The sequence below is a fragment of the Algoriphagus persicinus genome (assembly GCF_035156415.1).
Classification (GTDB): Bacteria; Bacteroidota; Bacteroidia; order Cytophagales; family Cyclobacteriaceae; genus Algoriphagus; species Algoriphagus persicinus.
In genome coordinates, this window is the sequence record NZ_JAYEEY010000009.1 from 57,672 (window position 1) to 115,342 (window position 57,671).

Consider the following 57,671-nt stretch of genomic DNA (forward strand, 5'->3'; position numbering starts at 1 on the left):
ACAGCAAATCATTTACATTAAAAGGTAAAAACAGCCTGAAAGGAACACCTTCCTATTTGCTTCGAAAACGCTTAGCACTTCAAAATTACCACCCCATTAAAATTAACCTGTGCAATTTCCCTTTCTTGGATAGAGGAACTTGTAGGTATCCATGTAATCAAATCGTCAATTTTCTAAGGAGAAATTTTGAAAAGTCAATTTTACTACTCTAATTTCGGACTTAATACTCTGAATTAAAATTGAAAGCCCTCTCACAAGTCGGAAAATACGGTTTACGTGCCTTGCTTTACTTGGTAGCTTATCCACCGAAAAATCAGTATTTAAGCATCCGGGAGATTTCTGAAGAGCTGGGATTGTCCTTTCACTTTGTGACAAAGATCTTCCGTGAGCTCACTGAAAAAGGAATTCTCATTTCCTATCGAGGTCCTTCGGGCGGGATTGCACTCGCGAAATCAGCCGAGGAAATCATGCTCATTGATGTGATCAAAGCCTTGGAAGGAGACGATTACTTTGATAAATGCCTTATCGGATTACCCCATTGTGGTACTGCCAAACCCTGCCCAGTTCATGAGTTTTGGAAAGAGGTCAAAACAAAAATGCAGAAAAACTTCTCCGAAACCAGTCTGGCACTTTTGGGCGAAAAAATCCGAACTCAAGAAGTCCGGCTTGATGAGTGATTTTTTTTACCTTAAAATAAGACTAAATACTCTTAAATATGAAATATACATTTACCTAAAAAATTATGAAGACAGAACCCAGCTTCCTGACCTACCTAATGAAGCCAAAGAATTGGTGGCTTCCTTTCCTACTCATCTTCTCTGTGAGTATAAGTGGATTGATTTATATCGGTTATCAGACATATAACGAAGCTCCGCCGATACCGGATTATGTGGACGCCTCAGGTAACGTGATCATTTCAAAACAAGATATTCTAGCCGGCCAGGAGGTATTTCACCGGTATGCGCTGATGGAATATGGAAGTATGTTTGGGGACGGGGCATTGAGAGGTCCGGATTTTACGGCACAGACACTTCATACTATGGCCGAATCTATCCAAGAATTTTACCGGTCCGAATCCCCAACTGAGCGCAGCCCTCTAGAAAATGCAGGCATAGAAGAACTCGTCAAAACCGAAATCAAACTGAATCAACATGACCCTGCCACCAACCAAACGCTCTTGAGTCCAGCTCAGGTTTTTGCGACGGATGAGGTCAATGGGTTTTATCAAAAGGTTTTTTCAGATCCGGGTTTTCATGAAGCTTTTAAGCCTACCGGCTACATTTCTGACCCTACGGAAATCGCCCAATTAAGTAAATTTTTCTACTGGGGTGCCTGGGTCTGTAGCGTATCGAGGCCCGGTGAAAACTACAGTTACACCCACAATTGGCCATTTGATCCTAAGGCAGGAAATACGCCCACCGCTTCCACTATGCTATGGAGTATTTTGGGATTGTTAGGATTGGTCTTAGGACTTGGAGCTGTGATGTATTATTACGGTCAGTTTGAGAAATTAAGCGAGGAGTACTATTCAAAAGGTTCTTCTGAAATGATCACAGAGGACAAATTGCGGACGTTTCGTCCGTCACCTACACAGCGTGCAACTTTTAAGTTTTTCTATGTCGCCATTCTGCTGTTTTTGATTCAGGTATTGGCCGGTGTTCTCACAGTTCATGATTTTGTGGGATTCACAACTTTCTTTGGATTTGATCTTCAGGCTTTATTGCCGGTAACTATATCTAGGAGCTGGCATGTGCAGATCTCCCTTTATTGGATATCCGCTTGCTGGGTAGGGATTTCCTTTTTTGTACTTCCTCTTTTGGGAAAAGGTGAACCTGAAGGTCAACGGAAACTCATCAATTTGCTATTTGCCATTTTCTTCATTCTTGTAGCAGGATCGGTTGTAGGGATTTACATGGGGCCAATGGGTATGTTGGGCAACCTCTCCAGATGGCTGGGTCACCAAGGCTGGGAGTTTGTCGAATTGGGCCGACTATACCAATATATGTTGCTTGCTGTATTTGCACTGTGGGCGGTGATCGTGTATCGGGGTCTTAAAGGAGTAATGGACAAAACCAAACCCTGGGAACTTCCCAATTGGCTGATCTATGCCGTGGTGTGTATTTTAATCTTGCTGGTTTCAGGTTTTGTGGCCAGTCCGGAGACTAATTTTGTGGTGGCTGACTTTTGGAGATGGATGGTAGTTCACATGTGGGTTGAAGCCTTTTTTGAGGTTTTCACCACAATCATTGTAGGCTACATGATGGTTCTCATGGGTTTGGTCAACCGTCAGGCGGTGACCAAAGTGGTTTACCTCGCCGCATTACTGTTTCTAGGATCTGGATTATTAGGGATTTCACATAATTTCTATTGGAATGCCAAGCCGGTAGGAACACTGGCCTTGGGCTCGGTATTTTCTACGCTCCAAGTAGTGCCGTTGATTCTTCTTACTCTTGAAGCTTGGAGAATGCAGCGGATGCCGCAACTATTAAGCAAAAAGCCGAAAGAAAATGGCAGGTCGTCCCTCTTTGCCATGCCCGGAGTGTTTTTGTATTTAATTGGAGTCACTTTCTGGAATTTCTTCGGCGCGGGTGTTTTTGGCTTGATCATCAATCTTCCGATTGCCAACTATTACGAACATGGCACTTACCTGACTGTGAACCATGGACACGCCGCTCTAATGGGAGTTTATGGTAATCTTTCCATTGCGGGAATCCTTTTCGCCCTACGATTTCTCGTCGATCCAGACATCTGGAACCCACGATTGGTCAAGCTTTCATTCTGGTCTATCAACTTGGGTCTGGTGCTGATGGTGATTTTGGATTTATTCCCTGCCGGAATCCATCAACTGTTTACAGTCATGGATCAAGGCTATTGGTTTGCCAGATCTCAGGAGTTTATACAAAGTACCCCATTTCAGACTATGACTTGGCTTAGAATCGTGGGCGGATCTATATTCCTGCTCGGAGGCGTTTTGCCCCTGACTTGGATAATATTAAAAAGCGCTACTCATCTTAAACCAAAACAACCCAATGCCGTCAATCACATTGCTCAAATTCGAAAAGAAATCGAAGTTCATTAATCAATTTCCAAATTATGCATCAACCAACTCATGACTATGCCGTCAACCTTGAATGGAACCACGGCCGGACCGGACAACTTAGCAGTCCCGAACTTGAAACGATTATAGAATGTGCCACTCCACCAGAATTCCCACACGGGGTACCCGGCATCTGGTCCCCCGAGCACTTGTTCACAGCTGCAGTAAGCTCTTGTCTGATGACAACTTTCCTTGCCGTTGCTGAACATTCCAATCTTAAATTCGAAAATTTCACATGCAAGGCGACCGGAAAAATGGCCAAGGTTGACGAAAAATGGATAATGACAGAGATTCATCTGTTTCCAGAATTGACGCTAGGTCCCAATGAAAAAAAAGAACGTGGATTGAAAGTATTGGAAAAATCAGAAAAAGCCTGTCTGATCTCCCATTCGATCAACTCCGAAGTCAAAATGTTTCCAAAAATTCTACACTTGGAATTAAGCTAATTCTAAACATACATAGTGAAGGTCAAAAAAGGCGGATTCTTTGGGTGCGCCTTTTTTCTTTTTTTGAAATGAAATGAGCCTTCGCCGCTGAGAGGCTGGGCTATTAGTTATACCAAAAAGCTACACCCAACTAGCACCAAATGCCCCTATTAGAACTAGGGTATCGATACTTCCCACTGTATAAAAGACATTCTGCATTAATCCAATGCTCAATCCCAAAGAAAGAGCCCACGAAAGCCCAAAGGTTATCAATTGGATTGTGAGATGTCTTGCCTTAAACAATCAAGCGAGCTTTTCTTAGTCCCATTTATATTTTTTGTGTTGGTATAAAAAAAGAGTTGAGGTGTAGAAATACATCTCAACTCAAGAATTACTAATTCAAAATCACGTGGATTTCAATCGAAAGATGAAAACCTGATGGACAAAAGACTATAAACGCTCCAGCATACTCATCAACTTCACACAAACTTCCCCTGCCAAAGGCTCGCTTGCAGGATTTTTCACAGCAGACATAGCCGCGACAGGATCCATGATAGTTACTTCATGTTCTGAATTACCAATTGCTCTGATAGTCACATTACCAGGCATAAGTGTCCCAATATGTGGTCCGGCTGTGAGCACTTTATCCGCAAATACAGGGTTGCAAGCATCTAAAATCAGATATTCCGGATAGTCTTTATCCAACTTTTTCTTCATAGTTGCTTGAATATCGATCTCGGTGATAATACCGAAAGCCATTTCTTACAATGCTGCCTCTACTTTTTCTTGTCAAGAAGCCAAATCTTCGGATTGTATTATTTTGGATTCTTAATAACTCATAGTTTTTCTGATTTAAGTGTGATAGGATTTCATCACACAAAGGAAAGACCATCGCTAGTGTGATTATGCTCAATTTAGCTTTGGCTAGACATGCATAACGTGATCCCAATCACACAGTCAGAAATCGTTTCCGTAAAAGTCCTGTAACTTAACTTTCATCAATGGTCTAATAAAGCGAGATTTAAGCAACCCATCATCACGACAATACTTATGAAAACATACTCTTGGCTTACACTCCTTTCCTACGGATTTTTGTTTGCCTGTACCACTAATCCAGAATTTACCCAGGCTGACTTAGGTCAGCGAACCGCCACTCTTTTGGATGTAGATGGCTATCAGTTTAAAGATTTGAATAAAAATGGCACGCTTGACCCTTACGAGGATTGGAGACTGTCTGTCGATCAGCGAACCGATAACCTGATCGCTCAGATGACTTTGGAGGAAAAAGTCGGATTTATGCTTATCAGCACCACGCGCCTGGCAGGAGATTTTGCTTTCCAACCCGGAGCTCCAAGAGGAGAAATCACATCCGGATTCAATGAGGAAGATTTGATTCAACCAAACAACATGTTTACAAGGCAGCCCCTTGCAACCCCTTTAATGTCGGCCTCCGGTACTACCAAAGGTGTCATTGAACGCCATCTCCGACATTTCATCCTCCGGGCAAATACCAATGCTAAAATCATGGCCGAATGGAGCAACAATCTCCAAGCCCTTTGTGAAGATACTCGACTCGGTATTCCTGCCATCGTGGCTTCCAACCCAAGGAATCACATCACCATGGATGCTGCAATCGGACTAAGCCAAGGTGCAACTGTCTTTTCCAAATGGCCAGGGGAATTGGGGCTTTCCGCTACTCAGGATTTAGGTCTGATAAGAAAGTTTGCAGACATCGCCCGACAAGAATGGGCTTCTGTTGGTATCAGAAAAGGCTATCAATACATGGCTGACCTTGCCACGGAACCTCGCTGGCAGAGAAATGAAGGTACTTTTGGTGAGGACGCAGACTGGGCAGCGGCTGTTATGCGGGAAGTAGTTTTGGGATTTCAGGGAGAAAAGCTTGGAAAAGGATCTGTGGCACTGACTACTAAGCACTTCCCAGGAGGAGGTCCACAGGTAGAAGGACAAGATCCACATTTTGACTTCGGAAAGGATCAACATTATCCTGGAGGAATGTTCGATTATCATCTCAAGCCCTTTCAAGCTGCTATAGATGCAGGGACCTCTGCTATAATGCCCTACTATGCAAAGCCAATCGGCACCGAATACGAGGAAGTGGCTTTTGCTTACAATAAGCGAATCATCAAGGATTTACTTAGAGATAAAATGGGTTTTCAGGGGATCATTAATTCTGATACGGGGCCAATTGAGATGCAACCTTGGGGAATGGAAAAATACAGCATCGAGGAGCGCTACGGCAAAGCGCTTGAAGCAGGTGTAGATCTCTTTTCCGGAACGGGAGATCCAACACAGTTGATGGCAGCGGTGACGATGGGATATGTGACTGAAAAAAGGATTAATGAATCCATAGTGAGACTGCTCAAAGAAAAGTTTGAATTGGGTCTCTTCGAAAATCCCTATGTGGATGTAGAACAAGCGAAAAACTTGGTTGGAAATCCTGAATTTCAGGAAGCCGGTGACCTCGCCATGCGAAAGTCCATCGTCCTGCTGAGAAACGATCTACAAGTACTGCCTATCAAGGCTAAAACCAAAGTTTACTTTGAGACCTACTTTGACAAAGGCGGAGAAAATGCACCGACAACTCCATTTACTTCCTCCAACCCTTCCTGGGAGTTTGAGCTCGTGGCCACACAAGAGGAAGCTGATTTGGTCGTCCTTTGGCTCAATCCACATTTCAATTCGCTCTTTAGCAGTAATGGTTCTGAAATCGACGTGCGCTTGAGCAAAAACAAAATCGACACCGATTATGTCAATGGAGTTTTGTCCAAAAAACCAACAGTCACCATCATCAATTTCACCAATCCTTGGGTGATTTCCGAGATCGATGGAGCTGGACTTCAAACTTTGGTTGCCACATTTGGAACTACGCCTGAGGCAATTCTTGATGTCTTGGCAGGGAAAGTGAATCCTACGGCAAAAATGCCTTTTACCATACCTGTTTCTGCGGAAGTTGTAAAATCCAACCTTTCCGACGTCCCAGGACATCAAGAAACAGAAGGATACGCGCTATTCAAGTTTGGACATGGGTTGAGTTATTAAGTAGTTCCTCTTCACATGACCTGACAATCGGCCCAAGACTTTTGGGCCGGTTTTTTTTAATATTAAAAAAATAAAACTCAATTTCTCCAAACCCCATGGCTTTCACTGCTCTGGCAAAAGGAATAATCTGAGAATGAATCGTACATTCTCCGCCACTGAAGACCACTGGAGTATCTACCTTTGATGTGACGAAAGGTGCATACTCCCTGATGGGTTTGAAGATATAGTGATCCATAGCGTGAGATGGTTTCTTGAGTAGTTCAACTGGTTGATTTAAGGGAAAAAACCATTCCAATACCGGATTTAGGCACACAAGTATTGCTCACTTTAAAACTTGATCTAAATCATACTTTTTTGTATAAAACAAAGACTAGTTTAATTAAATTTAAGGTTTATTATTAGACATGTTTATCCTTTTTTATTCACTATCACCATTCGATTACAAATGATTTCCCTTACCAAAAAAATTGAATTTGAGGCTGCCCACCGATTGAGCAATTATCAAGGATCCTGTAGTGAGATCCATGGTCACACTTATAAATTAGCAGCAACTGTTAGAGGGCTGATCGATCCTGACACAGACATGATCTTGGATTTCAAAATACTTAAAAGTATCCTCCAATTATCGGTTTTAGATCCATTAGACCATGCATTGATCCTCAAAGAAAACCCTGAAAATAGAAGGATATTTTCCGCATATACTGGGAAAATTACTTGGATGGAATCCGAACCTACCTCCGAAAGAATGATAGAATGGATGGCCATAAAGATAACTGCCCTCTTGCCTTCAACTATTGAACTGATCGAACTGCAACTGTATGAAACATCCGGAAGTTTCACGACTTGGAAAAATAATAGAAGATAATTTTATCTTTTAATTTTTTTAGAGTATTTTTGACTATGAAAGAGGGCTAAGTCCCTTTTCATTAGACCTAATGGGGGACATTTTAACCCTTTTTGATTATGAACAATATCAATCAACTTACCATCAGTGAAATCATCTCGAATGATTATCGGGCCGCACTGGTATTCCGAACTTTCGGAATTGATTTTTGGTGCAAAGGAAATCAGAAAATTATCAGATGATTACACACCTCCTGCATATGCATGTAATACTTATAAAGTCGCCTTTGCCTTGCTTCAGGAATTTGATATGAGCATGCAAAAGCATATGCATTTGGAGCGCAACATCTTGTTTCCTGAAGCACTTGCCTTGGAGTTTGATTCAAACTTAAACTAATCCTGAAAGTAATGACCCTTACTTCGCCCAAAGCCTTTCATCTCTTTCCCTTGGTTGTTTTGGGATTGGTATTAGGTATCTCAGGGGGTTGGATCAGATTGGGCAGTACCCTGATTCCGATAGCTTCTGCAGGAATGAATCATGGGCTTTTGATGGTCGGGTGTTTTTTAGGTACGCTGATCTCCATAGAGCGGGCGATGGTGTTAAAGAAAAAAATCTGGTTGGTAATCCCATTTCTGACAGGGCTTTCCTCTTTGTTTTTTTTGACCGGGATGATTCAAATTGGGTTAATACTTCTTCTTGTCGGTTCATTGGGCTTGGGAATTATCATGCATTTGCAGTCCGTAAGACATCCCCATTTTCATACATTTCTCCTGTATGCTGGTGCTATGTTTTGGTTTATTGGCAATTTCATGACTTGGCGATCCGGATTGATTGCTGCGGGAACTACCTGGTGGATGGGGTTTTTACTCTTCACCATCGTAGGAGAAAGGCTTGAGTTAAGTCAGTTTTTACCAGTGCCTCCTTGGACAAAGAAAGCCCTTGTCATTCATTTATTACTCGTTTTTATTGGTCTTCTTGCACCTTTTCATACTTGGGGAAATGAAATATTGGGATTGGGTATCCTTCTAATAGCAGTCTGGCTTTTGGTTTTCGATATAGCCAAAGTCATCGCAAAAAAAACTGAGCAATTTAGGTATTTAGGTGTAGGATTGAGTACAGGGTATCTCTGGCTAGGTGGTCAAGGAATTATTCTCTTTGCATTGGAAAGTCATCCCCTTTTCTACGATTTGATTATCCATACCTTCTTTTTAGGCTTTACTTTTTCCATGATTTGGGCACATGCACCGAGCATTTTCCCTACCATCTTTGGTATCCGAGACACACCTTACCATCCGATTCTATGGGTGACATGGACACTGTTTCAAGTAAGTTTAGCTGGCAGAGTATTATTCAGCTTAATGGAGTCATACGAGCTTCGCAAAATTTTTGGAGTAGCCAATGGTTATCAGATCCTGGTTCAATTTGGGCTGATGGCAGCGATAGTCATTTGGAAAATCAGAAATAGGAAACTCATTGGTAACCTAAAATTCTCATAAGGCACTTGATGCTAATCGTGTCTCGCACCTTCCATGACTTTGAATACGTGAAGCAAAGCAGGAAAAATCGCATCCATGGATTCTGATGCTCCATTAGTTGAGCCGGGCAATCCCATTATGACTGTATCGCTAATCAGACCCGCTATCGAGCGGGAAAGCATCGAATAGGGCGTACGCTGCTGACCCAAACTGAGCTGTTTTGTACTGGTTTACCTGTTCGTAAGTCGTACCGATAAGTTTTTGAGTTTGCTGATTGAAAGCTGCTCCTACATGCAGTTTGGATTGATCCTTTTCGAACTTCAGCAGTGCCAAATCATGGGATCTGGCCTGAAATGCCCAATCGACATTTCCCAGAAATCAGAAATTGTCATAATTGAGCTCTTGCCTGCCTAACTTCAAAGACCAATTTGGATTGAAATTAACCTGAGCCCATGCTTCATGAACCGAAAGGAAATCATCGCTTACATTCAATTGACTGGTATTCCCCCAAGTACGGACATCCTGCACGCTCATGAAAAAGTTAAAATGTTGATGATTGTAACTTGCCTGAATCCGAGCGCGGTGTGCTATGAAAACGGCAGGTGCTGTCCCGTTCTCTAAGGGTTTTTGGTAGCCATTTCGGTATTCCCCACGGGCAAAATATTGTCCATCGAATGAAAATTGGGCATGCGAAGAAGTGGTTACACCAAAAGTAATCGCCAGAAATATGAGCTTGATTTGCATGAACTTGGATTAATGGTGATCAATTTTATCTGCAATTTCAGGAGCCTTAGATTGAAGCACCTTTTTAATTACGCTTGACATCCAAACCAAGCAAAGAATAGAAAGCACAAGCGTCAACATCCAACTACTTGTCCAAAGCCCCGTTCCTTCCAGGAGGTACCCAAAGAGAATGGGACAGAAAAACCCACCCAATCCACCAATCACACCGACCATTCCTCCCACCACTCCGACTTCATTGGGAAAATAATCTGGGATAAACTTGTAAACTGAGGCTTTCCCAATGCCCCATACGATTCCGATCGCGAGCGTCAAAATGGCAAAGACCCACATATTCGCCTCAAAATTGATTCGCGTGACGCCCTTAACGAGAAGCTGCTTTTTTTCTACCACATCACCTGCCTGCACCGCCGGTTCCTGCCAAGAAGACTTTTGAGGCAAAACGGGAGCTTTATTTGAGGACACTTCTTGGGCGGTAGTTTTTGGAGAAAAGGAATAGGACTTGCCATTTTCCATAATTAATTCTGTCCCCCTCACTTCTTTTACAATTCCTTTTTGGGTGGCATTGATTCCTTTTCCCGGTGAGAAAATCTCCATTTTGGGAATCATGAGCAGTGCACTGATGGCGATCGACCACTTGAACACCCCAAACATTACCCTCCTAGCTCCAAACTTATCACTCATCCAACCACCCAAAGCACGAATCACCCCTGAAGGAAGGCTGAACAGCGAAGCAAAAAGTCCGGCGATAACCAAACTGGTGCCATAAACATTGGTGAAATATGGAACCAGCCATTGAGAGAAAGAGACAAAACATCCAAAAACCAGAAAATAATACAGCCCAAATCTCCAAACTCGGATATTTCCTAGGGGCTTCAGCGTTTGAGCCATCGTTCGGGTGGATACGGCAGGTTTTTTATTTTTTGCCAAAAGAGCAAACAATAAAGCCATTCCCACCAAAACAGCGGCATAGATCATTGGAAGGATTTTCCATGCTTCGAGATTTTGGCCGTTTTCAGTGAATGTGTTGAGCAAAGTGGGTGCAAGCAATGTCGTAATAGCTGCACCTGCATTGCCCGCCCCAAAGATTCCTAGGGCTCTCCCCTGCCAGTGTTTGGGATACCACACCGAAGTGTAGCCGATTCCAACTGCAAATCCGGCACCTGCAAGCCCGAATCCAAAACTCATCAAGGCATACCAAGTAAAAGAGTCAGTCCAACTGAGCAAGAACATCGGGATGGCAGTGAAGAAAAGTAACCCTACAAAAACCCATTTTCCTCCATATTTATCCGTCAGGATGCCAATAGGCAATCGCATTATAGATCCTGTGAGGATGGGAATACCAAAAAGCCAACCTACCTCTACCTGACTCCAGTCAAAAATCCCATTATCAACTAAATAGGTCACCATGACCCCGTTGAATATCCAGGCAGCAAAACAGAGGGTGAAGGCTAGCGTGTTAAGGAATAAAATCCGATGCGCACCTACTGGGATGGGCTCGTTCATATAGTTTGAATTGAAGTTTTACTTTTTCTTTTTACGCTTGATGGGCTCAGGCAGATACCGCAAGAGCCAAAATGAAGCAAAGGCAAACACACTAGATCCAATGGCGGTAGTGAGGGCAAAATTCAGGTTTTCCTGAAGCGCATTGTTCAGTGCGCCGAAAAGAAACCAAATCTGAATTAAGACAAAAAGAATCAACAACATGATGATCCCTGTAATCACCGTATTTGTCTTATTGGGATGGGCTTCGTTTTGGGATTGTCTAAAATCACTCATGTTTTTTTGGGTTTAGGCGTTTTGGGCTTTGACAAATATCTGTCCCTCTTGAAGGACCACCTCAAGTTGAGGCAAAGGCCGAGGTGGAGGCCCCTGAATCACGTTACCGGTGCGGGGATTGAAATACCCTTTGTGACAAGGACACTCAATCTGTCCAAGATCATGACGGTATTTGACTGCGCAAGAAAGGTGGGTACACTTTTGTTCAAAGGCTCTCCACTCCCCATTACCCAAGTTAATCAGCAGGTAGGGAATAGTTTTTGACCCTTGGATTTCAAACTGAAACGATTCCCCCTCGGCTACCTCAGACTCCATGCAGATGGGATGAACTCCTTCCAAAGGTTTTTCGGGAAAAGCGAGAGATTTGACCACAATGGCTGTGTTACCAATAGCCAAAGCCCCGGAAAATAAGGTAAGAAACTTGGCAAACTCCCGACGGGAAACGTGAGTCGCTTCTTTTTGCTCAATAGGAAAATCCTGTTTCCATTTTGGGATTTCGGAGTTGGGATCTTTTGACATAATGCTAGGGAATGTTTAAGGATGAATATGTAAGGCAGTACTGCCTTTGGGCATCATGATGTTTACTTTGGTATTGACCTCTTCCTCACCAAAGAAGAATTTATTGACCGGAGTGCTATTGGGACGGAGCTTTTCGATCTCCTCACGGGTACCATAGAACAGCGCCTGGCTTGGGCATACTGTCGCACACATTGGTTTTTTACCAGCACTGGTCCGATCATAGCACATGTTGCATTTCATCATCAACTCGGCTTTCTCCTCTTTCTTAGGCACACCAAATGGACATGCCAGTACACAGTTGGAGCAACCGATGCACCGGGATGTATTGGCCGTATGTACCACTCCAAAATCATCCTTGGTAATGGCATCTGCCGGGCAAACATTGGCACAGACTGGGTCCTCACAATGCATACAGACCTGCACAGTAGTCTGCACAGACACGGCGCGCTCCACATAGTGAATATGGATCATACTTTCCTGTCCATTTGTCTCACACTCAGCACAAGCCATCTCACATGCATGGCAGCCAATGCAGCGCTGCATGTCAACGAAAAACTCCATTTGCTGATTATATTGAGGGTTTTGCATGATAAAGGGTGGTTAGGTTAAAAACTTTGATAGGCTGTTTCTTTGACTTTGACCGAGGCCATTTTGCCTGTAGGGATTAGCTGACAAGCACAAACTTTGAATTCAGGGATCTTGCTGATGGGGTCCAGAGTCCCAATGGTTAATTGATTTGCAGATTGGAGTCCTCCCCAGTGGTAAGGAATGAAAACTGTATCCTCTCGAATGGTCTCTACAATTTGTGCAGGAAATGTCGCTTCACCTCGTCGTGTTTTTACGATGACTTGGTCTCCATCCTTGATACCATAGTGATAGGCTAACTTTGGGTGGATTTCCAGTAGTGGCTCAGGATATTGATCAACCAGTTTGCCAATCCTTCTTGTCTGAGTACCACTGAGGTACTGTGAGACAACTCGACCTGTGGTCATTACCACGGGATATTCCTTATCCACTACTTCGGAAGGGTCTCGATAGGGAACTGGATTGAAGTGTGCTTTCTCGTCAGGGGTTCTGAATTTTTTGTCTTCCCAAAGCCGCGGAGTCCCCGGATGGTCTTCGGATGGACATGGCCAGAAAACCCCCATGTTTTTTTCTATTTTTTCATAGGTAATCCCAAAATAATCGGCTGTTCCGCCTTTTGATGCGACCCGCAATTCATTAAAAATATCCTCTGCCTTTTGATAAGCAAATTTATCGCCAGCCCCTAATCGCTGTGCTAGCTCGATGATTATTTCAGAGTCTCGGTGTGCTTCGCCGGGAGGAGTGACCGCCTCATTGATTTTGACTACCCTTCCTTCCGCAGTGGTGACGGTTCCTTCCTCCTCTTCGTGAAGAGATCCCGGGAAAATCACATCAGCATGCCTTGCGGTTTCATTGAGAAAAAAGTCGATAACTACGAAGTATTCCAGCTTCTCCAGTGCTTCCCGGACAAAGTTGTTATTTGGCAAGGAAACCAAAGGGTTAAAACAGATCGTGATCAACCCTTTGATCTCACCTTTGTGGATTGCCTCTATGATTTCGTAAGCAGAAAGTCCCTTTCCTGGCATGTCTTTTTCATCGATTCCCCAGACCCCCGCAATGTATTTTCGATGTTCGGGGTTGGTGATGTCACGATTACCGGGAAGCTGATCGCATTTATGACCATGTTCCCTGCCTCCCTGACCATTTCCCTGTCCTGTGATCGTACCGTAGCCGCAGTAAGGCCTTCCGATTCTACCGGTAGCCAATACCAAATTAATACAGCTTAGCACATTATCCACTCCTTTAGAATGGTGTTCGATACCACGGGCATGAAGGAGAAAACTTGTTTTAGCTTTCCCCCACAATTCGGCTGCCTGCTGGATTTTTTCGGAAGATATTCCGGTTTTTTCCTCTGCCCAAGCCAAATCATAGTCCTTTACCGCATCGATGCTTTCCTGGAATCCTGAGGTGTAATTGTCAATGAAGTCATGGTCAAGCCAGTCATTGTCTACCAAGATTTTGAGCATCGCGCCAAACAAAGCAGAATCACCTCCTGGCTTGATCGGTAGGTGAAGGTCAGCTGTACGGGCAATCGGGGTGACACGTGGATCGATTACGATCAGTTTTGCGCCATTGTCTCTTGCCTGCCAGATGTAGTGCGTCAGCGTAGGGAATGTTTCCGACACATTTGCTCCTGCAATGATGATCACTTCAGCATGCTTTAGATCCTCCCAGGAATTAGAAATTCTATCCAGACCGAATGCTTTTTTGTTACCAGCACCTGCACTGACCATGCAAAGACGTCCATTGTAATCCAAATTTTTGGTCTTGAGTGCTACTCGGGCAAACTTACCGATCATGTAGCTTTTTTCATTGGTCAAGGAAACTCCCGAAAGCATAGCAAATGCATCCTTGCCATAAGTATTCTGAATTCGCTGAATTTCGCTGACCGTTTTGCTCATGGATTCCTCCCATGAAGTCCGCTCAAAGCCTTTGCCCTCCACACGTTTGAGTGGATACATCAGCCGATCCGGGTGATTATTTTGAAGATAGCGCTGCACTCCTTTGGGACATAATCTTCCTTCGTTGAAGGGAAATTCCATCCAGGGTTCAAAGCCCACTACTGTATTGTCTTTTACTTTTAGTTGAATCCCACATTGCATTCCGCAGAAACAACAATGTGTCTTAACCAGCTTGTCAGGCTCATGAACTCCTTGGAAACCTTCCTTGGGAGTGTAGCCCTTGTGTGGGCCAAATTGATCGATAATGCTTTCTACTGAGGTAGGTAATTTTGCCATGGTGATATTTTTTATCCGAAGAAGGATCCGGAATTTTTTCTTACTTCAAAATGTGCTTTTGCCAATGCGGATCTCTTTCCCTCCGGACTAAGATCCAAATGACTGCTTCCGTCCTTTAGGGTAAAGTCAAACCCCAGCTCTTTGGTGACTTCTTTCAAATCATCGACATGAAGTTTTGCTGCAAATTCCTCGTGAGTATGTGGACAGACTGCCATTCCCCGCTTTTTCCCCTCAAATCGATAAAGATTGGCTCCTAGCTGAGCCAAGCGCTGAAAAATGTGGAAAAACTTACCAAATGGAATCCAGATCAGGAAAAGAATAACAGTCACAGCATGGGTCACCGCCATAAACTGGTAGGTTTTGCCCTGCAAAAATGTGTAATCATAGGTAATACCCAACCCGGTAATTGAAATTGCAATAAGTAAGATCAGGGGCAACCAATCTCCTTCAAATGTCTGGGTAGCAATCAATCCTCCATCGGTAAGGCGACGCTTCATCATCATCACTGCTCCTATGGTAACCAAAATCGAGCACCACACCAGTGCGTGAAATGCCATAAAGGCGATGAAGGATCCCAATTCAAAAGAACCAACCTCAAAACCAAAGAACTTGGCATAGTAAATCATGTCATTCCCGGGTTTGAACTCAAAGTGAATCCACCCAAGGGTCAGTGGTAGCGTCACCGCGAAAGCAATCAAACAACCCGTAGCTAGCAGAAAGTGTCCTATCCAGCGAGTGCGGCTTCGATGATAAATAAAGCGCTGAAAGAGGATGTTTTGGAAAAACAAAGACACACTTCTAGTCAAATAAAATGGGAAGTCCTTACTAAAAAGAAACTGCATACTACGCCTCCAATAGAGCCTCGTAGGCGGGCGTTGCAACCAAACGGAATAACGGTATGCGATGCCGAAAACAGCAAAAATCGTCCCCAGTAGGTAGGCTATCAGCGCAGCATCGAAATTCTGAAGATTTCTGGACCCCACAAAAACCAAGACTATTACTGCTAAAGCTGCAATGGTTGCCTTGATAAATGCTAATCTGTTGAGTGTTTGAAGTAATCTAAACATATCTATTAATTATTAACAGGGCTTCTCAGCACCTTTTCTATGATAGAAGTACCAATTGATTCCTGTAGCGATCACGAGGAAGACCGCTAAAATTTGGAAAAATCCTGAAGCATAACCTGTTGCTCCTATAAAAGCGCTTATAGTCAAAGAAAAGATAAATGGGCCATATGCCCCTATCGCCGCAGTCCATCCTATTACACCTGAAGCATGTAAGGCATTATGCTTGAATATTATTGGAAATTGCTTGAAGGTTGATGCATTTCCTATTCCGGTAAAAAAGAACAATAGCAGCATAAGTGTAATAAACATATCCAGCTGTTCGATGCTGCTTGGCTCTAATAAGTTAAGGAAAATTATCACCAAGGTGCAAATTAAAAGCCCAATACCGGAAATTGTTGTAAGCACCGCACCACCAGTTTTGTCTGCAACAAACCCAAATCCCACTCTGGCAGCGGATCCGATCAGCGGACCGTAAAACGCATATTTCAAAGGATCCAAACTGGGATCAAAGGGTCCATAGACAGATTTTAGCAAAAGTGGAAATGCAGCAGACAATCCTGCAAAGGTGCCAAAAGTCATAAAGTAAATTACGGTACAATACCAGGTGTGCTTATCTTTGAAGATCCCTAACTGGTCTTTAAAAGTGGATTTGATGGGAACACTTTTCAGCATAATCCAACACAAAACACCAACAATAATTAGAAGTGGTGCATACCAAAGGGAAGCGCTCTGAAGGAAAATTTCACTTTGAACCACCTCTCCGGCCGCATTCTTTTTCGAGAAAACCTGAGGCGCTCCATATAAACCTACACCTAACATGATAGGAGTCATGAATTGTGCAAGACTCACTCCGAAATTCCCGATTCCAGCCTGTATCCCCAAAGCCGCTCCTTTTAAACGCGCCGGAAAAAACAAATTGGTTGAGGGCATGTAAGAAGAAAAATCCCCTCCTCCAAAACCTGCAGTCAAAGCTAGAACTACAAAAATCCAAAAAGGTGTATTAGGATCCATGACTGCAAACGCAAATCCGATCACAGGGATAAGCTTAATAAATGTGGAAACTGTGATCACATGGCGAGTTCCAAAAATCGGAATCAGAAATGTATGGATAATCCGGAGTGTCCCGGCGGCCAAACCAGGCAAAGCTGCTAGCCAAAAGAGTTGATTTGAAGTAAAATTGAATCCAATACCATCCAATCTGGTGACTAAAGCGCTCACCATAAACCAGGTGGCAAAAGAAAGCGTCAGTGAAATCGTGGTAATAGTCAGGGTTCGCCAGGCTATCGTCTTTCCTGTAGAATTCCAGAAAACCAGATTTTCAGGTTCCCAAGATTTAAGCCAAGTACTCATAGGAGAGAGAAGATTTGGATAAAAGGATCGTATTTGTCCACAAGGTATCCAGGTAAAAATCGAGTTTATATGACAAAAATCACCAATAAGATTATTCTAAAATATTATGGCTTTTAAATGAAAGCTCAGAGGTAGTTGACTTTCGGCTTTTGTCTTATCAGTTAAGCAGGTTATATTTCGGACAAATTTATCCACGATGTTTTCACAAGCTGCCAAATATGCCATCAAATCAGTCATTTATGTATGGACCAAAAGTCTCGAAGACAGAAAGGTAGGAGCAAAAGAAATCGGAGCTGAAATTGATGTTCCTGAGGCTTTCACTGCAAAAATTCTTCAGTCATTGGTAAAAGCTAAAATCATCGGGTCATACAAGGGGCCAAACGGAGGTTTTTTTGCCGATGAAACTCATGCTAAAATCAATTTGAAAGATGTGGTGAAAGCTATAGATGGGGATCATCTGTTTTCAGGATGTAGTTTGGGACTTCCAAAATGTTCTGAAAAAAATCCCTGCCCCCTGCATTTTGAAGTAGTCAAAGTGCGAAAAGAAATAGACAATATGCTTACATCAAAAAGCATAAAATTACTGGCTATCGAAGTGATAAAAGGTACAACAACATTGAGTATTCTGATTAAATGAATTAATAGAAATACGCTATTTCCAGTTGGTCATAACATCGATTTTAGAGACAGCAGCTTTAATATGGTCACGAAAATCAAGTCCAACTGGAGTAGCTTAAAAGAATAATCAATTGAAAATCGAAAGGAAGACTGATACTTGGATAAGCTCAGTACAAGTGACGGGATCCCGAAGTGGCTTGAATTTTAATTTTAGGCTTATTTTCTCTTCATGATCTCATCAATCTACAAAAAAGCGGATTTACAATTTCTAGTTTATCCCCAGACAGGAATCTCCCCATTTTCTGCGAAATTAATCTTGAGATACCAGATAAGGAGATTCAGATAAAAGTTATACAGGATAAATGCCCCAGGAGTAGACTTATTATCCAAGCATTCCTTGATCCAGTTAGACTCCGTCGAACTGGCCTACATTACCAAGCGTATGGATCGAGATCAAGGCACTAAACTCCATATGGAGGACATGTGCCAACTTTTGGGAAGAATGACTGAGGATAAATACAAATCATCACACGAACAAATCGCCAAAGAAATCAAAAAGAGCAGTGCAAATCCGGGTCTTGATTTGGTGAGATTTTATGAAGTCACGCTATTCAGTTTCCTTACGGGTAATGCAGATATGCATTTAAAGAATTTCTCATTAATCAGAAATGCAAGAGGTGATTATGAATTGGCACCTGCCTATGATTTGGTTTCCTCAGCACTGGTAGTAGAAGGTGACGAGGAAGAGCTTGCATTGACGATCTCCGGAAAAAAGAGGCGTCTAAAAAAATCCGATTTTTATAGCGCCATGAAAGTGTCCGGTATACCTGATAAAACCGCAGATAATATTCTCAATAAGTTCTCGGAGCTTAAACAAACCTGGTTGGCGTTTATTGATCAATCATTCTTATCCGGATCTATGAAACAGGAATACAAAAGTTTAATCACCAGCAAATTCAATCAACTATTCCTATAATCTACGCCAATATTTGAAGTTTTGAAAATTTTTGTAAAAAAGAAAAAAAAGGAAGCCTAAAGCTCCCCTTCATTAGCAATTCTACGCCACGGCGCACAAGTTATTACGGCTTAGGAATAATACTGATTGAGCATGCCAGACCTCTTCAATCGGTCAATCCATAAAAGTTATTTCTTCAAGATCATCTGCTCTCAATGGTTTGACCAAAAAGGAAGATACTTGCTCATATTTTTTTGCTTCCCGTTTATCTTCTGGATCTGCAGATGAAGATACTATATGCACTTGGAGATCTATGTCTTTGACTTCCGAGGATATTGCTTTTAAAAATCCCCACCCATCCAACTCGGGCATATTCAGATCCAGAAAAATTAGATAGGAATTTATTGGGTTGTCTTTTAAATGAGCCAAAGCTTTGCGACCATTTTCAAAAATCAATAATGGGGTATCAGGAAACTTCCTTCGTATTATTTTGGAATGAACGAAGTTTATCACCGGGTCATCATCAATGAGCATGATTTGTTGTATCATTTTCTTTTACAGCCTCCGTCTTGTTAATTATTTCAAGAATTACATTGTCCAACTCTTCTGCTGAAGCAGAAATCAAGTCAAAAATTTCCCCTGTAGATTTGCCACCACCCTCATGCTCCTTCATTAGATAAATTAAACTCAAAATTCTGGCAAGTGGTGCCCTAATCACATGGGATTGAAGCCAGGCAATTTCCCGAAGCTTATCATTCTGTTTTTTGATCCTTTCCAGCTGTTCACGAGATGCTGTTACATCCAAAACCGATCCAACTGATCGCAAGGGTATTCCCTTTTCGTCCCTAACTATAAAACATCTATCCACTAAATATGCGATTGAACCATTTTCGGTAAGCACTTTATATTCTTTGGACCAAAAGGTATCTTTCTTATTGCTCAAAGCTTCCTGAAATGAATTCCATACATCGTTCACCTCTTGGGAAAGCATACTTCTGAACCAAGAGTTTTCCTTTGAAAAAGGCTCAAGGGTACTGTAACAGATTAATTTACAGTAACTTGAACTACGATATATTGTCTGCCTCTTGTGATCCACTTCCCAGATCATTTCATTGCTGGCCTTGATGGCCAACTGAAAACGCTCATTGCTGACCGCCAGTTGCAATTCATTTTCTTTTCTCTCGGTAATATCCTGAATTGTACCCTCCATCCTATAGGGAACCTGATTTTCATCAGCCAGCATACGGATTTCCTGGTGAACCCATTTGATTTCGTTTGAGGCTGTAATTATTCGATGCTCAAAACTTTGGACTTTGCCAGGCTCAAGCTCATCTCTTGGATCACCTTCGATAAGACATCTATCTTTAGGGTGGAAAGTTTGAGTCACATTGTCCAAAGTAGGGATGAAATTGTCCCGTGTATATCCAAAGATATGGTATGTTTCTTCATTCCACTCTGAGAGATCAGAGGTAAAGTCTCTATACCAATAGCCAAGTTTGGCTATTTTTTGAGCAGTTTTCAGCTTTTTGTTAGAAGTATAGAGCTCAATTTCTACCTCTTTTTGTTTAGTAATATCTTTGGCTACGGCAATGATGATCTTGGATTCTTGTATTACGACCCCATTCCATACAAGCCATTTTATGTTGCCGTCCTTTGTTAAGAATCTTGCCTCAAACGATTTAGGAGCTGCCCCACCGATCAGTTCCTTAATTCGTGCCTGTGCTTTGGCCTTATCCTCCGGATGCAAAAAATGGAAAATTGATTTGCTAAATAATTCTGGCTTCTCATAGCCTAAAAGCTTGGCTAAGGCATTGTTTGTTTTCTTAAGATATCCGTCAAAACCAAGTAAACCGTGGGGATCAGGTGAGATATTAAATAAACTGCGGTACTGTTCTTCGGCTATCTTTTGCTTGAACAATGCTCCTACCTGCTTGCCAACATTAGTTAGCAATTTTGTTAGTACCAAAAGATCATTTTTCTGACAAGAGGAAAAGCAGGCAATACAACCTAAAAATTCTTCATTATTCATAATAGGAATTCCTATTGCCATTTGGAGATTGGCCAAATCGGCTAATGAAGGACGTAGAAAATTCTCATTCTTCTTTAGGTTTTCCAGAACACAGGTTTCTTGAATCTCCCATACCTGCCCTGGTAGTCCTTCCCCTTTTCCAAAGCTTTGGACATGTTGTGACCCCTGATAAATAGCTTTCAAACATTTATCCTTACCTGATTTTGTGATTAGATCCATTCGGGATTTATCCTCAGAGACCAACCAAACCTCAGAAAGACTGAAATTAGAAAGTTCAGCTATTACTTTTAAAGCATCAGTAAGGCAAATAGATAAAGACGCCGGTTGACTGATTGACTTTGTCAGAGAGGCTAATAGTTGCTCTCCCATCCTTTTCTCTACCTCGACAGTTACATCCTTTGTATTAACAACAATTCCGGCTATCACCGGATCAGAAAGGTGATTTGTGAAATCAGTTTGAACCCATCGCCAGTTTTTTTTGGCATCCAGAAACCGAAAGGGTTCGAGGGACACTCGTTCCTTTGTAGCCATTTGCTCCAGCTCCTTTGTTATCCTTGAAACATCCTCCTTATGTATATATTCAAAGGCACTTTTCCCAATGAATTCCTCCGGGGAAATACCCAGAACTTTCTTGGAAGTCTGAGCAACATATTTGTAATTACCTAGCCCATCGATGATTGCAATTAAGTCATTTCCATTTTGAACCAGTGACCTAAACCTAGCTTCATTATCTATCAACTGTTTTTGAACCTGTGCTTCCTTAATTACATGCGCCAGATTGGAGGTCAGTGTTTTCAGTAATTGAATTTCATTTTCCTTCCAGTTTCTCCTATTTTCAAAATCTTTCAGTGTAATCAATCCTGAAAACTCATTATTAATCATTACAGGGAGTTGCAACAGGCTATGGACATTTTGTTTCTGCAAGATCTCCTTTGTCTGAGAAGGCGGCAAATCAGCAACTATGATTTCAAATGACTTCCCTCTTTGCAATGACTCCCTAAAATGAGGAAAGTCAGCAAACATAATGCGGTGAAGATTAGGGTTTGGTTTATGAGGAATCTTGGATTTATTTCCACACCAAGCTAGCCTTGGAACTTGGGTATCCCCAAACAAGTTTTCCTGATAAAAAGAAATTCTATGAACATGAAGAAATTCACCAAGGATTTGAAAGCATTGCTCCAGATCCTTAGACCAATTGATTGACTTCAATAGAATTTCATGAATTGATCCTATTACCTCAAGAAATTGTCGTTGCTCTTCAATGTTCCTTTCCTGGTTATACCTTTCAGTCAGATCAATTGCAGTTACAATTCCAGCCTTTTTGCCTTCAAAATCTATCAGATTACGCTTAATCTGTACGTAAATGACACTTCCATCTTTCTTTTGATGTCGGAAAAGCCCCTGCTTGTAGGTCTCGGTTCGTATAAGTGCATCTCTTATTGACTTTTCCAATTTTGGCATATCCTCCATAGGCCGTATATCCTTAATCGTCATTTTCAAAAACTCCTCTACTGTATAACCATAATGACGGACAGCATCCTGATTAACTAACAGAAATTCATAGGTCTCCATATCATATATCCACATTGGAAATGGAGCCAGATCAAAGATTAAGTTGTAAGATTCGGAATTACTTTTCGCCACGTTTTTAGTAGTCATTTTCTCCTAATTAATCTATAAGGTTCGGATTCACCAAATATATCAATCTATAATTCAATTAATAATTGAAAAATGTATTAAAAAAACTAACGAATTATATGAGCCTTTTTCCAAAAGAACACCATATCCATATTATAAGCTAAAATATTAACTCTATTATGTTGGCAGTGAGGAAATTGAATTGTTACCGGCTAGTATTTTATGTGCAGTATAATCCCCAAATCGAGTAGTAATTACATAGCTATAAAATCGTTTTCCATATAAAGTATTATTAATAGGGCTCCACTCTTATGTTAGTTTAGTCATTATTTATCAGTTTCTAAAATTCAAATAAATAAATAGCAAAAGACCAATTCGATTGAAAATCAATACTTTACGACATCCATTTAAAGAAGCAACACCACAATCCTAATAGATTTCCATTAAGTTCGTGTAGCACCATTGAAACTATACATTCAATAAACAATGTAAATATTTTAAGAATTAAAATAAATAAAAATAATTTAATTATTTATGCAAGCTAAAACTGACTCAACATACATAATACCGAATTCATAATACATTTATTTTTTATAGCCATCTAAAAGCTTGAGATTGGAAGAAAAAATTAGCCATTTTTTTATACACAAGTTTAAATGATTTTCACAGTACTTATTTCACATTTCATCTCAATTTTATATTAAAAATATTAAACTTAAAATTAAAATAATCTAACTTATCTTGATATAATTGTCTATTTAAAGACATCAATAACACATGAGCTAAGTAACTTGCTTATTGAATTTTCTTTCATATACCTTTGAGCTGTGTATTTCTGAAAATGATGATTTCATCATCTGAACAAATACTTTAAAAACCCTTTAAAAACACAAACTATGAAAAACATTTTCAAAACACTCCCAGCTATCGCTCTATTGGTAGTAGGACTTGCGTTCAGTGCAACTGCGCAAACAGGCGACCCAGTAGAAAAAAATGCAACTGCGACTGCTACTATTATCACTCCATTAACTCTTACTAATGTAGCTGATATGAATTTCGGAAATATCACGGCTACAACAGCTGGAGGAACAGTGATACTAGCTCCAGCAGGCGGAAGAACTGCTTCAGGAGTACAGTTACCTGGAACTACAGGAACTGTGGCAGCTGCTTCGTTTACCGTTGCCGGAGAAGCGAGTTATGCTTACACGGTTAATTTGCCCGCTACACATACAATAACCAAAGCAGCCGGTACAGAAACAATGTCACTAGGGACCTTTACTAGTAGCTTGACTGATAATACAACCACCCTTGACGGTACAGGTGCTGGTGCGTTTACGGTAGGTTCTACTTTGACTGTTGGTGCAAGCCAAGCAAGTGGTACTTATACTGATGCGACAGGTTTTACTGTATCTGTGGTGTACAATTAATTATTTGTAAATTTTATTGAATGTACCCCGTGGAATTCCTCGGGGTACTTTTACCATTAGAATATGAGCATAAATATGAAATATTTAGGTTGGTGTTTTGGAATACTGATATTCTTGACGGATCTAAATCAATCCTTTGCACAAGGGGATTTGATGATCTATCCGAGACGCTTGGTATTTGGTTCGAATCAACGTTCAATGGACATTACCTTGGCCAATTCCGGATCGGATTCATCTTCCTATGCTTTATCTTGGAAAAATTACCAAATGTCTCCTTCGGGTCAGTTTATAGAAATTACTGAACCGGATGCAGGACAGTATTTTGCTGAACCCGTTCTCCGCTTTTATCCCAGGGAAGTCACCCTAGCCCCTGGAGAATCCCAAAAGGTAAGAGTTCAGCGGATCAATAATAGACCTTTGTCCACAGGAGAATATCGTAGCCATCTGGAGTTTAGATCAAGCAAACCCATGCAAACTCTTGAGACACCTCCAACTACTGATGCCCAAGAAGGAATTCAAACCATACTCAATATGCATTTGGCTATCACTATTCCGGTTATCATGGAAATAGGAGATATCAATGCTCAAGTGACTCTAGACAATGCGAGACTTATTGTCTCGGAAGACATGAGCCAAAAACTTCAATTTGAAATCAATCGAAGTGGCAGTAAATCTTCTTTTGGAGATTTTATCCTTTCTCACAAGAGCCCAGATGGAAAATTAACTCAAGTGGGACTGGTAAAAGGCGTCGCTGTGTACACTCCTGTGGGGAGCAGACGCTATTCAATTCCTCTGGACATTCAGGAAACTGATATTTTGAATTCAGGAACATTACTTCTTGAATATGTTTCTCAAAAAAGGCGCAGGGAAGTATTGGCAAGCTTGGAATTTCCACTCGTTCAGTTACAGTCAAAACTAAACTAATGACCTATAAGCAGTATGCTAAAAGGAAATTGACATTTCGGCCATCAGGATTTCTTTCCTTTTGGAAATTCATTTTGTTCATTTTCGCAAGTGTACTCCCTATAGTTTCAGAAGCGCAAATTCAGGTATATCAGGAGAGTCCGCTCAACTTTGGAGATATGATCCTTTCAGAGACTAGCGGGACAGTGACTATTAATCCCGCGGGAGATCGAACTGCTACCGGAAATATCATTTTATTGAACAACTCTGAAATCAATCCTTTGATTTTGAGTGTGGAAGCTCCATATGGATCTAATATCCAGATCCAATTTGGCACTGAGCAATTACTTTACGGATCAAATGGAGGGCAGCTGGGACTAACTCTAAATGCCTCAAATCCTGTTTCTCCCTTTACCAGCTTAGCTACACCACCCCAAAGGACAACAATTTATATTGGTGGCACCTTGTCACTCGGAACAAGATCTACTACTCCTGCGGGAGTTTATTCGGGATCGGTAACTCTGGTTTTCATACAGGAATAAATCAAACTACAAGATTTCATGGGAAGCCTAGACAGCCAAAACATGTGCAGGTTTCTCCTAAAACCCAAACTTGGGATTCTGACTCTTGGGTTTATTGTATTTTTTCTACTACCCAATTCAGTCTTTTCTGAGTCTAGGGCTTTTGATCCAGTTCTAATTTCCTTGAAAGCATCCAAACTTGGTGCTACCGAAATTCCTGCATTGATAGAGGAACAGACGCTCTATTTGTCTGTGACTGATCTTTTCGATTTTCTAAAAATTAAATCCACACCCATATCTGATGGTATAATTGAGGGATATGTAATGGATCAGAATGATGTATATCAAATCAATTTATTCGAAAACAAGATTACCTATAAGGACAGCATTTATAATTTACCTCCGAGAGCATTACAGGAAATGGACGGGCTTGTTTTCCTGAACTTAAACTCCTTTGGAGAGGTATTTGGCTTGTATTGTGAGTTTGATTATAGAAGTCTGGCCGCTACGCTCAATACTGATTTGGAACTACCAGTCTACAGACAAATCCGAAGAGATCTGATGCGGAAAAATATGGGAATAGGCCAAATTGACAATGCAGATACAGTCCTTCGCAATAAATATTCACTGCTAAAGTTGGGAGGTCTTGATTGGGATTTGTCCATGAATAAATGGATTGGATTGGCACCAAAGGAGGAAGGAGAATCTAAAAAATCATCAGTTCCGTCAAGAGGATCATTAAATCTAGGAGGGGAGCTTGCTTATGGAGATTTTCAAGCGAGAATCACTTGGTTTGGCAGTCCAAAACTGGATTATAGAAATTTAAATTTTAGGTGGAAAAAAGTCCTGACTAATCAAAAAGTCCTAACCCAAATTACATTGGGTAGAATTAACGGAGCCTCATTTTCTTCGATTTTTCAGCCGATCACAGGAGTCACCCTTACAAATGCTCCTCCTGTCGCTCGAAAAGCCTTTGGGTTTCACACCATCAGGGATTTTACACGTCCTTTTTGGATAGTGGAGCTTTACCTTAACAATGGACTAGTAGATTTTGTCAAAACTGACGAAAGCGGGCTTTATCTTTTTGAATTTCCACTGAATTACGGGACCAACAAGCTTCAACTGAAATTTTATGGCCCCAATGGAGAGGAAGAAATTCAAGAGGAATCCTTGTTTGTACCCTTTATTTTGCTTCCAAAGAAGGAGTTAATTTACCAGATCAATGCCGGAGTGGTTCATGGCTCGAAGTTTGAAAAAATTGTGAATGCTCAATTAAATTATGGATTGACAAAAACAATTACGCTTGGAGCGGGATTAGAATATTTTTCAGGATTGGGAGATCGTCTCTTAATACCCAGGCTTACATCCTCCACTAAGCTTGGGAAGAATATGATGATTTCTTCGGAATGGTTGCCTGGTCTCAAAACATCTGGAGTTTGGAATGCCCGGACAAATAAGGGAATAGTCTTAGATTTAAGTTTTGAAAATCTAAAAGAAGGCCAAGAAGCATTTCCACAATTGAGGTACCTGAGTCTCTTGAGATTTTCAGGAATGATTCCCTTTAAAACAAAAAGAAAAGTCTACACTTCCAGAATCAACCTTACGGAGTTTGTTTATCCCAGTTCTAGAATCCAAACTCTTCAATGGTCAATAAATGGAGATCTATTTGGTGCATTTTCTAATTTTTCCACTTATGCATCAAGATATAACGGGGAGATTTTCCTGACCTCCACACTTCAGCAAACTTATAGATTACCCGCTAATTGGCGTTTGAATGGTAGAGCTCAAGTCAATTTCCAAAGGATGGATTATAGTAATCTGATGATGGGTTTTGAAAAGGCCTTATCCAAAGATCTCCGAATAACTTCTTTTTGCCAGACTGACTTTAAATTCCGAAAACCACTCATGGGATTTAGTCTCAAGTTTAATTTGGGGATCTTTCAAGGAGCTACCAATTCGAGGCTGCAAGGGGACCAATTGCTGATCAATCAGTCTTTGATGGGTTCTGTATCGCATGATGAGGTAACCAGAAATCTAAATTTCTCCAGCAGATCCGAACTAGGTAGAGCCTCGTTAATCATTCTCCCTTTTTTAGACATCAATAACAACGATGTAAAAGATAAAGATGAACCCTTTCAATTTGAACTGTCGGTAAAAGTAAAAGGAGCTAGTGCATCCAAGGATCCCAACTCTGGAATAACTCGTGTCAAAAATCTAATTCCTTACGAAGATTATCTCATCGAGCTGGATGAAAATTCTCTTGCATATATTTCTTGGCGACTTGACCACAAAAAGATTCAACTGAATATAAAGCCTGGAAACTCCAATGAACTGGAAGTTCCCATCAAAGTAGTAAATGAAGTCGAAGGAAAAGTATTGCTAAATAATGAAGCCATTGGAGGGATAAAGGTTCAGTTTTTTGATCACCAAAATCAACTGATAAAAGAAGTCGTATCCCAACGGGACGGGACATTTTACTATTCAGATTTGAAAGCCGGTAGTTATACATTTCAGCCTGACACTGCCCAGCTAGAAACATTGGGTATTAACTGGGATCCAAAAAAATTAGAGACCCAATTTGATGAAGGAATCCAAGGTGAATTTAGTTCGGACTGGATCATAGAGTTGTCCAAAACAGAAAACGTAGAGCTATACAATAGCAAATAGATAGCTTGCCGATGACCTTCTTATTGCAAAATCCGATGATGGATCGGATTATACAAACATATTTACTCAAAATTATATTTAACCCGCATTATGCATTAGCAATTCTAGTAATAGGCTGGTTAATCGACGTATTTATTTACAGCGTAACAGGCCTTTCATATTCTATTAGTACTTGCCGTAGAGGCTGATATTTTCAGGTTGATTGGCGGGAGGTAAAGCTCAGCCTCTCCCCTCTTCTATACTAGCTCACCTAGCTAAGAGGTGCCCCGCTACTTGATTTCACCTTAGGGTGTAAATATCCACCATTCCAATAAACCAAACTGCTCAATCGATATCGACCTATTACTGGGTAGTCATTAGACTTAGGCTAGCCAGGAACCCAGACATGTAATTTCGGATTATCTACTCCCTCCTACAGCTACGCATGCGAATGGCAACCCATCATTTGGTTCAGCTAAGGTCACTTTCTTTGTTCTTGCTGATCAATGGTGTAGTCAAAAATGCCTTAGATTGTAACAATCTGAGTCATTTCGGGAATGTGAAGAGGATTACAGCTACACTATCAACGCTTTCTCACTTACATGCAATCCAATAGTTCTCATATTCATGGACACCATTCCATATTGGGCGTGTAGTAGTGTATAATGTCTTAACAGCTCATCCAATTCAGCCAGGGAACTTTTGGGATTGGCACCAAAATTATGTGGATGCCACCAGAGATGATATACTTCCTTATGCTTGGCAGCGTATTCCATTTCACCTTTTATCCTCGCCAGGCGACTTTTGTTCATCAGGGAATTATTCTGCTGCTGAGGACGGAGAATTCTGGAGGCAGGAATAATTATCGGTTCGCCTTTTATTACTTTTACCTCATGCATAGGATAAGAGGTATTAGTACCAACTTGAAAAAAGCAGTCGGCGGAGCGGAAGATTTTTTTACTTAAGTTTTCATGCTGAGTTTCTTGCCAGTACCAGTTGCTAGGATTTCCACGCACATAATCATACCCCTCCTCAACACAAATCCCGAGGTACAATTCATTGATGTGATTTCGTGGAAAAACTAGAGACGCTAGGGTAAGACCAAATTTATCCTGCGAGATTCTCTGAGTGGCCTTTAAATCCTGACGGAATTGCTCAGGGCTTTGTCCACGCATCAGCGTATAGTAATGCGCAAAGCTATGCGAGCCCAATTCTTGTCCTGGTGTGTCAATAATCTGTTGTATGAGCTCCGGAGCAAAATGAACCTCTGGTCTGATTCCATTCTTTTTGACCCACTCATAGGCGGAGTATTTTCTATCTCGGTAGGAAGGCAGAAACTCTGGTGAGTAAGCGCGCCACTCTTCTTCATTTTCCGCAAAGAGCATCCCTACAGTTGCCCAAGTAGCCTGGATATTGGCTTTTGCAAACTTCTCCAGCATAATAGGAACAACATGTCTGGTATTAAAGAAGTAAGAAGGATTGTATTCAGTACCGATCTTATCGAAGATTCCCCAGAGGAGTTCGAAGTCTAGGGAGATAGTGAAGGTGCCATGGGTCATTTTGGGTGGAGGAGATTAGGCGTGAAAAGTTGGGAGAATCCAGAGATTGGAAATTCGCCATTTCTTTAATGATTTCAAATATTCTCCATTCAAATTACAAATAAATACGCCTAATTCGTTAAGAGATTTCTTACAGAAAAATCAACTTCATTGGGCAGTGACTCCGAATAGACATCCTCCCAGCAGGGTGAAGTCTCAGGTAATACAACTACTTCTCTATCCTATTCCATTGGTAATTGAGGCTCTTTGAACAGTTCCAAACAAAAAGAATCGCGAACTCTCGTAGGCGATTCTAGATGTTAATAAGAATAACAGCTGATATAAGCTAGACTATTATTTTCTCCTCAAGGCTCTCTTCCACCAAGGCAACTGCACCTCCTCGTGGTATCCGTAAGAATTATTTCCATAGCCATAACCATAACCATAGCCGTAACCATAGCCATAGCCCTTGTCTATATGCACGTCATTTAAGATACCATAGATTTTGGACACGCCGCCTTTTTCTACCAGATTATTCAAAATCTGCGTATTGCCTTTCATAGAATAGCCCTGACGGAAAACAAAGAAACTAATATCTGCGAATGCAAAAAGCTCTTTAGTCTCAGACACCAGCCCTACAGGCGGGCAATCAAATATCACCACATCATAGGCAGCTTTGATTTCTTTGACAATCTCCCCAAACTTATCTTGAAGCAATAATTCCGCAGGGTTTGGAGGAATGGGGCCAGAGAGAATGACATCCATATCCTTATGTCCGGTAGCTTTGACCACATCCTGCCAAGGTGTATCCGAGCTGAGGCAGGTACTCATTCCCTTATCATTTGCCAAGGCAAAATCCTCTGCAATTTTAGGTTTTCTCAAATCCAAACCGATCAATAAGGTCTTTTTACCCATCAGGGCATACACCGAAGCCACATTGATGGACACAAAAGTTTTGCCCTCTCCAGAAATCGAAGAAGTGAAAAGTATAGTCAAATTATCCCGATGAGGACTTAAATAAGACATATCGGCTCTGAGCGATCTGAAGGACTCGGTCACAGTTGATCTTGGATTATTCATTACAGGAATAGCATCTTCAGAATTATTTCTGCCAATCATTCCTATCAAAGGCACTTTGATTTGGCTTTCAAGTTCTTTGGGGTCTTCTATCTTTGTATTTAAGAAATCCTTAATGGTGATAAATCCAATTGGCAGTATCAGTCCTAAGATTAAGCCTATTAATAGATTCAATGATCTCTTTGGAGCAACGGGTGATTGCCCGGCTTTTGCCAAATCTAATATGCTGTTTTTCGGCATATTAGCTGCCTTGGTGATCTCTGCCTCTGCCTTTTTCTGCAAAAGATAGATGTAAATATTCTCGTTAATGGTGAATTGACGCTGATAGCCCAACAAGTTTCTCTCAGTTTCTGGAAGAGAATTTACATCCTGTTCCCGCATTCTAATCTGGCTCCTTAGATCAGCTATTGCATTTCTGGTATTGGTAATGGCAGAATTTACATTCTCTTGAAGAGCCTTTTTGGTATTTTGAAGTCTTATGGCATTTTCACGTACAGCAGGTGCTTGGTCTGTGAAATTGGAAGTTAACCTGATTCGCTCTGCCTGTGCTTCGCTCATAGACTCAACCAAGGAATTCAACAAGGGGTCGGTAATTCCTACGATCGAAGGTGCTACAATTTCTCCAGCAGCATTATTAGCTACATAATCCCTAAGCGTCTCATAATATTTCAAATTGAGTTCTGTCTGCGCAAGCTGCTTTTCCAGCTCTTGTAATCTTTCAAAAATCACAGCTCCTTCTTCCGAAAGGTTAAAAACTTTATTCTCAGTCCTATATTTTTGAAGTTCGTTTTCAGATAGACGCAAGGAATCTGAAATCCCGGAAAGCTGTGCTTCAATGAACCTCACTGTATTTTCTGAGGCCTTGTTTTTCTCTGTCAATTCACGCTTGAGATACATCTCCGTCAATTTGTTGATGTAATCTTCACCCAGCCTCCTAACTGGAGTCTCCAAACCCAGCGAAAGAATGGACGCCTGCTTATTGATAGGCGCTACAGCCAGCTCTTCCTTGTATTTTAAGGCCAGCGTAGGCGTATCTACTAGGTTAAACTGAAGAATGTCTCCGGGAAGCGTTGAAATTTGGTTGATTTTGAAAGAAAAATCAGCCCCTGTGATCTCTTGACCGAAGTTGTAAACTGATTGCTGCAATTCCACCTCCTCTTCAGGAAGAAGCTTATAATAAGGATCTGAAGGATTAAAAATTCTAAATTCGCTATCCTCAATACTAAGCTCGAAGGTATCCTCATTGATCACTTCGATTTTAAATCTCCCTCCCACCAGTTGCGGTTTTTTCCAATCTACTGAAACCAGGACTGGAACTTTGTCATATATCTGTGATGTGGTTATAAATCCTTCTTTGAAATATTGGACATTAAGATTGAGCTCCGTTACGGCCTCTTCTGCTAGTGAAAATGACTTCAATATGCCAATTTCATTCTCAATATTGCTTTTTCCTTGAAGCATGCCTAGACCACTTGATTCAAACAAATCCGTCCCCAGACTAGGCTTATCATCTACGACGAGTACCGTTGATTCTACCTTATAGATATTTGTAGCATATCTATTAAATAAAAAGGCTGCTATAAACCCAACAAACATACAAGCAAGAATAAGAACCCAGTATTGGAGGTAATTAAAAAGTAGAACTTTAAGATCTATCTCATCTTCCTTTTGCACCATAAATGGATTTTGCCCTAAATTTGAAGGATTAGGAGTATTCGGGTACATATAATCTTATTTGATTAAATTCAATATTAACGCCATCGCAGTAATTGCTGAGATCACCAATGCAATAGATTGTGCTGCATTTTCACCGGCTCCTATTTCTCTTACTTTCATAGGCTCAGCGTACAGCTGGTCGTTTGGCTGGATAAAGTAAAATGGTGATTCGACTACTCGTCTATCTACCAAGTTGATTCGATGAAGTTTGGTGCCCTCAGGGTATTGTCGAATCAATAGGATTTCGTCACGCTTGGCCACTGGAGTCAAATCTCCTGCATTGGCAATTGCTTCAAATATGGTCATTCTGTCTTGAAGCACAACGAATTTACCCGGGCGACGAAATTCTCCTAAGGCTGCATAACGAATGCCGCCAAGCTTTACTTTGACATAGAGCTCAGACTTCACATAGTCTCTGAGCTTTACTTCAATATCCATTCGAGCTTCTTCAAGCGTCTTATCTTTTACATTGACATCCCCTACTATAGGCAGTCTGATGTTTCCTTTTTGATCTACGGTATAGCCTGTCATGTAGTAGATATCTCCACCTGATTGACTTGCTACATTACCCATCTGAGTAGATCCACCCCCTGCTTTGTTATTAAATCCAAACTGTAGCATATCTTCTATAGTCTGGATATTCACATCTATGATATCGTTGTATTGAAGCTTGTATTCTGGGATCTCGTAGGTGATCAATTCGCCATCTTCTATGGGGATATTATTCTCCAGATTTTGTAGGTAAATGATTTTCTCATTCGGAATACAGCCAAAAACAAATAGAAAAGTAAGGGATAAAACGAATCCCTTCGACAAGTTCCTCATATATACATCTTTATTTATTTCCTCTCAAAAACTGCGCAAACTTAAACATTTAACCTCAATTAGTGCCTTTTATTATCACTTTGCTAAAATTTCAGCCCTTTTGATTGAAACATGTTTACGCGTTTCTCATCACATAAAACTACTTCACAGCAATTTTCTGGCTTCTTCCAAGTCTTCGGCAGTATCTATTGCCACCGTCTGATGGAATGTCTCCACCATGCGTATTCTATAGCCATTCTCCAATAGTCTGAGCTGCTCTAGTTTTTCTATAGATTCCAACCCACTTTTTGGGAGTGTAGTGAAGCCCATTAGCACATCTCTTCTGTAGGCATATACCCCCACATGTTTCCAATAAAATACTTCAGCTGCTGGATCTCTGGAATAAGGTATCTTCGATCTGGAAAAGTAAAGGGCATCTCCCCACAGATCCACCACCACTTTTACGACATGGGGATTATTTGCTACTTCGGAAGAAACCCTCGTTTTGAGTGAAGCTACATCTACCCGATTGTCTTGAAAAGCATCCACTAGATCCATCAGTGATTTCTTGTCTTGAAACGGCTCATCGCCCTGCACATTCACGATTATCTCAGCATTTACATAGTCTAGCGCCTCAGCTATTCTATCCGAGCCACTGTCGTGTTCCTTTTGGCTAATAAAGACTTTTCCCCCTACTGCCTCTATTTGTTTCTTAATATCAAGATGATCAGTCACTACCCATACTTCATCAAAAACCCCTGCTTCCACCGTACTCAAGTAGGTGCGCTGAATGACCGTCTTACCTCCTAAATCCTGAACAAGCTTGGAAGGCAATCGCGTAGAGGCAAACCTGGCGGGAATCATTGCTGCGGTTTTTGGCATAGTGTGATTTGAAAATACTGAATTGGAATTTGTGACTAGTTGATCAATCCAACCTACTACCTCAGTTTAAATACTTTTCTCAGTTTTTGGAAAATATCCGACTGACTCTTCTTGATTTTCTTCTTCTTGCTCTCCAGATCGTCCCCATAATAATTATACATGTATTTATTACTCTGAGAATACAAGTAGGTATTGCCATAGCCATAATTGTACCCCTCGTAATGATACCCTGAATTCAGGATACCATTGAACACGCCATATACGTTTTTGACTTGCTTGTTATTAAAAAGATCATTAATCATTACCAGGTGATCCTTCACAGTATAGTTTTGTCTCACTACGTAGAGATTGATATCGAATAGGCGCATCAAGTCTATGGTCTCAGACACCAAACCCATCGGAGGCGTATCAAAAATCACCACATCAAACTGCGACTCTAAGTAATTTAGAAAGTCAGTCAGCCTAGGCGTCTGAAGTAGTTCGGCGGGATTTGGGGGAATGACTCCTGAAGGTACAAACCACAGGTTTTCATGACTTGTAGGAATAACGATTTCATCAGCTTCCACTTTTCCAATCAAATAGGTAGATAAACCAATTCGATCAGATTCTCCAAAATAAGAGGCCAATTTCGGTCTTCTCAAGTCACCTCCTACCACTACGGTCTTTTTGGAGCCTAAAGCCATCGCAGAGGCAAGATTGAGGGAGGTAAATGTCTTCCCTTCACCTGAAACCGATGAAGTGACTAGGATTTTCTTTGTGTTCTTCCCGCTAGCCAAATACGTAATGGCCGATCTAAGCGATCTGAACGACTCTGCAACAGCGGATTTGGGGAAATCCAACACTACTTTGTTGGTGTCTTTATGACTAAAGCCTACAATCCCCAGTTGTGGAATCATAAAATGCTTTTTTAAATCTCTTTGATCCTTGATAGTATCGTCAAAAATATCCCGGACAACAATAAATCCGAAAGGCAGCAAGAAACCCAAAACGATAGCCAAACCATAATTCTGTTGCTTTTTAGGAAAAATCAAGGTTCCTCGTCTAGCTGCGTCAAGAATTGCATTGTCCGACACATTGGAAGCCATGGCAATACCGGCCTCAGCCCGCTTTTCTAGTAAATAGGTGTATAATGATTCCCTTAATTTAAACTCCCGAAAGATCCCGGAATATTCAGATTCGGACTCTGGAAGTGTAGCGAATTCTGCGTCATAAAAACGGATATCGCGCTGGATACTTCTCTTTTTCTGCTCCGTATTATCAATCAAATTAACTACATTTTCAAACAGTGCATCCTGCACTTTCTCCATCTGTACATCAATTTTCAGAATCTCAGGGTGATTCTCATTAACTGTTGCGAGTAATTTTCGTCTATCTTGAGAAAGTGTGACCAACGTTTGAATCAGGCCATTCAGCAAGGGATCCGGAACACCTATGACTGAAGGTGCAATCACATCAGAAAAATCCTTGCTCTTTTTTTCCATATAGGAACGGATCTGCTCGAAATACTCCAACTGATAATCAATCTCAGCATTCATTGCATCGAGATTGTTCATTTTTCCCAAGATGTTGGAGAATTCAGCAGAGACATCCAGCAATTTATTTTCTACTTTGAAATCCTGCAGTTCACGCTCTTTTTGTTGAAGAGAATCTTCCAGAAAACCCAATTGCTCCTCAATAAAGGCGAGCGTATTTTGTTGTGTCTTATTCTTTTCATTGAGGTCATAAGATATATAGGCCTCCATCAGTGCATTGATATAGTCCCTTCCCTTTTCTACCACCTTAGTAGTAGTGCTTAGCCGAAGCACAGAGCTGTATTCGTTCTGTAAACTCACATAGATGGATCTCGAATAAGTATCTTCCAATGAACTGGGACTTCTCAGCTTAAATACCACCTGCTCATTCGTTCTACCTGGGTTTACTAAGTGCACTTTAAACTTTGATTTAGCCGTTTCTATTTCTTCACCGAAGGTATAGGTCTTGTTATAAATGGACTCATCTCCAGCTGCCATCGCAGAATTAAAATCCATAATTCCTATTTCTTCCTTGGCTAGTCTGAAAGTCTGCTCAGAAAGTATTTCCAAGTGGATAGGTACTTCAGCTATTTGAAAATGATCCCAATCAACCTCGATGCGGATCGGAGATCTATCATATAGTTCGATGGCTTTGATATTAGTCTTGGCAAAGTACTCCACATCAAAGTGCAGTTTTTTCAACGCTTCACGAGCTAGACCCTTAGATTTCAATCGGAGAATATCATTCTCAAGATTCAGCCCGGTTGAGAAAATATTTGACCTATCTAGAATCCTAGCTTCTGGCGAAGTATTTGTCTTGATCATCATGGATCCAGACACCTCGTATTCATCTACAGTGTAGCGATGGAAAAGGAAAGTGCCAATCAAAAAAAGGAGAATAAACAGCACATACCAAGGCCAATAGCGAATATACTTGGCGATCACATACCTGATTTCCAGTGCCTTCTCTTCGTTGTCTAACTGGCTTAAGTCTAACTTTTCCATATCAACTAATTCCCTGTAACCAAATTAATAAATAACAGTGTGGATGCCAGCAACCCGGCGAAAAGAGCAAGCGAAGAAGTCAAATTATCTGCGTTGCCAAATTGTCTGATATTCATCGGCTCCATATACAAGATATCATTAGGTTGGATGAAATAAAAGGGACTTGCTAATATAGCTCGATCATTCAAATTGATCTGGTGAATTTTAGTACCCCCATCATATTGTCTGATGATAAAAAGCTTGTTTTTCTTGCCCAAAAGTGTGGTCTCCCCAGAGCTGGCCAAGGCATCAAAAATAGTTGCTCTATTCTTATAGATCACCTTGACTCCTACCGAGTTAAACTCACCAAGGGTAGTGTACCTAATCCCAGCGATTCCTAATTTAACGTAGATTTCCTCTTTAAAAAATTTATTGATCTCTAGCTGCACCTTTTCCTTGGCCTCTTCTTCAGTTAGTCCTGATATTTTTATTTTGCCCAGCTTGGGCACCTCCACTTTTCCTTCCTGATCTATAGAATACCCTCTGAAATACAGGGGGTCGGAACCTCCCCCGCCTCCGCCACTCCCTCCCATTCCTCCAGTATTCTGTGAATTCTGGAAAGAGAAAGCCTCAATCAGCTCTACATCCGAACTGGCAAAATCAATATCCACAATATCAAAAGGCTGCAATATGTACTTGTAATCGACTTCTGCAAAAGGAATGAATTCGTTTAGTTCTATTGGAGTGTTTTCAGGGAGGTTTTGCAGATAAGTGATTCGCTTATTACTAATACAACTCGTCGCAAGAATCACAATACTGGCGATAATCAGGATTTTCTTCATTCTAGAAGCATAAATTTAGCTTGGGTCAAATATATAAAAATACTTTAGGACAAGGTGTACGTTTGAAAATAGAGAAACATTATTTGAAATTATAGAATCCTAAATATCTGATTTTAAAAAATATACCTCATCACTAAGGATTCTTACCTCAGGAAATTCTTATCAACTATTGATCCAACTACAAAATCTCTACCCTTCACTCAATCTTACATTGAACTATAGAAACGATAAGGAATATGGTTTTGGATTTTGCCAGTCCATAAATGGCAGAATGATACTTTAACCGACCCCAATCATGGTCTGTATCATCAAAGAACACATAGTTTTGTTGAGCTTAGCGAACTCTCCATCCGTGGCCTGTGGCATTATAGACCACATAGTGTAACAGAATTTACCCAACCGTAGTTTGTGTCATCAAAGAACACTTAGTTTTATTGAACTTAACAAACTCTTGATGGCAATGCAGCTAATTTACCGGCAAGCCCGCCCCAGAAGTCTGGAACCAAAATTCTTCTTATCTTCATCCTATGCAAATCCGAAAGGCTATTTCCAGTGATTTCCCCACGATAATTAATTTACTAAAGGCTTCATTAGGCGAGAGTTTAATACCGAAATCAGAGGAACTCTGGACCTGGAAACATGTAGCAAACCCCTATGGCACATCTCCTGTATTAGTCGCTGAAGACGAAGGAGCCATCTGCGGTGTTCGTGTATTCTTAAGATGGGAATTTGTACAAGGCCAGAAAATTCTAAAGGCTTACCGGGCAGTAGATACGGCTATCCATCCAGAACATCAGGGTCAGGGGCTTTTCAAGAATCTTACGCTTTCGCTTATCGATGAGCTCAAGGAAGAAGGAGTAGAACTGATCTATAATACTCCAAACTCCCAAAGCATGCCTGGATACTTGAAAATGGGCTGGGAAAAATGGGGGAAGTTACCCCTGAAAATGCACTTCAATTTAAGCGTGGGGAAAAGTAAAAGCCAGTCTCAATCAAATGACTGGTCCACTCTCACAAATCTCATTGAGAAAATAGAAGAAACCCACATCGATTCAGAACTGATCCAAACGAACCTAATCCCAGGTTATATACACTGGCGATATATATCATGTCCTCTTTTTCCTTATCATTTCATCAGCGATGGTGCTACCTACCTATTGATCTATAGAATCAAAGAAGGAAAAATAGGCCGAGAACTTAGAATTGTAGATTTCTTCCAACTCTCCGCCTTGGATCAAAATGAGAAAAAACAACTCAACAATCGACTGAAAACTATTCAAAAAAATGAGAAAGTGAGATTCACGTCATTTTCAGGTTTACAGTTTCATAATGATTTTCCTATTGAAATGGGGCTAATGCCCGTAATGTCCATAGGCCCAGAGGTGACACTACGTCAAGTAGCTTCAACTGATGATTTTCTTAACGAACCCTGGGCTTGGAGTTTGGGTGATTTGGAAGTTTTTTAAATTCTATACAGCCTAGACACCCTTATATTAACTAGGCTCATATTAACTTCGCTATTCATTACCTGCATGCTTTCATGTCAGGAGGTTCAATATTCATCATTCGTTATTTATAGCTTTAATCTCGAATAATGAATAATAAATGGCAAATAGTGAAGTCAGAAAAGCTTGTGGACATTGAAGAATTCAATAAAATGAACGGCAAAATGAACGGCAAACAAATCATACAAGGTGCTGCCATCCTTGGAGCTTGCGCAGTGGGAATCGGAGCTTTTGGCGCGCATGGATTGAAGGAAATCCTGGCTGATACGGGCAGAGCAGAAACTTTTGAAACGGCTGTGAAATATCACTTCTATCATTCCCTGGCCATTTTCCTCATAGGTATTTTGGCATTGATCAAACCTGAATGGAAAAAACTCAGCACTGCGGCTATCTCGATGGTAATTGGGATTTTAATTTTCTCAGGATCGCTCTATGTGCTTTCCCTTACTGGAATCACTTGGCTTGGAGCCATTACTCCTTTCGGCGGACTGGCATTTATTGTTGGCTGGATTTTGGTGTTTGTAGCTGTTTCAAAAAACTAAGTATGCGCATAAAGCTCACCCTCCTACTCTTTACAATATCAATTAGTACCAGCCTCTTTGCACAGCTCACCCGCAAGCAATACATACAGCTGGAATCGGCTTTGGGAGAAGATAGCTTTTTCAACGGACATCTCACCGGATTCATGCTTTACGATTTGGATTCTCAGATAGTACTCTATGAAAAAAATAGCCATCAACGCTTTATCCCTGCATCCACTACCAAACTTTTCACCTTATTTTCTTCGCTATTAGTCCTGAATGACAGCACCCAGACCCTGCGCTATGTCAGGGAAGGAAATGCGATTAGAATTTGGGGAAGCGGTGATCCCAGCTGGAAATACAAGAAGTTTTTCCAGCCTGATTACAGGAGATTTCTAGAACCGTATGATCAGGTCATATTTTCAGATGCAAATATGATGTCCCCGGCATTTGGCTATGGCTGGCAATGGGATGATTATTACTACAATTACTCCGCCGAGCGAACCTCACTTCCTATCTATGGCAATTTGGTACAGGTGAAAAAAGTCGGAAATGCCCCCACGGTATTCCCTCCTAGTTTTCAGCCCGATGTTTTCCCTACGCATAGAACTATCAGGGAACTGGAGCGGGATTTCCACAGCAATAGATTCTATTACAATCCTAACAATTTCAGAGCCCGGGAAGAATTCATCCCCTTCATCACTTCTCCTGAGCTTTTTATCAAGCTAGCCTCAGATGCCACAGGCAAAAACTGGACTTACCAGCCAGACAGCTTGCCGAGAATACATCAGGAATGGCGTGGAGCACCACTCTTCCCCATTCTCAAAGAGATGATGCTGGAAAGCGATAACTTCCTGGCCGAGCAACTCATGCTGATGGTTTCGGATCGCCTTTTTCAGCGGCTGGATATTGAGCGAGCGATAGAGTATATGCTCAAAACCTATCTCTTTGACCTTCCTGATGAACCACAATGGGTAGATGGATCTGGACTCAGCCGCCATGATCTGATTACTCCACGTACTATGGTTGCTCTTTTTGAAAAGATTTATCGTATGGCACCGGATCAGCAGCTCTTTGAGCTTTTACCAACAGGTGGAAAAGCAGGCACCTTGGAAAACAGCTACAAAGCAGAGCAACCATACATATTCGCTAAGACTGGCACGATGAGCAACAATCACAGCCTCGTAGGCCTAATTAAAGGCAAAAGTGGAAAATACTATTGTTTTGCCTTTATGAATTCCAATTACCCCTGGAAAGCTTCCGAAGTCAGAAGAGAAATGGAAAAAGTGATGCTACTGCTGAGAGATATGATTTGAGTTGAGATTTACGCTTTACGATTGGAGATTATTGATTAAAAATAATCTTCAGCAAGGATCATAATCAGGTTTTCTTGTCAGGCTGAGTAAGAAGTCGATGCCTTATATGTGCTGATTACGGCCATTTCGACTTCGCTCAATGTGACAATTATGAGTTATGAGACAGCCTCAGCTGAATCCTGAACAGCTGGAAATCTCTTTGCGCTTTCTTCGTGGTCTTTGTGGCTTTTTACAAAACCTCCAAGCTTAAGAAAATAAAAAAGCCCTATTTTCACGTTTAAGAAAAACACCTCCATTTTCAGATGCAAAAACGCGCTTTTCTCAAATCCCTTGGACTTCTTGCCGGTTCTCTCCCACTAGTTTCATGGGATTCCGCCCATCCCGCCTACGATCCAAAAACACTTTTGCCGAAGGCGATCAAAAAAGGCGACACCGTAGGTCTGATTTCTCCCTCTGCGGCCACGGCCGATAGAATGCAGTTCACTTACGCCAAAGAAGCTTTGGAAGCTTTGGGATTCGAGGTGCAACTGGGTAAAAACCTCATGAATCGCCGTGGACATCTGGCAGGAACTGACGCCGAACGCGCCGGGGATTTAAATGAGATGTTTGCAGATAAAGAGGTGAAAGCCATCGTAAGCATCCGTGGTGGCTCGGGCGCCGCCCGGATTTTACCGCTGATTGATTATAAAACTATTTCCAAAAACCCAAAACCGTTACTTGGTTACTCAGACATCACAGCACTTCATTGTGCAATTCAAGCTCAAACAGGTTTGATCACCTTCCATGGCCCTATGGGTTCTGGTAGCTGGAACAGTTTTAATGTGTCTCAATTTGAGAAGGTATTCTTTGAGCAGGAAATGATTACCTACGAAAATATCCACTCCGAGAGTGATGAGTTAGTAATCAAATCAAACCGAATACAAACAATTACAGGAGGAAAAGTAGTAGGAAAAATCCTAGGTGGAAACCTAACTGTGCTGACGGCTATTTCCGGTTCTCCTTATTATCCTGAGTTCAAAGATGCCATTCTTTTCATCGAAGATATAGGAGAAGATCCATACAAAATGGATCGTATGATGAGTACTTTGAAACTCAATGGCACGCTAGATAAAATCAAAGGTTTCATCTTTGGGCAATGTTCTGACTGTGAACCTGGTGGCGGATATGGCTCGCTGACCCTTGATCAGGTGCTGGATGATTATGTGCTTCAGCTAGGTATTCCAGCTTATTCTGGCGCGATGATTGGGCATATCTCGAAGCAATTTATCATCCCTGTAGGAGCGAAAGTTACCATGGATGCGGACAATGGAACCATTTCCCTACTTGAGTCCGTATTTCAGTAAGACAAGAAAAACTTACAATGAAACTCGCAATACTCACATTCGCTATTTTTGGAATGCTTTCCTGCAATAGCTCCAAGAATATGCTTCCGGACGATACTGATTCTGCTATGACCGAAGACTCCACTGATAATTCAGACCAACTCACCTATTTGGCACTTGGTGATAGCTACACCATTGGTGAAGGTGTAAGCGATGCCGGACGGTATCCTAGCCAGTTAGTAGAAAAACTGAATACTGAAACCGGCGTATCATGGGCTGCTCCCAAAGTGATCGCCCGGACTGGCTGGACTGTGGATGAACTGGCAAAAGGAATCGAAAGAGAGAATATTGAAGGGAATACGTACGATTTGGTGACACTTTTGATAGGGGTGAATAATCAATACCGTGGACTTCCTCTAGCCAAATTCGCAGAGGAATTTGAAATTATGCTGCTACGGGCAATCAGTTTTGCTAGCATCAAGTCATCTCATGTAGTGGTGCTATCCATCCCAGACTGGGGAGTAACTCCTTTTGCTACGCAAAGTGGCAGAGACAAAATCAAGATAGCAGACGAAATCGATGCGTATAATCGTCTAAAAGCAGAAATATGCGAAAAGCATGACGTCACATATATTGACATCACAGCGCAATATAGAAGTTTAGGTGCTCAACCAGATATGCTTGCTGCCGATGGATTGCATCCGAGTGCAAAAATGTATGGACTTTGGACGGAAAAGCTATTTGCACAGGTCCAATCGATCAATTATTAAGTCATGAAATCGAGCATTACTCAAGCGTCACACACTGGGATGATTATCTACCATGCGAGATTCTCCCGATCCGCCGCGGCGGACGGGACAGGCTATCCCGTTTCCTTCGTCACGGGACAGGTTATGACCTTAAAAAAACAAATTATAAACAGATGAAGCTGTTCTATTTTCACTAAGCTGTAGATTACTAGCCTAACATTATGAAGATTATATGCATTGGCCGAAACTATGCGGCTCATATTGAAGAATTAAAAAATGAAACACCAGGAAATCCTGTTGTTTTTCTAAAGCCGGACACGGCACTTTTGAAGGACGGAGCACCATTTTTCTATCCTGATTTCTCTACAAACATCCATCACGAAGCTGAGCTGGTTCTGAAAATTTCTAAGCAAGGGAAATACATACAGAGCCAGTATGCACATCGGTATTTCAATGAAATAGGCTTGGGCATAGACTTCACTGCACGGGATCTACAGGATCAATGCAAAGCAAAGGGATTGCCGTGGGAAATCGCCAAGGGTTTTAATGGAGCTGCTCCGATTGGTGGTTTTAAATCTGTAGATGATTTTGAAGACCTGAAAAACATAGATTTTCAGTTGACCATCAACGGCGAGATTCGCCAAAAAGGCAATACCTCACTGATGCTTTTCGATTTTGGAACCATCATAGCATATGTATCCCAATTTTTTACACTAAAAACAGGAGACCTCATTTATACCGGCACGCCTGCAGGGGTTGGCTCGGTACAGATCGGAGACAAGTTGGAAGGATTTATAGGAACAGAAAAGTTATTGGATTTTGAAATTAAGTAAGCTATATACCCTACTCATTCTTGGAATGATAAGTTCGCTAGAGCTCATTGCTCAGGAAGTGGACAAAGGCTATTTCAAGAACCCAATTAATCCAGGCACTAGAAATTACCTGGCAGGGAATTTTGCAGAGTTGAGGCCCAATCACTTCCATACGGGATTGGACTTCAAAACCGGTGGCCAGGAAGGTCTCCCTATTTTGGCAGCGGCAGATGGCTGGGTACACCGAATCAAAATAACTTCGTTTGGCTATGGGAATGTCATTTACCTCAAGCATCCCAATGGCACAATCACCCTATATGGTCACCTACGGAATTTCAATAAGGAGCTCAGTGACTACATTCGTAAGAAAATGTATGCCGTTAAAGCCAATGAGTTGGAAATCTATCCTCCCGCTGGAGAATTGCCGGTGAAGCAAGGACAGCGAATTGCAGATAGCGGAAATACAGGAGGATCTGGAGGTCCGCATTTACATTTTGAAATCCGCGATAGCCTGGATCGGGCAATGGATCCCCTCCTATTTGGTTTTTCGGAAATCCTAGACACTACTGCCCCTGTTCCACAGAGCATCGCTATTGTTCCACTGGAAATAGATTCCCGAGTGAATGGCAAATTCGATAGACTTGAAGTTACGCCAGTAGCCAGCGGGTCAAATTATCGCCTTCCAAATGACATCAGGATCACTGGGAAAGTGGGTATAGAAATCCGCAGCTTCGATCAACTCGACGGGGCAAGCAACAGAAATGGTTTTCCTACTTTTGAACTGGCGGATGAAAAGGGTACTCTGTTCAACCTGACGGTAGATAAGGTGGATTTCAACTATTCTCGACAATTTCTACAGCACACTTACCAAAATCGCTATTCCAGGCTTTATTACCAGAAGAACTTAAAATTTGAATTCTTCAGTCCAAAGTCAGATACCACTGGACACTTAGCACTAGAACCTGGAGTGAAAAAAGAGTACAAGCTGAAGCTGCGTGATGCCTATGGAAATGAGCGACAGGTTAGTTTTACGCTACAAGGTCAAGATTTGGAGACCAAAGTAAATGATGGAACGGCTCCTTCCAGAGCATCCTTGGATTACATCAATAACATCTTGAAAATCAAGGCTCCAATTACTCCAAAAGGTGGCTTGGCAAAGTTTTATGTGGGTGCAAACCAATTTGAAATGCTTCCAGCCTATCAGGATGCCAACAGCCGCACGTATTTATGGGATATGGATTTTGGGATACCGGAAGAAATTGATATCTGCTCGGAGGTGCTGATTCCGGGGATCAATGCACGTATTCCTGCCGGAAAAGAGATTTCTTATTCCGACAAAAATCTGGCAATGAATTTCAATCACGAAACTCTTTTGGATGATTTTTTCCTGAGAGTTTCTCAATCTGGATCTTCGGCATCCCCTCGCTTGATTGTGAACGGTAGTCGCGAATACCTTTGGAATGTGGTGAATATCCTTTGGAAGGTTGCTGATTATACCGGAAGCAAAGAACAGTCTCATGCTTACTATACCTCTGGTGGTTCCAAATCATTTTTGGGAGGAACCTGGGATGGTGACACTTTAAATTTCGGCTCCAGGTATTTGGGAGAAATTTCCATCTTGCAAGACATCACCAAGCCTACGATCAAAGTTATCCGTGTCAATTCTGCTGAACTTCGCTTTGTGATCCGGGACGAACTATCCGGTATCGATAGCTATGAAGCCTATGTAAATGGCAAGTGGGTGCTGATGAGGTATGAGTACAAGCAAGCCGTGATTTGGTCCGAAAAATTAACAAATGAACAGTTCAAAGGAGAAGTTTTGCTAAAAGTTACCGATAAAGCTGGCAATACTGCTGAATGGAAAGGAACGATTGGTTAAATTAGCCGCCTCAAACAAAAGCATACGAAATCGAGCATGACTCAAGCGTTACACGCTGAGATGATTATCCACCATGCGAGATTCCATGTGACCTTAGAAAAACAAATTATAAACACATGAAATCGAGCATGACTAGAAAGTCACACACTGGGATGATTATAATGCATGCGAGATTCCATATGGCCTTAAAGAAAAAATTATAATCATATGAAATTAGAAGAAGGCCAAATGGCCCCAGATTTTGAAGCGAAAATTGAAACAGGAGAAACGATCAAGCTTTCTGACTATCGAGGAAAAAAGGTAATCCTCTATTTTTACCCAAAAGACGCTACTCCCGGCTGTACTGCACAGGCATGCAATCTGAGAGATAATTACAATACTTTGCAGCAAGCAGGCTATGTCGTCTTTGGGATCAGTTCAGATGCAGAAAAATCGCATGTGAAATTCAAAGAGAAGCAAGAACTTCCATTTTCTCTGATCGCCGACACCGACCTGAAAGTTCACGAAGCTTATGGCACTTGGCAAGAAAAGAATACATTTGGCAAAACCTATATGGGTACTGTACGAACTACTTTCCTCATCGATGAAATAGGAAAAATCTCCGAAATTATCGAGAAAGTAAATACTAAAGACCATACTGCTCAAATCTTAAATTAAACCTATCCGTAATGGAAAAACAATCAATCGAACAGCTCGAAAGTACTGCTTCTCAGGTACGTAGAGACATTCTCCGCATGGTACATGCGGTACAGTCAGGACATCCTGGCGCTTCATTGGGTTGTACCGAGTTCTTCGTAGCTCTGTACTTCAGCCAGTTGAATCACGATCCTAATTTCAACATGGAAGGAAAAGGTGAAGACCTATTTTTCCTTTCAAATGGTCATATTTCACCAGTTTGGTACAGTGTATTGTCCAGATCAGGCTATTTTTCTCCTGAGGAAATGGATACCTTCAGAAAGCTGAATTCCAGACTTCAAGGTCACCCGGCGACTGAAGAAGGACTTCCGGGAATCAGAATCGCTTCCGGTTCTTTAGGACAAGGGATGTCTGTAGCAATCGGAGCTGCTCAAGCAAAGAAAATCGATGGAGATGACAGTACAGTCTATGTCATGATGGGCGATGGTGAGCAGGAAGAAGGTCAAGTGTGGGAAGCAGCTATGTATGCGGCACACTGGAAAGTGGACAATCTGATCGCAACTATAGATCTAAACAGACAGCAGATAGATGGGCCTACCAAAGAGATCATGAATTTGATCGATTTGAGAGCTAAATATGAGTCTTTCGGATGGGAAGTTGTGGATACGCTACAAGGCAATGACATGAAGTCTGTGATCATTGGCCTTGAAAAAGCTAAAAATCTGACTCGTCAAGGTAAGCCTGTAATGAACCTGCTTCACACCGAAATGGGCTATGGAGTCGATTTCATGGTGGGAACGCACAAATGGCATGGCATAGCTCCTAGCGACGAGCAATTGAAAGATGCTTTGGCTCAATTACCAGAAACCATTGGTGATTTTTAATCAAGGCGATTTTTAGACCATTCAACGAAAAGAAAACATGGAAAAGACATTGGATTTAAAATTCAACTATACAGAAAAAAAAGATACACGTTCCGGCTTTGGTGATGGCTTCCTAGAAGCTGGACGCAGAAACCCAAATGTGGTAGGTCTTTGTGCCGATTTGATCGGATCATTGAAAATGGGAGCATTCCAGAAGGAATTCCCTGAGCGCTTCTTCCAAACAGGTATTGCTGAGGCAAACATGATGGGCATCGCCGCAGGTATGACCATCAATGGTAAAATTCCTTTCACCGGTACTTTCGCCAACTTCTCTACCGGCCGTGTGTACGATCAGATCCGTCAGTCTATTGCTTACTCTGGCAAAAATGTAAAGATCTGTGCATCTCACGCTGGTTTGACACTAGGAGAAGATGGGGCAACTCACCAGATCCTGGAAGATGTGGGCATGATGAAAATGCTTCCACACATGACGGTGATCAATCCTTGCGATTACAACCAGACGAAAGCTGCTACTATTGCAATTGCTGATTACGAAGGCCCTGTTTATTTAAGGTTCGGCCGTCCATCTTGGCCTATTTTCACTGATGCTGCTCAAAAGTTTGAGATCGGGAAAGCTTGGAAAATGATCGAAGGAACCGATGTGACTATTTTCGCTACCGGCCACCTGGTATGGGAAGCAGTAGTAGCTGAAGCGATCTTGAGAAGTGAAGGGATTTCTGCTGAAGTGATCAATATACACACCATCAAGCCGCTAGACGAAGAGGCAATTTTGGACTCAGTAGCCAAAACAGGTTGTGCAGTCTCTGCTGAAGAGCATCAATACAATGGTGGCCTGGGCGATAGTGTGGCTCAAACGCTAGCTAGACACAATCCAGCTCCAATGGAATATGTAGGCGTAAATGATAGCTTCGGCGAGTCTGGCACACCTACTCAGTTGCTTGAAAAATACGGTTTGAATGCCGCAAATATTGTGTCTGCTGCCAAGAAAGTATTAGCTAGAAAGTAAGGAGATTACAAAATTTACTTCTAGTTAGGCAGACTAATTATCTATAAACCACAGCTTCATGATAAGCTGTGGTTTTTTATTGTCACCCTGCAAACGACAGCCAGGTCTGCGGTGACCAATTTAGAGACTTTAACAAAAGCCTACAAAATCTCCACACCTGCCAAGAAAATAAATTTTATACAAACTCTTTAAATACCACCGAAGCATTATGTCCACCAAACCCAAAGGTATTACTCAAAGCAACGGTAACTTTTTTCTCAATGGCATGCTTGGTGACAATCTGAATTCCAGCAGGGATAGCTGGGTCTAACTTCTCCGTGTTGATGGTTGGTGGGACTATGCCTTCATTGATTGCCTTCACGCAAAAAACCGCTTCAATCGCTCCGGCAGCTCCAAGCAAATGTCCTGTCATGGATTTGGTAGCCGAGATATGTAATTTATCATAAGCGCCATTCAAGAGTCTAGAAACAGCCTTAATCTCACTCAAGTCTCCCGTAGGAGTAGAGGTAGCGTGTGCGTTGAGGTAGTCTACCTCCTGAATACTCAAACCAGCTTCTTCCAAAGAAAACTTCATACACATGTAAGCTCCTTCCCCTTCCGGGTGAGTGGCTGTCAAATGATACGCATCAGCCGTCATCGCTGCACCTACTACTTCACCATAGATTTTGGCACCACGCTTTCTCGCGTGCTCATATTCTTCAAGTATCAAAGCCGCAGCTCCCTCTCCCATCACAAATCCATCCCGATCAACATCAAAGGGTCTAGAAGCTCCCTCAGGGTTTTCATTTTGCGTGGAAAGTGCTTTCAAAGCATTAAAACCTCCCATAGCTGCTTCTGTAATAGGCGCATCCGAGCCCCCGGTGATAATCACTTTAGCCTTCCCCCACTTGATGTAATTGAAAGCATCCATGATCGCACTATTTGATGATGCGCAGGCAGTGACGGCTGTATAGTTGATTCCCATTAAACCATACTTCATAGAAATCACTCCGGAAGCCATATTTACCAAGAATTTGGGAATGAAAAAGGGATTGAATCGTGGGCTAAGGTCATTTCCTATAAACTCCTTCATCTCCTTTTCGAAGGTATTCATACCGCCTTGGCTAGTCCCCCATATCACTCCCGCAGCAAAGGGAGACTCCAGCTGGGATACATCCAGGCCTGAATCTTCCATCGCTTCGGAGGCAGCGTACAAGGCATATTGGGTATAAAGATCAGCTCTCTTGATCTCATTTCTATCGAGCTTTAGTGTAGGATCAAAACTTGTGATTTCGTTGGCAAATCGGGTTTTGAATTTTTCGGCATTAAAATAAGTGATCAGACCTGCACCGCTTTTTCCTTCCTTCGCATTCTCCCAATTGGTCTTCACATCATTTCCAAGAGCAGACAAAGCTCCCAAACCTGTAATCACTACTCTTTTTGAATTCATCCTTAAATGTATATCTGGGGGAAAATTTCCAATTCCAATGAAAAAACCCGGCTATTCACCAGGCCTTTTAAATTAATTATGTCATAAATCTAGACTTTAAAATCTAACATCTTTATACTTACGTCTTGCTACTTACTATCAATATCTTAATACTTACTTTTATCTACTTCTCCAAAGATCCTTCATCTGTTTGCCATTGATCAGCATTACAAAGCGCGCCGGATTAGGGATCAACACAATGCGCACATCCTGCTTATCAAATTGCTCTGACTCAATCGGAACTCCTTGATGGCCGGCTACTTCATAACTCACAATACCCTTAGCATCAGGAAGAAGCGGCTTGTAAGCATTAGAAATATAAGCAGTTGGTAAAAGAACATCAGTGTCAGACTGCAACTTATCTTGGATTTTCTCAATTTCAGCTTCAAGTCTTTCCTCATAGTTTTCGTTGAAGTCATCCTCCAAGTCATGAAGTTCTTCTTCCAGATCATCATAGCTTTCGTCGTTATAATCCATAGCGGCAAGTAGATTTCTTTTTTCCACTATTTCGGTAAGCTCCTTATCCAGCGTATCCCAATTCATTCTATTCAGTTTTTTTGATGTGATATGCAAAGATGGGGAATCCCTTTTTTTATGAAGAACTATTTCAAAGAAATTAACTCATCAAAATAATTTTTCCATTTCTTCCTGGCTTATTATATGCCTCAATTGCGGCCTTTACTTCAATGAGCGGAAACTTCTCTGCTACTTCTGCCAAAGAATCATCGCTCATCAGTAATGCCTGAGTTTCTTTGTAGAGCTTCGCTCGCTCTTCACTACTAATACGCTGTAGCATGCTGCTCAACCAAAATCCTTCAACCGTCACTTCCTTGAAAATCATCATGCCAGTATTGAGCGGCATATTCTGCAAACTCAATACCCCAAAAACATACATTTTCCCGAATTGCTTGATACAAGCCACAGCTTTGGCACCTAGTTCTCCACCTACAGCGTCAAAAACGGCAGAAACTCCATCACCCACGACATCCGTGATTTTCTTCTTTAAGTCTTCTTTTTCTGTATTGATGACCAAATCAGCACCAAGATCAGTCAAATACTTTTTCTGCTCATCGTGACGAACTGTACAGGCTACGTTAATTCCTTTACGCTTCGCTACCTGTAGGGCAAATTTCCCAAAAGCCGAAGCACCCGCAGTAAGCAAAAGCCATTCTCCGGATTTCAACTCAGATTTATTGACCAGGGCGACGGCTGTCACTGGATTGACAAAAGCCTGGCAGGCCACTTCAAATGTCATTCCCGCTGGCATGGGGATAACTTGCTTGGCAGGAAGCGTAATATATTCTCTCCATGTGCCCATAGCAGTACCCTGAGCGGTAAACATCACGCGAGTTCCAACTGGTAGTTTTGCTTCCTCGTCAGCTATGCTGACTATTCCTGCTGCTTCAAAACCAGCACTACTTGGCAAGTTTGGCTGTATCCCATACCGACCTTGAATAAACATCAGGTCAGAAGGATTGATATTTCTCGCCTTTACAGCTATCTGAACCTCATGCGGTTTTGGCTCGGGTGCGGGTGATTCCCTTACTTGCAAAACTTCCTCAGGCATTCCTGTTTTCTCAAAAATTACTTCTTTCATCGTTTTCTGAAATTTCACTTTGCCAATTAATATCCTTTTAACTAGGAATAAAACGCATTCGTTCAGGCTTACTCTTTATCTTTTAATAACTTGAATGTAGCAAACAAACCAACTTATGGATCTCTCATCTCTATTCTCCCTGGAAGGAAAAGTTGCGCTCATCACCGGAGCGAGCAAAGGCATCGGTTTCAGCATAGCAGAAATTTTTGCTTCAGCTGGCGCTAAAGTCGTTCTTTGTAGCCGTAAACAAGAAGCTGTAGATAAAATGGCAGGCAAGCTTAGATCAAAAGGATATGAAGCAATCGGCATTGCCTGTAATGTGGGAAACATGGAGGAGCTCGCTCAGCTGGTCCACAAAACCATGGAAGCGTGCGGACAGCTTGATATTTTAGTGAATAATGCAGCTACAAGCCCTGTCTTTGGCCCTGTTCATGAAACTAGTTCGGAAGCTTTTGATAAAATCATGAATGTAAATGTCAAGGCTCCATTCGAACTCTCAAAATTTTGCTGGCCACATCTGAGAGAATCATCCAATGCCTCAGTGATCAACATCAGTTCCATAGGTGGGATTTCTCCTGAACATGGATTAGGCATCTATAGTGTGAGCAAAGCCGCATTGATCTCCATGACCAAAGTCCTGGCCAAGGAATGGGGAGAAGCCAAAATCCGGGTGAATGTAATCTGTCCGGGCTTGATCGAAACAAAATTCTCCGAACCACTATGGTCTAATGAGAAAATATTGAGCATGGTCATGAAGAAACTTGCTATCAAACGCATGGGCACCACCTACGAAATTGGCGCAATGGCTTTATTCCTTGCCTCCCCTGCAGCCGCATACACCACTGGATCAGTCTTAATTGCTGATGGGGGCTTTACTATTTAATTAACAGAGAATCAGACATCAATGATAATTTCTACTATTGGTATTATAGGCGCAGGGCAACTGGGAACTAGAATTGGATTGCAAGCCGCAATATCCGGCTTTCGGGTGAACGTATATGATATTCAGGAGAAAAGTCTGACAAATTCTTTGTCCTCTATGAAAAAATTGGTGGCTCAATTGAGTCGAGCTGAACTTATAAATGAAGAAATAGGACTTCAAGCTCTGGAAAGAATTTCCTTTACATACGTTCTTAAAGAAGCTGTGCAACAGGTAGATCTAATCAGCGAAAGCGTAACAGAAGATGCCGACATCAAAACTAAGGTTTGGAAAGAGATAGGCAGTCTCGCTTCATCTCACACCATTTTCACGACCAATACCTCCTACCTGCTTCCTTCCCAATTTGCCGGCGTATCTGGGAGACCTGAGAAATTCTGCGCATTTCATTTTCATGACGTTTTCCATTCCAGAGTTGTAGATATTATGCCACATGCTGGCACTTCGGCAGCCGTCGTTTCTATTTTAGAAGAGCTTGGCAGAAGGCTCCATCAAGTACCTATCTTAATCAAGAAAGAACATTCAGGATACATTTTCAACACCCTATTGATCGCCTGGATCGATGCAGCAGGAAGGCTATTAACTGGAGAAATCGCAGAAATAGAGGCCATAGACAAATCTTGGATGATAAATTTCAACATGTCGGCTGGGCCTTTTGGAATCTTGGATAATGTGGGTCTTGATACAGCATGGCACATCACTAACTCACGTAGAAACGCTGCATCGCGCGCTTTTGCAGCTCTTCTCAAAACCTACGTAGATCAAGGTAAAATGGGGGCCAAATCGGGCGAAGGCTTCTATACTTACCCTAACCCCAGGTTTAAAGATCCGGATTTTTTAAAATAATCTAAACAATTCGGAGCCAAATAAGATCTGCTTATGCTATAACCTCGTAATTTCCTTCACCCTTATTTCACCCAAATGAAGCACTTTTATTTTTGTTTTACTCTTGGCATGCTCCTGCTGATAGGAAGAGTCGGACATGCACAGAATTCTTTTGGTAAGGAATTCACCTATCCTCTTTCTATTCATGCCCTAGCCAAAGTAGCTCAGGTTGATTCAACAAATTATACTTTACAAGAAATCCTAAAAAATGAGAATTCACTTGATTTTAAATCCTTAGAAAACCCAATCACTAATCTTGGCTTTACAGACCAAACTTTTTGGCTCAGGTTTTCATTGACAAATGATTCAGATCAGTCGCAGACATTGTACTTGGAAACGGCCAGACCGATTACCGATGTGGTGCATCTGTACCAATTATCTCAGGGAGAAATCGTCACTGACCAGTTGAGTGGGGATATGATAAAGTTCAAAGACAGACCCTTCAAACATAGAAAATTGATTTTCCCGATTACGATAGCTTCCCATTCTACTTCAGATTTTTATATCAAATACCAAAGTGATGGTGAAGTAATCAGCATACCCCTTCTTCTGAACGACACCTCATCGCTAGTCCATTCTTCTTTCTTCACGCAACTGATTTACGGCATATTCTATGGCGTCCTTTTTTTAGCGGGAGTTACCTACCTCTTCTTTTATTTTGCGATGAAGGAAGCTAGTTTTATTTTCTATGTGGCATACGTAGCATCTATAGCCTTACTTCATATGAATCTTGATGGGTACTTTTTCCAATACGTCACCCAAGAACCCGGATGGTTTGCTAATCGCTCCCTACTTATCTTCGCGGCCTTAAGTTCCTTGGCACTAGGTGTCTATAGTTTTGTCTATCTCAAGGCAGGAAAGCTTTCAAAAGTGCTTAAAACATCCTTTGAGTTACTATTTTTAGCTCATGTGATTCTCCTGCTAGGGATACTGACCTATTCATCAGGTCAGGCGTTGTATTATCCTGCTGTCAATGGTTTAGGTTTTTTGATGCTCATTCTGATCATTTTCACGATTTTCAAAAGCTACCTGAGCAAATCCAATGTTGATTTTTTCTTTACCATAGGTATTGCATGCTTGACGATCGGTTTTGTGATATTCATTCTGAACAATTTTTCACTAATACCGAATTCTTTCTTTACAGCAAACGCTTCCAAAATAGGAACCGGGGCAGAAATCATCTTTCTCTCACTTTCTATGGCAAATAGGATCCGCTTACTTAAAACAGAGAAGGAGGAGATCCAGGAAATCGCCCTGATGCGGGCAGAAGAATCTAACGATATGAAATCCTATTTCTTATCCAACATGAGCCATGAGCTTAGAACTCCTCTGAACGCTATTCTGGGGCTCTCCAAGTCAATCCTAAGTAATACTGATGATCCAGCCATCAAGAACAACCTGGAGGTTATCCAGTATTCTTCCATGTCTTTGCTAGGCTCTATCAATGATATTCTGGACTATTCTAAGATAGAAAAAGGGGAATTGAACCTTGCTCATGTGCATTTTGATTTACATAAAATTATACAGGAATTGAAAGTCCTCACCAATCAAAAATCACGTGAAAAAGGATTGGAATTTATTTACGAAGAGCGAAACCCGATCAGCACAAAGCTGGTCGGTGACCCTATCCGATTGAAGCAAATCATCTCGAATGTACTGGACAATGCAACAAAATTCACACAAAAAGGTCAGGTAAAACTCACCGTAAATACGGAGGAAAAGCGAGGAAATAAGCTTGCCCTCACGGTGGACATTGAGGATACTGGCGTAGGAATAGCCAAAGAAAAACTCAATCAGATTTTTGATTCATTTAGCCAAGAACAGCTCAATGACAAACGGAAATACGGAGGCTTTGGAATTGGACTTTGTATAGTAAAAGCTTTGGTTGACCTGCATCATGGAGTGATAGAAGTAAAGAGTGTGAAAAACGAAGGCACTCAGGTGAAGATCAAAATCGAGCTAGAGAAATCTAGTTCTGCTCCAAACAAACAAGAATTAATGACTCCTACCCAGGTGGCGAAGCTGATGAGTGGAAAGCACTTCCTAGTAGTCGAAGACAATACTGTCAATCAATTGGTAATCAAATCAATTCTGAAAAAATGGAAGGGAGTAAGCTTTGACTTTGCAAATCATGGACTGGAAGCTTTGGAAGCTCTAAAAACAAAAGCCTATGATGTGGTGCTCATGGATCTTCAAATGCCCGAAATGGATGGATATGAAGCTACAGAACTAATTCGCTCTGGGAATTCAGGCATGAATTCTAAGGACATTCCCATCATAGCCGTAACTGCTGATACCACCGAAAAAACAAAAGCCCGTGTTTTTGCGATAGGAATGGACGATTATATCACCAAGCCAATTGATCAGGAGTTGCTTTACTCCAGTGTGGAAAAAGCCCTTTACTTAGAAAAGATCAAACTGGATATAGACCTATAACCCACTTTGAAACAGGTACTAATGGAAAACTACTTATCTCCGGCTTCATGCTCAGCTTCGGAATAATAGTCGATATGAATATAAAATCCCTGAAAACAAAAACAAGTCTAAAACAATCCTTAGTAGTTTTGATTTAGACTTGTTCATAACTATTCCAATAAAATCAGAATCATTTACTTTTTCTTTGCAAATTTTCCGCTTTTTTTCTTTGGTTCAGGTTGATTTTCAATGATATGAATTGTCTCTTCATAAGTTAAAGTTTCAGCCTCTTTATCCTTCGGGATTTTGTAATTATTCTTTCCCATCTTGATATAAGGTCCCCATCTCCCATTCAATACCTGAATCTCAGGATTCTCATCAAATGATTTAATATGCTTTTTCGCATCTGCTTCACGCTTGTCTTTGATCAACTGAATCCCTTCCTCTTCAGTAATGCTCAGCGGATCCATTTCCTTTGGCAAAGAGACGAAAAAACCATCATGACGTACGTAAGGCCCAAATCTACCAATTGCAGCAACCATCTTTTTATCCTCAAACAGCCCGATGTCACGAGGTAACTTGAATAACTCAAGCGCATCCTCCATCGTGATATTTTCGATAAACTGCCCTTTTTTCAAACTGGCAAACTTCTTCTCTTCATCTTCGGAATCACCGATTTGAACCAATGGCCCAAATTTACCAAGTCTTACAATCATCGGTTTGCCACTCACTGGATGATTCCCAAGTTCACGGCTAGAGTTGATATCTTGTCTAGAAACTTGCTCGGTATCCTCCACATTTTTATGAAACCCACCATAAAATGACTCTAACATATCCTGCCAAACCTGACCTCCAGCCGCTATATCATCAAACTCCTTCTCTACTCTGGCAGTAAAACTGAAGTCAATCACATTAGGAAAATGCTCTACCAAAAAGTCATTTACTACCATTGCAATATTGGTAGGAAAAAGTTTTTGTTTTTCAGCTCCTGTATTTTCGGATTTGGTAGCGTCTTTAAATTCACCTTTGGCAATGATCATTTCCACATAATCCCTAGGGGTACCATCTCTGGACTCCTTGATTACATATTCACGTCGCTGTATGGTAGAGATAGTAGGCGCATAAGTGGACGGACGACCGATCCCCAGTTCTTCCAACTTCTTCACCAATGATGCTTCAGTGTATCGCGGAGAAGCTCTGGTGAAAGTCTCACGTCCTTTCATTTCCTGAAGATTCAGGTTTTGTCCTATGGTCAAAGGAGGCAGGAGTGCCTTACCTTCATTGCGATCATCCTCTTCTGGCTCTTCATCTGTATCTTCCAAGTACACTTTCAGGAATCCGTCAAATTTGATGATTTCTCCAGTTGCAACCAGATTCTGGGGCTGATTGGATATATCTACCGTAATAATTGTCTTTTCCAATTCTGCATCAGCCATCTGCGAAGCTATCGCACGCTTCCAGATCAGCTCATAGAGACGCTGTTCGTTACGATCGCCTGTGACGTGTGCATTGGCGAAGTCCGTAGGCCGGATGGCTTCGTGAGCTTCCTGAGCACCTTCAGACTTAGTGGTGAATTTCCTTGATTTGTGGTATTTGTCACCGTATGAATCGTGAATTGCATTTTTGGCAGAAGCCATCGCATCATCTGATAGATTCACACTATCCGTTCTCATATAAGTTATCTTACCAGCTTCATACAGTTTCTGTGCTACAGACATGGTCTGTGCTACAGAGAAATACAGCTTTCTACTTGCCTCTTGCTGAAGCGTAGAAGTAGTAAAAGGTGCCGCTGGAGTTTTCTTCCCTGGCTTTTTCTCCAGGTTAGCTACCGAAAAGTCAGCTGCAAGGCATTTCTTCAAGAATTCCTCTGCTTCAGCTTTGGTATCAAATTTCTTAGGCAGCTCGGCCTGAAAGGTTTTCCCTTCTACCTCGAAAATCGCAGTGACCCTAAAGCTGGATTTTGCTTTGTGCTGCTCTATTTCCCGCTCCCGATCTACGATAAGACGTACAGCCACCGATTGTACTCTACCTGCAGATAGGCCTGTTTTGATCTTTTTCCAGAGTATAGGTGAGAGTTCAAAACCGACCAATCTATCTAAGATACGCCTTGCCTGCTGGGCATTTACCAGATCAATATCGATTCCTCTAGGATTCTCTATCGCCTTGGTAATCGCATTTTTAGTAATTTCTCTGAATACAATTCTTCGGGTATTTTCATCTTTAAGTTTCAACACTTCTTTTAGATGCCAAGAAATAGCCTCTCCCTCTCGGTCATCATCACTCGCTAGATAGACCGTCTCTGCATCCTTCACCAGAGCCTTGAGGTTCTTGATCACATCCTTTTTATCAGCTGTGACTTCATAAGTAGGATTAAATCTATTTTTAATATCGATTGCTTTATCGCCTTTGGGAAGATCCCGAACGTGTCCGTAGCTGGATGCTACCTTATAGTCCTTGCCCAAGTATCCC

The 57,671-nt window shown here is 41.5% G+C and carries 50 protein-coding genes (1 of these 50 only partly in view); 27 read left to right on the forward strand and 23 right to left on the reverse strand.

Annotated elements, in window-relative coordinates; genetic code table 11:
* The first annotated feature begins 239 nt into the window (after window positions 1–239).
* The 3 genes from U3A58_RS08735 (at window position 240) to U3A58_RS08745 (ending at window position 3,543) form a co-directional block, all read left to right on the forward strand.
* Window positions 240–677, forward strand: coding sequence for an RrF2 family transcriptional regulator (locus U3A58_RS08735; RefSeq protein ID WP_323823030.1), 438 nt, complete (start codon window positions 240–242; stop codon window positions 675–677).
* Window positions 678–742: 65 nt separating this feature from the next.
* Window positions 743–3,079, forward strand: a complete 2,337-nt coding sequence (locus U3A58_RS08740; protein ID WP_323823031.1) for a nitric-oxide reductase large subunit — start codon at window positions 743–745, stop codon at window positions 3,077–3,079.
* Between the two features lie 14 nt (window positions 3,080–3,093).
* The gene (locus tag U3A58_RS08745; protein WP_323823032.1) at window positions 3,094–3,543 is read left to right on the forward strand and encodes an OsmC family protein; all 450 of its coding nucleotides are present in this window, start codon (window positions 3,094–3,096) and stop codon (window positions 3,541–3,543) included.
* 429 nt (window positions 3,544–3,972) lie between these two features.
* Here the strand turns inward: U3A58_RS08745 and U3A58_RS08750 are convergent, their stop codons facing one another.
* Window positions 3,973–4,281, reverse strand: a complete 309-nt coding sequence (locus U3A58_RS08750; protein WP_323823033.1) for a DUF302 domain-containing protein — start codon at window positions 4,279–4,281, stop codon at window positions 3,973–3,975.
* A 291-nt stretch (window positions 4,282–4,572) separates the two neighbouring features.
* Here U3A58_RS08750 and U3A58_RS08755 point away from each other — a divergent pair, with 291 nt between their 5' ends.
* Window positions 4,573–6,582: a glycoside hydrolase family 3 protein gene (locus tag U3A58_RS08755; protein ID WP_323823034.1), complete on the forward strand. Its 2,010-nt coding sequence runs from the start codon at window positions 4,573–4,575 to the stop codon at window positions 6,580–6,582.
* Here U3A58_RS08755 and U3A58_RS08760 read toward each other — a convergent pair.
* Window positions 6,554–6,817 (reverse strand): hypothetical protein, encoded by a 264-nt coding sequence (locus U3A58_RS08760; protein ID WP_323823035.1) that lies wholly within the window; start codon window positions 6,815–6,817, stop codon window positions 6,554–6,556. The two genes, U3A58_RS08755 and U3A58_RS08760, sit on opposite strands and share 29 nt — an antisense overlap.
* Window positions 6,818–7,027: 210 nt before the next feature.
* On the opposite strand from U3A58_RS08760, the gene U3A58_RS08765 reads away from it, so the two are divergent.
* The 3 genes from U3A58_RS08765 (at window position 7,028) to U3A58_RS08775 (ending at window position 8,922) form a co-directional block, all read left to right on the forward strand.
* Window positions 7,028–7,447: a 6-pyruvoyl trahydropterin synthase family protein gene (locus tag U3A58_RS08765; protein ID WP_323823036.1), complete on the forward strand. Its 420-nt coding sequence runs from the start codon at window positions 7,028–7,030 to the stop codon at window positions 7,445–7,447.
* A 98-nt stretch (window positions 7,448–7,545) separates the two neighbouring features.
* Window positions 7,546–7,668 (forward strand): DUF542 domain-containing protein, encoded by a 123-nt coding sequence (locus tag U3A58_RS21810; RefSeq protein WP_416377293.1) that lies wholly within the window; start codon window positions 7,546–7,548, stop codon window positions 7,666–7,668.
* Window positions 7,669–7,833: 165 nt separating this feature from the next.
* Window positions 7,834–8,922: a hypothetical protein gene (locus U3A58_RS08775; protein WP_323823038.1), complete on the forward strand. Its 1,089-nt coding sequence runs from the start codon at window positions 7,834–7,836 to the stop codon at window positions 8,920–8,922.
* 129 nt (window positions 8,923–9,051) lie between these two features.
* Here U3A58_RS08775 and U3A58_RS08780 read toward each other — a convergent pair whose 3' ends face one another.
* Genes U3A58_RS08780 through U3A58_RS08820 form a run of 9 tightly spaced genes read right to left on the reverse strand, consistent with a single transcriptional unit; the run spans window position 9,052 to window position 17,179 of the window.
* On the reverse strand, window positions 9,052–9,234 hold the full coding sequence (locus U3A58_RS08780; RefSeq protein WP_323823039.1) for a hypothetical protein: 183 nt from the start codon (window positions 9,232–9,234) through the stop codon (window positions 9,052–9,054).
* Window positions 9,235–9,279: 45 nt separating this feature from the next.
* The gene (locus U3A58_RS08785) at window positions 9,280–9,645 is read right to left on the reverse strand and encodes a hypothetical protein (protein ID WP_323823040.1); all 366 of its coding nucleotides are present in this window, start codon (window positions 9,643–9,645) and stop codon (window positions 9,280–9,282) included.
* A 9-nt stretch (window positions 9,646–9,654) separates the two neighbouring features.
* Window positions 9,655–11,148, reverse strand: a complete 1,494-nt coding sequence (locus U3A58_RS08790; protein WP_323823041.1) for an MFS transporter — start codon at window positions 11,146–11,148, stop codon at window positions 9,655–9,657.
* 18 nt (window positions 11,149–11,166) lie between these two features.
* On the reverse strand, window positions 11,167–11,421 hold the full coding sequence (locus tag U3A58_RS08795; RefSeq protein ID WP_323823042.1) for a DUF6755 family protein: 255 nt from the start codon (window positions 11,419–11,421) through the stop codon (window positions 11,167–11,169).
* A gap of 12 nt (window positions 11,422–11,433) precedes the next feature.
* A complete protein-coding gene (locus U3A58_RS08800) occupies window positions 11,434–11,940 on the reverse strand; it encodes a QcrA and Rieske domain-containing protein (protein WP_323823043.1) in 507 nt (168 codons plus the stop codon).
* Between the two features lie 15 nt (window positions 11,941–11,955).
* A complete protein-coding gene (locus tag U3A58_RS08805) occupies window positions 11,956–12,528 on the reverse strand; it encodes a 4Fe-4S dicluster domain-containing protein (protein ID WP_323823044.1) in 573 nt (190 codons plus the stop codon).
* Between the two features lie 17 nt (window positions 12,529–12,545).
* Window positions 12,546–14,762 (reverse strand): molybdopterin oxidoreductase family protein, encoded by a 2,217-nt coding sequence (locus tag U3A58_RS08810; RefSeq protein WP_323823045.1) that lies wholly within the window; start codon window positions 14,760–14,762, stop codon window positions 12,546–12,548.
* 11 nt (window positions 14,763–14,773) lie between these two features.
* Complete coding sequence (locus tag U3A58_RS08815; RefSeq protein ID WP_323823046.1) at window positions 14,774–15,829, reverse strand: MFS transporter; 1,056 nt, start codon at window positions 15,827–15,829, stop codon at window positions 14,774–14,776.
* 12 nt (window positions 15,830–15,841) lie between these two features.
* Window positions 15,842–17,179, reverse strand: coding sequence for an MFS transporter (locus tag U3A58_RS08820; RefSeq protein WP_323823047.1), 1,338 nt, complete (start codon window positions 17,177–17,179; stop codon window positions 15,842–15,844).
* A gap of 196 nt (window positions 17,180–17,375) precedes the next feature.
* On the opposite strand from U3A58_RS08820, the gene U3A58_RS08825 reads away from it, so the two are divergent.
* Window positions 17,376–17,816 (forward strand): RrF2 family transcriptional regulator, encoded by a 441-nt coding sequence (locus U3A58_RS08825; RefSeq protein ID WP_323823048.1) that lies wholly within the window; start codon window positions 17,376–17,378, stop codon window positions 17,814–17,816.
* A 378-nt stretch (window positions 17,817–18,194) separates the two neighbouring features.
* A complete protein-coding gene (locus U3A58_RS08830; RefSeq protein ID WP_323823049.1) occupies window positions 18,195–18,773 on the forward strand; it encodes a HipA domain-containing protein in 579 nt (192 codons plus the stop codon).
* A gap of 153 nt (window positions 18,774–18,926) precedes the next feature.
* Here the strand turns inward: U3A58_RS08830 and U3A58_RS08835 are convergent, their stop codons facing one another.
* The gene (locus tag U3A58_RS08835) at window positions 18,927–19,286 is read right to left on the reverse strand and encodes a response regulator (RefSeq protein ID WP_323823050.1); all 360 of its coding nucleotides are present in this window, start codon (window positions 19,284–19,286) and stop codon (window positions 18,927–18,929) included.
* On the reverse strand, window positions 19,276–22,440 hold the full coding sequence (locus tag U3A58_RS08840; protein ID WP_323823051.1) for a PAS domain S-box protein: 3,165 nt from the start codon (window positions 22,438–22,440) through the stop codon (window positions 19,276–19,278). Before U3A58_RS08840 ends, U3A58_RS08835 begins: the two co-directional genes overlap by 11 nt.
* A gap of 875 nt (window positions 22,441–23,315) precedes the next feature.
* On the opposite strand from U3A58_RS08840, the gene U3A58_RS08845 reads away from it, so the two are divergent.
* The 4 genes from U3A58_RS08845 (at window position 23,316) to U3A58_RS08860 (ending at window position 27,937) form a co-directional block, all read left to right on the forward strand.
* Window positions 23,316–23,846: a DUF4402 domain-containing protein gene (locus U3A58_RS08845; protein WP_323823052.1), complete on the forward strand. Its 531-nt coding sequence runs from the start codon at window positions 23,316–23,318 to the stop codon at window positions 23,844–23,846.
* 63 nt (window positions 23,847–23,909) lie between these two features.
* Window positions 23,910–24,770 carry a fimbrial biogenesis chaperone gene (locus tag U3A58_RS08850; protein ID WP_323823053.1) on the forward strand — a complete coding sequence of 287 codons (861 nt, stop codon included), beginning with the start codon at window positions 23,910–23,912 and terminating at the stop codon, window positions 24,768–24,770.
* Complete coding sequence (locus tag U3A58_RS08855; protein WP_323823054.1) at window positions 24,770–25,291, forward strand: DUF4402 domain-containing protein; 522 nt, start codon at window positions 24,770–24,772, stop codon at window positions 25,289–25,291. The genes U3A58_RS08850 and U3A58_RS08855 overlap by 1 nt, the downstream gene beginning before the upstream one ends.
* A gap of 18 nt (window positions 25,292–25,309) precedes the next feature.
* Complete coding sequence (locus U3A58_RS08860) at window positions 25,310–27,937, forward strand: hypothetical protein (protein WP_323823055.1); 2,628 nt, start codon at window positions 25,310–25,312, stop codon at window positions 27,935–27,937.
* Window positions 27,938–28,491: 554 nt separating this feature from the next.
* Here U3A58_RS08860 and U3A58_RS08865 read toward each other — a convergent pair.
* The 6 genes from U3A58_RS08865 to U3A58_RS08890 all read right to left on the reverse strand — a co-directional run bounded on the left by U3A58_RS08865 (window position 28,492) and on the right by U3A58_RS08890 (window position 37,270).
* Window positions 28,492–29,475, reverse strand: coding sequence for a polysaccharide deacetylase family protein (locus tag U3A58_RS08865; protein WP_323823056.1), 984 nt, complete (start codon window positions 29,473–29,475; stop codon window positions 28,492–28,494).
* 333 nt (window positions 29,476–29,808) lie between these two features.
* On the reverse strand, window positions 29,809–32,256 hold the full coding sequence (locus U3A58_RS08870; protein WP_323823057.1) for a GumC family protein: 2,448 nt from the start codon (window positions 32,254–32,256) through the stop codon (window positions 29,809–29,811).
* 6 nt (window positions 32,257–32,262) lie between these two features.
* Window positions 32,263–33,072: a polysaccharide biosynthesis/export family protein gene (locus U3A58_RS08875; protein ID WP_416377294.1), complete on the reverse strand. Its 810-nt coding sequence runs from the start codon at window positions 33,070–33,072 to the stop codon at window positions 32,263–32,265.
* 144 nt (window positions 33,073–33,216) lie between these two features.
* On the reverse strand, window positions 33,217–33,933 hold the full coding sequence (gene kdsB, locus U3A58_RS08880; RefSeq protein ID WP_323823059.1) for a 3-deoxy-manno-octulosonate cytidylyltransferase: 717 nt from the start codon (window positions 33,931–33,933) through the stop codon (window positions 33,217–33,219).
* 56 nt (window positions 33,934–33,989) lie between these two features.
* On the reverse strand, window positions 33,990–36,449 hold the full coding sequence (locus U3A58_RS08885; protein ID WP_323823060.1) for a GumC family protein: 2,460 nt from the start codon (window positions 36,447–36,449) through the stop codon (window positions 33,990–33,992).
* A gap of 5 nt (window positions 36,450–36,454) precedes the next feature.
* A complete protein-coding gene (locus tag U3A58_RS08890; protein ID WP_323823061.1) occupies window positions 36,455–37,270 on the reverse strand; it encodes a polysaccharide biosynthesis/export family protein in 816 nt (271 codons plus the stop codon).
* Window positions 37,271–37,797: 527 nt separating this feature from the next.
* Here U3A58_RS08890 and U3A58_RS08895 point away from each other — a divergent pair.
* The 11 genes from U3A58_RS08895 to U3A58_RS08945 all read left to right on the forward strand — a co-directional run bounded on the left by U3A58_RS08895 (window position 37,798) and on the right by U3A58_RS08945 (window position 47,900).
* Entirely contained in the window at window positions 37,798–38,736 is a 939-nt protein-coding gene (locus tag U3A58_RS08895) for a GNAT family N-acetyltransferase (RefSeq protein WP_323823062.1), read from the forward strand.
* 203 nt (window positions 38,737–38,939) lie between these two features.
* Window positions 38,940–39,317 carry a DUF423 domain-containing protein gene (locus U3A58_RS08900; protein WP_323823128.1) on the forward strand — a complete coding sequence of 126 codons (378 nt, stop codon included), beginning with the start codon at window positions 38,940–38,942 and terminating at the stop codon, window positions 39,315–39,317.
* A gap of 2 nt (window positions 39,318–39,319) precedes the next feature.
* Window positions 39,320–40,612, forward strand: a complete 1,293-nt coding sequence (locus tag U3A58_RS08905; protein WP_323823063.1) for a D-alanyl-D-alanine carboxypeptidase — start codon at window positions 39,320–39,322, stop codon at window positions 40,610–40,612.
* 302 nt (window positions 40,613–40,914) lie between these two features.
* Window positions 40,915–41,955 carry a S66 peptidase family protein gene (locus U3A58_RS08910; RefSeq protein WP_323823064.1) on the forward strand — a complete coding sequence of 347 codons (1,041 nt, stop codon included), beginning with the start codon at window positions 40,915–40,917 and terminating at the stop codon, window positions 41,953–41,955.
* 17 nt (window positions 41,956–41,972) lie between these two features.
* Window positions 41,973–42,704: an SGNH/GDSL hydrolase family protein gene (locus U3A58_RS08915; protein WP_323823065.1), complete on the forward strand. Its 732-nt coding sequence runs from the start codon at window positions 41,973–41,975 to the stop codon at window positions 42,702–42,704.
* Window positions 42,705–42,707: 3 nt separating this feature from the next.
* The gene (locus tag U3A58_RS08920; RefSeq protein ID WP_323823066.1) at window positions 42,708–42,860 is read left to right on the forward strand and encodes a hypothetical protein; all 153 of its coding nucleotides are present in this window, start codon (window positions 42,708–42,710) and stop codon (window positions 42,858–42,860) included.
* Window positions 42,861–42,904: 44 nt separating this feature from the next.
* Entirely contained in the window at window positions 42,905–43,516 is a 612-nt protein-coding gene (locus U3A58_RS08925) for a fumarylacetoacetate hydrolase family protein (protein WP_323823067.1), read from the forward strand.
* Window positions 43,503–45,374: a M23 family metallopeptidase gene (locus tag U3A58_RS08930; protein WP_323823068.1), complete on the forward strand. Its 1,872-nt coding sequence runs from the start codon at window positions 43,503–43,505 to the stop codon at window positions 45,372–45,374. The genes U3A58_RS08925 and U3A58_RS08930 overlap by 14 nt, the downstream gene beginning before the upstream one ends.
* 207 nt (window positions 45,375–45,581) lie before the next feature.
* The gene (gene bcp / locus U3A58_RS08935; protein ID WP_323823069.1) at window positions 45,582–46,031 is read left to right on the forward strand and encodes a thioredoxin-dependent thiol peroxidase; all 450 of its coding nucleotides are present in this window, start codon (window positions 45,582–45,584) and stop codon (window positions 46,029–46,031) included.
* Window positions 46,032–46,042: 11 nt separating this feature from the next.
* Window positions 46,043–46,894 carry a transketolase gene (locus U3A58_RS08940; RefSeq protein WP_323823070.1) on the forward strand — a complete coding sequence of 284 codons (852 nt, stop codon included), beginning with the start codon at window positions 46,043–46,045 and terminating at the stop codon, window positions 46,892–46,894.
* Between the two features lie 37 nt (window positions 46,895–46,931).
* Window positions 46,932–47,900, forward strand: coding sequence for a transketolase family protein (locus U3A58_RS08945; RefSeq protein WP_323823071.1), 969 nt, complete (start codon window positions 46,932–46,934; stop codon window positions 47,898–47,900).
* Between the two features lie 175 nt (window positions 47,901–48,075).
* Here the strand turns inward: U3A58_RS08945 and fabF are convergent, their stop codons facing one another.
* From fabF to U3A58_RS08960, 3 genes are all read right to left on the reverse strand, one after another.
* Window positions 48,076–49,329 (reverse strand): beta-ketoacyl-ACP synthase II, encoded by a 1,254-nt coding sequence (gene fabF / locus U3A58_RS08950; RefSeq protein ID WP_323823072.1) that lies wholly within the window; start codon window positions 49,327–49,329, stop codon window positions 48,076–48,078.
* A 159-nt stretch (window positions 49,330–49,488) separates the two neighbouring features.
* Window positions 49,489–49,911, reverse strand: a complete 423-nt coding sequence (locus U3A58_RS08955) for a hypothetical protein (protein WP_323823073.1) — start codon at window positions 49,909–49,911, stop codon at window positions 49,489–49,491.
* A 73-nt stretch (window positions 49,912–49,984) separates the two neighbouring features.
* A complete protein-coding gene (locus U3A58_RS08960) occupies window positions 49,985–50,965 on the reverse strand; it encodes a zinc-dependent alcohol dehydrogenase family protein (RefSeq protein WP_323823074.1) in 981 nt (326 codons plus the stop codon).
* A gap of 115 nt (window positions 50,966–51,080) precedes the next feature.
* On the opposite strand from U3A58_RS08960, the gene U3A58_RS08965 reads away from it, so the two are divergent.
* From U3A58_RS08965 to U3A58_RS08975, 3 genes are all read left to right on the forward strand, one after another.
* On the forward strand, window positions 51,081–51,848 hold the full coding sequence (locus tag U3A58_RS08965; protein ID WP_323823075.1) for an SDR family NAD(P)-dependent oxidoreductase: 768 nt from the start codon (window positions 51,081–51,083) through the stop codon (window positions 51,846–51,848).
* Between the two features lie 21 nt (window positions 51,849–51,869).
* A complete protein-coding gene (locus U3A58_RS08970) occupies window positions 51,870–52,748 on the forward strand; it encodes a 3-hydroxyacyl-CoA dehydrogenase NAD-binding domain-containing protein (protein WP_323823076.1) in 879 nt (292 codons plus the stop codon).
* 108 nt (window positions 52,749–52,856) lie between these two features.
* Window positions 52,857–55,223: a hybrid sensor histidine kinase/response regulator gene (locus U3A58_RS08975; protein ID WP_323823077.1), complete on the forward strand. Its 2,367-nt coding sequence runs from the start codon at window positions 52,857–52,859 to the stop codon at window positions 55,221–55,223.
* Window positions 55,224–55,396: 173 nt separating this feature from the next.
* Here U3A58_RS08975 and topA read toward each other — a convergent pair whose 3' ends face one another.
* Window positions 55,397–57,671 carry the 3' portion of a type I DNA topoisomerase gene (gene topA / locus U3A58_RS08980; RefSeq protein ID WP_323823078.1) on the reverse strand. It continues 53 nt past the right edge of the window, so 2,275 of the gene's 2,328 nt are visible here — the last part of the coding sequence; its start codon lies beyond the right edge, outside the window — the gene reads right to left on this strand; the stop codon is at window positions 55,397–55,399.

Coding starts and splice junctions, on each gene's coding strand:
- U3A58_RS08740 (WP_323823031.1), top strand. CDS start 743: ATGAAGACAGAACCCAGCTTCCTGACCTACCTAATGAAGCCAAAGAAT.
- U3A58_RS08745 (WP_323823032.1), top strand. CDS start 3,094: ATGCATCAACCAACTCATGACTATGCCGTCAACCTTGAATGGAACCAC.
- U3A58_RS08750 (WP_323823033.1), bottom strand. CDS start 4,281: ATGGCTTTCGGTATTATCACCGAGATCGATATTCAAGCAACTATGAAG.
- U3A58_RS08755 (WP_323823034.1), top strand. CDS start 4,573: ATGAAAACATACTCTTGGCTTACACTCCTTTCCTACGGATTTTTGTTT.
- U3A58_RS08760 (WP_323823035.1), bottom strand. CDS start 6,817: ATGGATCACTATATCTTCAAACCCATCAGGGAGTATGCACCTTTCGTC.
- U3A58_RS08765 (WP_323823036.1), top strand. CDS start 7,028: ATGATTTCCCTTACCAAAAAAATTGAATTTGAGGCTGCCCACCGATTG.
- U3A58_RS21810 (WP_416377293.1), top strand. CDS start 7,546: ATGAACAATATCAATCAACTTACCATCAGTGAAATCATCTCGAATGAT.
- U3A58_RS08775 (WP_323823038.1), top strand. CDS start 7,834: ATGACCCTTACTTCGCCCAAAGCCTTTCATCTCTTTCCCTTGGTTGTT.
- U3A58_RS08785 (WP_323823040.1), bottom strand. CDS start 9,645: ATGCAAATCAAGCTCATATTTCTGGCGATTACTTTTGGTGTAACCACT.
- U3A58_RS08790 (WP_323823041.1), bottom strand. CDS start 11,148: ATGAACGAGCCCATCCCAGTAGGTGCGCATCGGATTTTATTCCTTAAC.
- U3A58_RS08795 (WP_323823042.1), bottom strand. CDS start 11,421: ATGAGTGATTTTAGACAATCCCAAAACGAAGCCCATCCCAATAAGACA.
- U3A58_RS08800 (WP_323823043.1), bottom strand. CDS start 11,940: ATGTCAAAAGATCCCAACTCCGAAATCCCAAAATGGAAACAGGATTTT.
- U3A58_RS08805 (WP_323823044.1), bottom strand. CDS start 12,528: ATGCAAAACCCTCAATATAATCAGCAAATGGAGTTTTTCGTTGACATG.
- U3A58_RS08810 (WP_323823045.1), bottom strand. CDS start 14,762: ATGGCAAAATTACCTACCTCAGTAGAAAGCATTATCGATCAATTTGGC.
- U3A58_RS08815 (WP_323823046.1), bottom strand. CDS start 15,829: ATGTTTAGATTACTTCAAACACTCAACAGATTAGCATTTATCAAGGCA.
- U3A58_RS08820 (WP_323823047.1), bottom strand. CDS start 17,179: ATGAGTACTTGGCTTAAATCTTGGGAACCTGAAAATCTGGTTTTCTGG.
- U3A58_RS08825 (WP_323823048.1), top strand. CDS start 17,376: ATGTTTTCACAAGCTGCCAAATATGCCATCAAATCAGTCATTTATGTA.
- U3A58_RS08835 (WP_323823050.1), bottom strand. CDS start 19,286: ATGCTCATTGATGATGACCCGGTGATAAACTTCGTTCATTCCAAAATA.
- U3A58_RS08840 (WP_323823051.1), bottom strand. CDS start 22,440: ATGACTACTAAAAACGTGGCGAAAAGTAATTCCGAATCTTACAACTTA.
- U3A58_RS08845 (WP_323823052.1), top strand. CDS start 23,316: ATGAAAAACATTTTCAAAACACTCCCAGCTATCGCTCTATTGGTAGTA.
- U3A58_RS08850 (WP_323823053.1), top strand. CDS start 23,910: ATGAGCATAAATATGAAATATTTAGGTTGGTGTTTTGGAATACTGATA.
- U3A58_RS08855 (WP_323823054.1), top strand. CDS start 24,770: ATGACCTATAAGCAGTATGCTAAAAGGAAATTGACATTTCGGCCATCA.
- U3A58_RS08860 (WP_323823055.1), top strand. CDS start 25,310: ATGGGAAGCCTAGACAGCCAAAACATGTGCAGGTTTCTCCTAAAACCC.
- U3A58_RS08865 (WP_323823056.1), bottom strand. CDS start 29,475: ATGACCCATGGCACCTTCACTATCTCCCTAGACTTCGAACTCCTCTGG.
- U3A58_RS08870 (WP_323823057.1), bottom strand. CDS start 32,256: ATGTACCCGAATACTCCTAATCCTTCAAATTTAGGGCAAAATCCATTT.
- U3A58_RS08875 (WP_416377294.1), bottom strand. CDS start 33,072: ATGAGGAACTTGTCGAAGGGATTCGTTTTATCCCTTACTTTTCTATTT.
- kdsB (WP_323823059.1), bottom strand. CDS start 33,933: ATGCCAAAAACCGCAGCAATGATTCCCGCCAGGTTTGCCTCTACGCGA.
- U3A58_RS08885 (WP_323823060.1), bottom strand. CDS start 36,449: ATGGAAAAGTTAGACTTAAGCCAGTTAGACAACGAAGAGAAGGCACTG.
- U3A58_RS08890 (WP_323823061.1), bottom strand. CDS start 37,270: ATGAAGAAAATCCTGATTATCGCCAGTATTGTGATTCTTGCGACGAGT.
- U3A58_RS08895 (WP_323823062.1), top strand. CDS start 37,798: ATGCAAATCCGAAAGGCTATTTCCAGTGATTTCCCCACGATAATTAAT.
- U3A58_RS08900 (WP_323823128.1), top strand. CDS start 38,940: ATGAACGGCAAACAAATCATACAAGGTGCTGCCATCCTTGGAGCTTGC.
- U3A58_RS08905 (WP_323823063.1), top strand. CDS start 39,320: ATGCGCATAAAGCTCACCCTCCTACTCTTTACAATATCAATTAGTACC.
- U3A58_RS08910 (WP_323823064.1), top strand. CDS start 40,915: ATGCAAAAACGCGCTTTTCTCAAATCCCTTGGACTTCTTGCCGGTTCT.
- U3A58_RS08915 (WP_323823065.1), top strand. CDS start 41,973: ATGAAACTCGCAATACTCACATTCGCTATTTTTGGAATGCTTTCCTGC.
- U3A58_RS08920 (WP_323823066.1), top strand. CDS start 42,708: ATGAAATCGAGCATTACTCAAGCGTCACACACTGGGATGATTATCTAC.
- U3A58_RS08925 (WP_323823067.1), top strand. CDS start 42,905: ATGAAGATTATATGCATTGGCCGAAACTATGCGGCTCATATTGAAGAA.
- bcp (WP_323823069.1), top strand. CDS start 45,582: ATGAAATTAGAAGAAGGCCAAATGGCCCCAGATTTTGAAGCGAAAATT.
- U3A58_RS08940 (WP_323823070.1), top strand. CDS start 46,043: ATGGAAAAACAATCAATCGAACAGCTCGAAAGTACTGCTTCTCAGGTA.
- U3A58_RS08945 (WP_323823071.1), top strand. CDS start 46,932: ATGGAAAAGACATTGGATTTAAAATTCAACTATACAGAAAAAAAAGAT.
- fabF (WP_323823072.1), bottom strand. CDS start 49,329: ATGAATTCAAAAAGAGTAGTGATTACAGGTTTGGGAGCTTTGTCTGCT.
- U3A58_RS08955 (WP_323823073.1), bottom strand. CDS start 49,911: ATGAATTGGGATACGCTGGATAAGGAGCTTACCGAAATAGTGGAAAAA.
- U3A58_RS08960 (WP_323823074.1), bottom strand. CDS start 50,965: ATGAAAGAAGTAATTTTTGAGAAAACAGGAATGCCTGAGGAAGTTTTG.
- U3A58_RS08965 (WP_323823075.1), top strand. CDS start 51,081: ATGGATCTCTCATCTCTATTCTCCCTGGAAGGAAAAGTTGCGCTCATC.
- U3A58_RS08970 (WP_323823076.1), top strand. CDS start 51,870: ATGATAATTTCTACTATTGGTATTATAGGCGCAGGGCAACTGGGAACT.
- U3A58_RS08975 (WP_323823077.1), top strand. CDS start 52,857: ATGCTCCTGCTGATAGGAAGAGTCGGACATGCACAGAATTCTTTTGGT.